We start from the raw sequence: 52958 nt of genomic DNA, 5'->3' as shown, positions 1-52958 counted from the left end.
CGACGCGGTCGCCGCCGAGCTGAGAGGCCACCGCCGCCAGCAGGGCCGCACAATCGTCGAGGTCGCCGAGAAGCTCGGCCGGGGCCGCAACGCCATCCGCTGCGCCGAGGTCGAACCGAACCGGCGGACCGGCACCCTGCAGGCGTACGCGTGGGCACTCGGCCTGCGGATCGTCTTCACGCTGGCCGGGGTCCCAGACCTGTTCGACCCGACCGCCGCCAGCCTGCAGCGCATGGCGCGACAGGCCCGGGACTGGCGGCGCGGGCACTCGTTCGAGCGGGCCGCGCTCGGCGCGCAGCTCGCCGCCGTCCGCAAACACCTCGGCCTGTCCCAGGTCCAGGTGTGCGAGCGGGCCGGGCGCGACCACAGTTTCCTGTCGAACCTGGAGCAGCATGCCGCTGACGACCCGCTGCTCGGCTCCTTCCAGCAGGTCGCCCGGGCGCTGGGCGGGCAGCTGCGGATGCGGCTCGTCCAGGACGGTGTCGCGGACGAGGTGCGGCTGCGGGCGCTCCTCGACGAGCTCGCCGAGCACGCGGCGGTGGCCGCGATCCGGTACCGGGCCGTCACTCCGATCGGCACGATCAAGGGCATCGCGTTGCACGACGCGCTCGGCGCCGTCGCCGAGCACGGCGGGCGGGTCGATCAGGCCGAGGTGTGGGCGCTGCCGACCGGGCATGAGGTGCTCGGGCCGTGGCTGCCGTACCGGGATGCGGTCGCGGACGGTGAGGGCGCCGTCGGGTCGGCGCTGGCCCGGGCCGCGCCCTGAGGGTGACCGTTGTCGTCCGCTGGCGTCCCTGGTTGACCGTCGTCGTCCTTCGCTGACCGTAGTCGGATGGAACGCAGTGAAACGCAGTGGAACGCACGAACCCGAATTTGACTACGCAGAGTGACGAATCATTTTGGGGTCAAGGCTGACCTGACCCCCTCGATTCCACGGAATCATGTCAGTGCGACTTGCTTTATTCGTTACCAGGAAACGAGTACAGCATCCGCAGACGGATGTGAAGAACTTCCAACAATCACTCGCCCGACACGCGCTGCGGACTGGCGTACGACTACGCTCTGCATTATCGTGTCTGATTGTCCGGCGGAAACGCCGGACGGCCGACGGGTCAATTGCGCTTGGGAAAGCCGACCCGTCGACCGCCACTGGAATCAGCGTCGAGTCGAAGACCGCAACGCCAGCCGAAGAAACTGCGCCAACAGGATCAACGGCCACACCAGGATATTGGGGAAGCAGACCCGGGGGCAAACACCCCCGAAAGGTCGCTCCCATCCTGGGGCGCTGCATGTCGTCGGCTCGGCCCGACCCCTCCGGGAGGGACCGACATGGACGACCAGGACACCCCGCCGCACGAGCGGTTCTCGCAGATGGGCAAGCTCGGCGGCCCCGCCCGCTGGAAGGGCATCCCCCGCGAAGAACGCGCCGCGGCGCTCGCCCCCGCCCGACGCGGCCGGCGGACCAACGAGGAGCGCTTCCGGGCACTCACCGAGCAGCTTGAGGAACTGCGCGCCAAGGTCGTCGACCTTGAGCAGCGCGTCGCCGCCTGACCCCTCTTCGCTATCCCGTCTTCGGCATAGCGAAGGCCCGGCCGCTGTCCACGCTCGCCGGGCCCCACCGCGTGCCGACCATCACCGAAGGTCGATGCAATCGTGACAGATCTGCTGGCTTCGCGCACCCCTGCAACCCTCACCGCCGTCCCCACGAACGGCGGCGATCCCTACCTCGACTTCCTCACCGACAAGGTCGACTTCGAACAGTCCTACGGCTTCGACATCGACCCCGCCGACGTCAACCCGCTCCTCAAACCCCACCAGGCAGCCATCGTCCGCTGGGCTGTCCACGGCGGCCGGCGCGCGATCTTCGCCTCGTTCGGCCTCGGCAAGTCGGTGGTGCAACTGGAGACGCTCCGGCTTGTCCTCGACCACACCGGCGACAAGGCCCTCATCGTCTGCCCCCTCGGCGTGCGGCAGGAGTTCATCCGCGACGCCGCCATGCTCGGCATCACCGTCCGATTCATCCGCCGCAACGACGAGGTCGACGGGCCCGGCATCTACCTCACCAACTACGAGTCCGTCCGCGACTGCCGGCTTGACCCGAACCTGTTCGACGCCGCCAGCCTCGACGAGGCGTCCGTCCTCCGCTCGTTCGGGTCCAAGACCTACCAGACGTTCCTGACCCTGTTCGACCAGGTCAAGTACCGATTCGTTGCCACCGCCACCCCCAGCCCCAACCGGTACAAGGAGCTCATCCACTACGCCGGGTTCCTCGGCGTCATGGACACCGGCCAGGCACTCACCAGGTTCTTCCAGCGGGACTCCACCAAGGCGAACAACCTCACGCTGTACCCGCACAAAGAGGCCGAGTTCTACCTGTGGCTCAACACGTGGGCCGTGTTCCTGCAGAAGCCGTCCGACCTCGGCTACCCCGACGACGGGTACGTCCTCCCGCCGATCGAGGTCGTCTACCACGAGATCCCCGTCGACCACTCCACCGCCGGCGCCGACCGGGACGGGCAGATCCGCCTGTTCAAGGGCGGCGACCCGCTCGGCGTCACCGGCGCCGCGAAGGAGAAGCGCGACACCCTGCCTGGCCGTATCGAGCAGATGATGGAGATCGTCAGTGCCCAGCTCAGCCGAGCAGCAACGTGTACGGAACCGCGAGTACTACGAACGGAACCGCGAGCGGGAGAAGGCGCGGAAGCTGACGCGCTACCACGCAAACAAGGACTCGATCGACAAGGAGCAGCGCCGCGAGTACATGACGGAGTACCTCAAGACCTACCAGCGGCGGCCGTTGACGGACGAGGACCGGGAGGAGCGCAACCGGCGACGGCGCGAGCGGTACGCGGCGGACGCAGAGTACCGATCGAGGGAACGGGCGCAGGCGCGCAGCTGGGCGGTGAGGAATCCGCGGGGAAAGAAGGCGCAGCGGCTCCGGGTGTTTGGGCTGACGATCGAGGAATTCGAGTCGATGCTGGCCAGCCAGGGTGGCCGGTGTCTGATCTGCCGGGAGCCGATGACGCTGCCGGCGGTGGACCACGACCACGCGACGGGCGCGGTGCGCGGGATTCTGTGTCGGCCGTGCAACTCGGGACTGGGGTTCTTCAAGGACAACCCGGAGATCTTGAGTCGAGCGATCGAGTACCTGACCAGATCATCATCTGGTGCGACCTCAACGACGAGCAGCGGGCCATTGAGCGGGCCCTCGACGAACGAGGCCTGACCTACTCGTCGATCTACGGCGCCCTCTCGGTCGAGGAAGTCGAGCGGCGGTTGCAGGAGTGGCGCGACCGGCGCACCTACGCGCTCATCGGCAAGCCGGTCATGCTCGGCCAGGGCATGAACCTGCAGCAGTGCAACACCGCGGTCTTCGTCGGCATCACGTTCAAGTTCAACGACCTGATCCAAGCCGTTCACCGGATCCAGAGGTTCGGGCAGACCCGGCCATGCGCGGCGCACCTCATCTACGCCGAGTCCGAACGGGAAGTCGTCCGCACCCTTCAGGCAAAGTGGGCGCAGCACGACGAGCTCACCGCCCGCATGACGCAGGTCATCCGCCGCCACGGCCTCGACACCGCCAGTATCACCGCGGCGCTCACGCGTTCCATCGGCGTCGACCGGGCCGAGGCGTCCGGCGACGGGTGGTTCGTCGCCAACAACGACTGCGTCCTCGAAACGCGCGGCATGGCCGACAACTCGATCGACCTGATCGTCACGTCGATCCCGTTCGCGAACCACTACGAGTACACGCCGGCCGTCGAGGACTTCGGCCACACCGACGACAACGACCACTTCTGGGCGCAGATGGACCACCTGACGCCCGAGCTGCTGCGCATCCTCCGCCCGGGCCGGATCTACGCCTGCCACGTGAAGGACCGCATCCTGTTCGGCAACGTCACCGGCGCCGGCATCCCGACCGTGTCGCCGTTCCACGCCGAGGCGATCTTCCACGCGCGGCGCCACGGCTTCGACTACATGGGCATGATCACCGTCGTCACAGACGTCGTCAGGGAGAACAACCAGACGTACCGGCTCGGCTGGACCGAGCAGTGCAAAGACGGCACCAAGATGGGCGTCGGCTCCCCCGAGTACATCCTGCTGTTCCACAAGCCGCAGACCGACCGGACCAAGGGCTACGCCGACGTGCCCGTCGTCAAGGACAAGGCGTCCTACACCCGGGCCCGGTGGCAGGTCGACGCCCACGCGTTCTGGCGCTCGTCCGGGAACCGCACCCTCACCCCGGAGGAGCTCGCCGCGCTGCCGGCCGACCAGATGTCGCGGCTCTTCACCGACCAGACCCTCCGCGAGGTCTACGACTACGAGCACCACATCGCCACCGGCGAGGCGCTCGAACGGAAAGGTGCTCTGCCGGCGACGTTCATGTCCCTCGCGCCCGGCTCGCACCACCCGGACGTGTGGCACGACGTCAACCGGATGCTGACCCTCAACACGGAGCAGTCCCGCCGGGCGCAAGCGATGCATGTGTGCCTGGCCCGGGACTCGCTGGTGCTCACCCGCGGCGGCTACAAGCCCATCCAGCAGGTGCAGGTCGGCGAGCAAGTGCTGACGCACAAGGGGCGCTGGCGGCCTGTGATCGCGGTGCAGAACACCGGCGTCCGGCCGGTGGTCCAGGTCCGTGCGCAGAGCGTGCCCGGTCTGACCCTGACTCCGGATCACAAGCTGTGGACCCGGGATGTGCGGGGCTTCGCCCGGAAGGCCGACTACGTTCGCCGGGTCGAGCCGGGATGGGTTCCCGCCGAGGATACGGTCGGGTCGTACATCAACCGCAAGCTGCCGCCCGCCGAGGTGCCCTCCGTGGCGGACCCCGAGGTCTGGTGGATCGTCGGCCGCTGGCTGGCCGATGGTCACATCGAGTCCCGTGGCGGGCTGGTCATCTCCTGCGCCGGCGACGAGGTTGAGGCGCTGGCGGCTCGGCTCGGTGCTTTCGGGGGCAACCCGTTCCGGCAGACCGGTCCGAACTGCCACCAGGTGCTGCTTCGCGACCCGGACCGGGTGCTGCGGAACCTGACGAAGGCCTGCGGGTCCGGCGCCGCGGGGAAGCACCTGCCGCCCGACGCCTACACGCTGCCCGCGGAGCAGGCCAAAGCGCTGCTCGACGGCTACCTGTCCGGCGACGGGCACTTCCTCGCTGACCGGAACCGATGGGTGGCCAGCAGCGTCTCTCGGGAGCTGCTACTCGGCATGGCGTTCCTGGCTCAGCGCGCGTACGGCGCGATCGCAAGCGTCTACCCGGGCCGCCCGGCGCGGCGCGGGCAGATCGAGGGTCGGGACGTCGAGATGCGGCAGGACTGGATCTTCGGGTTCAACCTGCCCGACCCGGCCCGGCGAAAGCAGCCGCTGATCCTCGACGACGGCGCGTGGATGAAGGTCCGCGAGGCGGCGCCGACCGGCGAGGTCGAGACCTGGAACCTCCGCGTCGAGGAGGACGAGAGCTACACCGCCGAGAACTGCGTCGTGAAGAACTGCCCGCTGCAGTTCGACATCGTCGACCGGCTCATCAGCCGCTACTCCAACCCGGGCGACCTGGTCTTCGACCCGTTCGGGGGGCTGTTCACCGTGCCGGTCCGGGCGCTCAAGCTGGGCCGGCGCGGCCGTGCGGTCGAGCTGAACGCCGGCTACTTCCGGGACGGGGTCGGCTACCTGCGTGCGACTGAGCGGGAGCTGTCGGCGCCGAGCCTGTTCGACCTGCTGGACCTGGACGCGGCGTAATGGACCTCCACCTCCATGGCGGCATCACCGCCGACCAAGGCGGCCCCGCCCCGGTCGGCGCCGTCGGGTCAACCGGTCCCACGACGCACCATCTTCGTGCCGCTCGTCGCTGCGACCACTGCGGGGTGACCTTCAGCCACAGGATGCCCGCGCTCAATCCATGCGGGACGGAGTGCGCCTCCGTGTGCAGGGTCCCGGACTGCGTACTACCCCTTGCCGTCGGCGACTGGTGCCAACCACATGGGAAACGGTGGCGGAAGTTCGGAAACCCATTGGCGGGCGGCCCGTCCCGATGCCGACTGCCGCTGGCCGACAGGCACGCACGCTTTGTACCCAGCGGCGACGCCGATACCTGCTGGGAATGGACCGGCTCCCGAAACAACCAGAACTACGGGCACATGTCGGTGCGCAGAAGCGGCAAGGTCAAGCTACTGCTCGCACATCGAGTTGCATGGGAGGTTGCCAACGGGCAGCCGATTCCGGACGGACTTCAGGTCCTGCACTCCTGTGACAACCCGCCCTGCTGTAACCCGGCTCACCTGTCGATTGGCACGCAGGCCGAGAACATGCAGCAGATGGTGGCACGCGGCCGAGGGCGGAACTGATGGGCCATTTTTACCTCGGCACCCACCAGCCGCACTGGCTCGCCCTCCCACCCCGCGACCGCCACGGCCAGCCCGTGCCGCTGTTCGTCTCCCACCGCCGCCTCGCCGGCCGCACCACACTCCCCCGCGCCCGCACCAACTGGGCCCTCGACTCCGGCGGCTTCTCCGAGCTCAGCCTGTACGGCCGCTGGCAGACGACGCCCGACGAGTACCTGGCCGCAGTCCGCCGCTACGACACCGAGATCGGCATGCTCTCGTGGGCCGCGCCCCAGGACTGGATGTGCGAGCCGATCATGCTCGCCAAGACCGGGCTCACCGTCGCCGAGCACCAGCGCCGCACCGTCGCGAACTTCAAGCTGCTCCGCGACCTGTGGTGGGACTCCGAAGACGCCGACCTCCAGACCCTGTGGGACCGGCCCGACGCAGCCCACACCCGCGACCCCGAGTTCTGCCCGTTCATGCCGGTCCTGCAGGGCTGGTCCCTCGACGACTACCTGCGCTGCGTCGACCTGTACGAGGCTGCGGGCGTCCACCTGTGGGACCACCCCGTCGTCGGCGTCGGGTCCGTCTGCCGCCGGCAGGCGACCGGCGAGATCGAAGCCATCTTCGATGCCCTGTCCGGCCTCGACCTGCTCCTGCACGGGTTCGGGGTCAAGACGTCCGGGCTCGCCCGCTACGGGCACCACCTCGCCACCGCCGACTCGATGGCCTGGTCGTTCGACGGGCGCCGCACCCCCACCCGATGCGGATCCACCACGCATATCAACGAGGCGAACTGCCTCACCTTCGCCCTGGACTGGTACAAGCGGCTCGGCGACATCGGCACCGACCGCGAAGGTCAACTCACCCTCGACCTGTTCCAGGCGGTGGCCGCATGATCACGCTACTTCGTCCACAGGTTGATCATTACGCCGATCGGGACCGACGTAGCGACGCCCAGCGCGAAGTACAACAGCTGGCTACGCCGATTCGCCCGGTCCATCCGCGCGTGCGTCGAGGAGATCACCGACTCCACCAGCTTCGTAACGGCTTCCGCCTCGTCCGCGCGCACGCCAGCAAGACGCTGCTGCTCGGAGCTCTCGGCAGCGATGCGCTCAAGCGCGGCAGCACGTACCTGCATCTCGCTCTCGAGCTCATCAACCAGGCGCGCCGCCGCCGACAGCGACTTGGCCGCCTCAGCAATCCTCAGCTCCAGCGGAGGCCGATTCAGTCCCCGCAACTGACGGTCGTACCTCACCCACGCCACGAACGTCACTGCGCCTGGGAGACCAAGCAGGAAAACCCCGATCGCGCGCACGTAGCTGTCGGTGGTTTCGTCAAACGACCCCGACGGCCCAGCATTCGAAAGCGCACCGGTGATCCACAGAACGAAGAACGCAACAGCAACCGTGGATACAACCCCTACAATGCCCGCCCGGTTCCATCGCTTCCTCAACTGACGCGCCTGCTGATCATCTGCCGCGCTCACGGTCATAGCGCACGACGCTATCGGTCGGAGGGCCGGCCAGAAATCGACCAATCGCACCGCACGCAGCGTCCGGTCGGGGTAGGCCGATGAGCTTCAATTCGACAGACGCCGGCAACGACACTCAAACCGGCGTCTACATCCGCGGCGGTGTCGCATGACCGCCGTCCTCCCCCCGCGCGCCGCACGGGCCCGCACCCGCCGCGTCGTCGTCCGCCGACACGTCACCGCCGACCCGCCCGACTGGCCGGCCGTGCCCACCGTCGGCGGCCCGTGGCAGGCCCGCACCAGGCGCGAAGCGCAGGCCCTCGCCGTCGGCTACACCGCCGGGCTCGCCTCCGCCCGCCGCGACATCGAAACCGCATACTGGCGCGGCCGCGAATCGCTCGCCGCCGAGATCATGCCCGCCATCCGCTGGGCATGGGCCACCGTGTCCCCCGCCGCGCAGCTCGCCGCGTGGCGCGACGTCCAGCGGCAGCCGTGGGCCGAAATCCGCGACCGGCACCTCCGCGCCATCGCCGCCGTCGAACACCGGCGCCGTTTCGACACCACCACCGACGTGCCGCGGCCTGGCGACCACCCCGGACGGGAGGCCGCCTGATGCCTGTCGCACTCCTCCCCCCGACCACCAGCGGCGGCGCCGACTGGTCCGGCCAGCTTCCCCTGACCGAGGCGCCGCGCTATGTCCGCGGCCGCGGCAACAGCCGCTGGCACCGCGTCCGCAACGCCGTCCTCTGGACCGACGGGCGCACCATCTACGGCTACTGGTGCGGCCCGTCCGGCGTCGACGGCGGAAAGTGGGGGCCGCTCTGGCTCACCGACGATGTCCCCGCCGGCGAACCCGTCTGCGGCACCTGCGTCGGCCGCGCACTCGGCGCCGGCCAGGACGACGCGCCCGCCGGGCTTCCGCCGCTCGTCTTCAGCCCCCGCTGGCAGACACCACCCGCCGTGTGCCCCGGCTCCCGGTCCCGCACCCTGTGGACCGAACTGCCCGGCAACCGGTGCGGGCAGTGCCTCGCCTGCGGCGACATCGTCCCCATCCGCGTCGTCGGCACCGGCTACAACGCGTGGGGCGCCGGGCCCGTCAAACACGCCCCCGGCGCTGACCTCGTCGAGCCGTGCCCGTTCCACGCCTATAGCCGGATCACGGCCGTCGACGGCCGGGCCGTGTGCGGCTGCGGGTGGCCCGGCATCACCGAGGAGGTAGCTGCCTGATGCCCCGTGCCCTGGCAACCGAACACGTCGTCCGCGACTACCCCAACGGCGACCGGGTCCTCTTCATCGTCCCCGTCGTCCCCGACGACGCGCCGCCCGCCATCCGCGAAGGGCTCGCCCGGCGCCGCATCGCCACCATCAGCGGCACCTGCCCCTGCGGCAGCTCCACCGTCCAACTCACCAGGCAGCAGCGCCGAGCCCGCCAACGCCAGGCCGCGAAACGCCACGGCAACGTCATCCGCGGCGTCTTCGAACACGCCGCCGACTGCCCGGCCAACGACCTGACCATCTTCCCCCTCCTGCGCGCCTGGCTCGCCGGCGACCACCACCGGGAGTCCACCGCATGACCAACACCCGCAACCGGCCGGCCCACGCCGACCGCGACCAACACCGCGGCGGACGCGTCGCCGCCATCAACAGCCGCCGGCCCGCCGACGACGAACAGCCCCGCACCGAACGGTGGGTGCAGCGCACCCACGACGACGACATGGAGAAGATCCTCCTCGGGGCGTTCATGGCCGACGCCGCCCGCGGCGACACCATCACCGAGCACCTGACCAGCAGCGACTTCTACCGGGAGGCGCACGCCACCGTCTACCGGGCGCTCGTCGCGGCCTACGCCCTCGGCGACCCCACCGAACCCGTCGCGGTCGCCGACCGGCTCGAAGCCGACCGGGCACTGCGCGACGTCGGTGGCATTGGCTTCCTCCGCCACTGCGCGTCGCTTGTGCCGGCCGATGTCAACGCCGCCTACTACGCGCAGGCAATCGCGAAGAAGGCCCGCCTTCGGGCGAAGGTCACTGCGACGGTCAGCCTGCAGAACGCGCTGCTGCGCGGCGACAAAGACCAGGCCCGCGTCTACCTCGACGAACTCAACCGCATCAGCGTCGAACAGGCCGACAAGACCCTCACCGACATGCTCGTCGGCGGCGGCCAGTTCGTCCTCGACATCCCCGACACCATCCCCGCCGTCTGGGGCCACGGCGACGACGTGCTGTGGGCCGAAGGCGAAGCGCTCATGATCTGCGGGCCGTCCGGGGTCGGGAAAACCACCCTCACCGGGCAGCTGCTGCGGGCACTGCTCGGCCTGGCCGACAAGGTTCTCGACTGGGAGGTCCGCCCGGCCCGGCGGGTGCTGTATCTGGCGATGGACCGGCCGGCGCAGATCCGCCGCGCGCTCTCCCGGGTCTTCACCGCCGGGGAACGACCCGTCCTCGACGAGCGGGTCGTGTTCTGGAAGGGGCCGCCGCCGTACGACGTGGCCGCCCGCCCGGAGACGCTGCTGGACATGGCGCGGGCGGCCGACGCGGACGTGGTCATCGTCGACTCATTGAAGGACGCGGCGATCGGCCTGTCCGAGGACTCGATCGGGGCCGGGTACAACCGGGCGCGGCAGGCGGTCCTCGCCGACGACCGGCAGATCCTCGAGCTGCACCACGTGGTGAAGCGCGGGAACAACGGGGCGTCGCCGAACACGCTGGGGGACGTGTACGGGTCGGCGCACCTGGTGAACGGTGCCGGGTCCGTGATCATGCTGTGGGGTGAGGCCGGGGATCCGGTCGTGGAGTTCAAGCACCTGAAACAGCCGATGAACGACGTGGGGCCGTTCAAGGTGCTGCACAACGGCCCGGCGGGCACATCGCAGATCTTCGAGGGTGCGGACCTGCTGGACCTGGCCCGGAAGTGCCAGACGGGCGGTGTGACTGCGGCCGATGCGGCGGCGCTGGTGTTCGAGAAGGACTCTCCGTCGAAGAACCAGATCGAGAAGGCGCGTCGGCGGCTGCTGGATCTGGAGAAGAAGGGGCTGCTGGTTCAGAAGGCCGGGGCGCGGGGCGGTTCGGCTGGTTCGAACGCTGCCCGGTGGTTCATCGCGGCGCCGTCGTCGTGGGTTCCGGAGGGCGGCTTCGATGCAGCAGCTTGAATTTAACCGGTCGGTTAACAGCAATCACGCGAGCAATCACGCAAGATCATCCGCCGGGCAATCACGCGAGCAATCACGACAATCACGCGATCTTGCATTTTCCCAGGTCAAGCAATCACGCGAGCAATCACAAGCAATCACGCGCCGGGCTGGCCAGAGCAATCACGATTTTCCCCCCTCCTCTTTAGAGGAGGGGGAAATCGGGACTGGTCAGCCCTCCAAGATCACCACGGGCGGCGGCACATGAACCCACCTGAACGCTTCGGCGCCATCGCCGAGCGCATCCTCGCCGACCTCGTCACCGGCCAAGCCGTGCAGGACCCCTGGAGGAAACCCATGACCACCACCAGACCCGACGACGAACTCGACAACCTCATCGCCCAATGGCACGCCGGCCCCGGCGACACCGAACTCCACGACTGGCTCGGCGTCACCTGGGACGACTACCGCGCCTGGGGCGAAGGGCGCATCACCGCCGCCGACCTCCTCGCCCGCCGGAAGGAGGCCAGCCGATGACCACGGACACCACCGACGACCTTCGCCGCCAGTACGCCGGCCCCTCGGTCACCACGGCCCCCGAGCACCGGGCCGCCCGGCAGCGGACCGCGGACGAGCAGGCGGCGGTCGAGGCCCGGACATGCTGCGTTGACGCCGCCGCCGGCCCCGACGACGACGGGACGCTGCTGCACACGCTCGGCTGCCCCAACCGGTGCGCGGTCGACGTGCCGTGCCTGGACAGCGGTGGCCGGCCCGGCACCTACCCGTGCGGCACCACGGCGGGCCACCGCGGCGACCACTGGGTGCCGCCCGCGGCCCGCAGCCTGCGCGAGGCGGTGGCCCGGTGAGCGACATCATCCAAGAGCGCTGGTACGCCCACCCCAACGACCTCATCGGCGGCTGGTCCATCCTCAACCGCGACCACCCGCCGTCCCGGCTCCACCAGGAGCAGGACCCCGACGCCCGCAAACTCGGCTGCTTCCTCACCGAGGAGGTCGCGCGGCACATCGTCGCCTGCCACAACCGGAACCTGCCCGTGCTGCGGAAACCGTCGCTGCCCGACCGGCTGAAGCCCCTCTCTTACCGATTCCCGGACGACCTGGCTGCACTGCCCGCCGACGACCCGCTCGTCAAGACGCTCGCCGCCCGCATCAACACCACGTTCCACCTGGTCAGCACCCCGACGATCGGCGGCGTCATCGCGGCGCTCCGCGAACTGCGGCCCGACGGCGTCTACGACCCGACCGACGAGACGCTGCTCGACGCCGCCGCCTGCCGGATCGGCTGCCCGGGGCCGGGCGCCGCCCGGCTGAGCATCGTCCGGCACGTCGTCAACGCCCTGAACGCCGAGCGTGAGGAGGCGGCCCGATGACCCACAGCCCCGATCTGCGTGCCGCCGGAGCCGCTCTCCTTGCCGATGGCGCGCCGACGCACGCCTTCCAGGACGGCGACGGCACCTGGTACGACGTGCCCTGCGACTGCCCCCGCGCGGCCGGGCGGCACCGGGCTCCCGCCGAGGTGGCGCGGATCGCCGGCGAGCAGGCCGCTGCCCGGCGGGCGGCGAACAGCGAGCGGGTCGCCGAGCTCGGCCTGCTGAAGTCCGAGTCGATCGCGGCGTCGCTGCGTGAGGTCGAGGACCGGCGGCGGGCGCGGCGGGCCGAGCGGGCCGGGCAGCTGGACCTCGGCGGGATGCCGTGACCGACATGGGGGGCGGCGGTGATCGTGGGCGAGGTGGGGAGCGGTATGTCGGTGAGCGGTCGCGGCGCTGGCCGGATGGTCGTCCGTTGTGCGGTGCGAAGAAGAAACGTGAGGAGGGCTTCTGTTCGTGGACGGCTGGTCAAGGCACCGAACACCTGGGGTTCGGGCCTTGTGAGCGCCACGGCGGGAATCTTCGGTCGCATGTCGTTGCCGCCGAGCGGGCCGCGACGGAACGGCAGCTGGTGATGGCGGAGCAGGCGATGAAGACGTTCGGTCTGCCGATCAAGGATGTGCCGGCGTCGGTGGCGATCCTCGACGAGTTCGCGTGGATCATGGGCCATTTGGCGTGGCTGCGCGACCGTGTCCAGGAGGTGCAGCCGGACGCGCTCGTGTGGGGCAAGACGACCGAGGACCACAAGCTCGCAGGCGAGTTCCCGGGCATCGACACGAAGTTCCAGGCGGTGCCGAACGTGTGGCTGGAGCTGTACCACCGCTACCACCGGCTGTTCCTCGACTACGTCAAGGTCATCGAGACGTTGAAAATCGAGCAGGCGCGGCTGCACCTGGCGGACCAGATCTCGACGGTGATCGCGTCGCGGATCCGGGCGTTCGCGGCCCAGCTGCATCTGACGGAGGAGCAGATGGCGCTGCTGCCGAACGCGGTCGCGGCGATGCGCGGCGAGTTGACGGCCGGCGTGATCGACGGGATGGCTGCGTGACCGCCGGGACCCCATTCGAGCGCAGGGCGGGAAACAGTGGCCGCCCGTCCGCGTCGGAGGCGTTTTGGGAGTGGTTTGGTCACTCGTCCAAGGAGCCCGCCCTTTCGGAGCCCTCGGGGACGGATACGCGACCTTCGCCGTCCTTCGGGTACGCCATCACTGGTGCCGCCACGCGCCGCTACCCTCCAACCCGGGTCCGCCGCGAGATCACCGCGAAGCAGCGCAACCGCTGCCTCTACTGCGGGCACCGGATCGGCACTGAGGTCTGGCGGGACAACCAGCGCGTCCAGCTTCGCGCGAACTGGGACCACTTCGTGCCCTACGTGTACGCCCGCGCGAACCGCAACACGAACTGGGTGCTTGCGTGCCACATCTGCAACCTGATCAAGTCCTGCCACCTGTTCAGCACCGTCATCGAGGCACAACGGTTCATCCGGGGCCGGCTCGCCGAAAAGGGCATCCTGGTCGCGCCGGTGATCGAGGGCATCGATGACGCGCCGGTGGTCGAGCCGATCGGGCTTCGCCAGCGGGCCCACGCTGCTCGACCAGCAGAGGTCGAGGAGGCGTGGAAGCACGTTCGCTGTGGACTCGTCCGTGGCGGCGTGGCGGGGGCAACCCATGTTCGGCGCAACCAGTGGACGCCGCTCGGCTTCGACGAGTTCGAGGTCCTCCACCGCACGTCGGCGACAGCAGACGTGATCTGGTACGTGGTTCCCGGCGATCCGGCCGGCCTAGCCGTTGCTGCCGCAATCCTCCGGACCGACCTGGTGCTCAGCTCGTACGCCATCTCCGCGACCTTCCGCGACGACGAAGAAGGGTTCGCGCGGAGCGGCCCCCTCAGTGTTCGACGCCAATCCTCTCGCCAGAACGGAGCAGCCGCATGACCTCAACAGCCCCCAGTCCGATCGCCAACTTCACCGGCACCCGAGCGTTCGAAGACCTGCCCCATTCATGCCGCTGCAGCGTCCGCTGGGCTGGCTCACGCACCTGCCACTGCGCCGTCGCAGGCTGCCACCTGACGTTCACGAGCGTCGGCGCGTTCGACGCGCACCGCAAGGGCGGCCGCTGCAACCCGCCCGCCGAGGTGGGCCTCGTGCTCATCCCCGGGCGGGCCTACGAGGTGTGGGGCACCCGGGCGGCCGAGGGCGAGGCGGCGTGACGACGGACCTTGACGCCGCCGCGTCCGAGGCTTCCATCCGCCCCTGCGGCTGGCCGGACTGCCCCGAGCGGTTCGACGCCTACGGGCACATCTTCACCGGCGCCAACGTCCAGCCGGGCTGGCGGCAGTCCAGCGTCGTCGGCTACCTCGGCCCGGCCCACGGCGACACGGTTCACCTGCCCCGGCTGGAGCGCACCGAGATAGGCGCGGACGTCACCTGCGACTGCGGCTGGCGCCATACGGACCCGCCGACGCTCGGAGCCGCCGGCGAACTGTGGCGTGATCACGTCCGGGAGGCATGCCGTGGCTGAACCGCGCTTGATCCGTTGCCAGTATCGGCAGGAGCCGCACCCGCTCGACGATGAGTGTGTCGACGTCACCGACGTGCCGGCCAACGAGGCGCTCGAAGCCGACCTGCGCCGTGTCGCCGCGGCCGTCGACCCGGCACCACCGGTCCGGCTCGGCCCGTACGAGGAGCAGCCCTTCGGCTGCTCGACGTGCAGGACGATCCTCAACGCCCAGCGCGCCGCATGCTCCGACCCGTGGCACGAAGCGAACCGCCCCGGCCAGACCGCCGTGGCCCTGCCACCGCTCGACCCGGAGACGCCCGAGAACGTGGCGCTGCGGATCGCCGCCGAAGCCGGGGTGCTGCCGTGGATCGGTGAGGACGGCCGCTGGCGGATCGTCGTCGACCAGGCTGAGTTCGGGCAGATCATCGGCGGAGTGTGGCTGTACGGGCACGCCCGCGGGCTCGCCGACGGTCGGGGCAAAGCCGCCGAGGCGGTGGCCGGCGCGCTGCCGGTCCTCGGCTACGTGTCGCGGGGCCGCCGCTTCGTCGACGTCGAGCCGTACCCGGACGCTGCCGCCCGCCGCGCGCTGGCCGCACTCCACGACGCTGGCCTGGCCGCCGGGCAGCGCGAACGGAGCGACGACCGTGGCTGAGCCGTTCATCCCCGGCGCCCGCCTGCCGACCGACGATGAGGGCGTCTGGAACACGCTGACGGTGGAGGTGCCGCGCACCGACGTCGAGAAGGCGATCGCCGACACGCTCCACCAGCAGTACTGCAGCGACGAGGACTACGCCGGCGACCCAGCCGTGGCCAACGCCGACCGCGGTGGCCACTCCTGGGACGCCCGGCTGATCTGCGACGAGCTCGCACGCCGCGGCTGGCAGGTGGTGCGCCGTGCCGCTTGACGCGCCCATGACACCGTCCGGGCGGCACCACCCGGAGCTGTACCGGGCCGGCCGGTTCGGCTGCTGGTCCGCCTGCCACTGCGGGTGGCGTTCCCGCTGGTCGTACACGACGATCACCGGCGCCCATCTGGCGTTCGGTGGCCACCTGCTGGCGGTGGCCCGTGGCTGAAGACGTCGGCGCCGCCCTGGTCGCCTTGGACGGCGAGGTGCGCAAGCTCCTCGACATGCTGCGCCGCGACGGCCGGCTGTGGGAGCACGCCGCCGACCCGCTGCCCCTGTACGCCGCCCGCGTGTACGCCGCCGTCCAGCAGCAGCGGGAGTCCACATGATCCGCCTCCTCGACTGGCTGCACGCCCGCGGCCGAGCCCGAAACCAAGCCGCCGCCGCCGGCGCCCTTGCCGTCGTCGCCGTTGCGGCGTTCGGCGGGTCGGTCGCCGGATACGCCGCCGGCTCCCGCGCATGGTGGCTCGGCTTCTGCGCCGTCGCCGGGTTCGCCGCCGCCGGCGCGCTCATCCTCATCGGCGCCGCCCGCGAGGCCGCCCGCCACGAATCCACCAGAAGGAGTCCGCGATGACCATCGCCAGCCGGGTGCTGCGGCACACGATCCCCGTCGATGACGCCTGGCACGACATGCAACTGCCCGGCCCGATCGTGCACGTCGCTACCCGCCACCCGTACGCCGTCGAGGTGTGGACGCTCCACGCCGACACCCAACCCGACACGGCGGAGACCAGGATGCTGCGGGTCTACGGCACCGGCCAGCCGATCACCGAACCGGTCCGGCACATCGGCACCGCGATCATGCCTGGCGGGGCGTTCGTCTGGCACCTGATGGAGCGCACGTCGTGACCGCGCTCATCACCCGCACCGACCCGGCCACCGCCACCGATTACGTGGACGAGGACGACGGCTGCCCGGCCGGCCACCACTGGCGGGACGCGCTGTGCGCTCGCACCCGGCTCGAGACGCTGCCGCCACTGCCGGAGCTCACCGAGCCGCGCGGCGCCGCACCCGCCGACGAGCGAGGAGGCGCCACGTGATCACGAGTCCGCAGCCGGGGCGTCTGTTCGTCGGTGCGGCCAGCACTCCCGAGGACGAAATGATCGAGGTCGGGTTCGCCGACGGTGGCGTGGTCGGCGACTGGCCGGCGCTGCCGGACGGGTGCACGTTCGACGTCGACGCGCTGCGCCGTGGACTCCAGGGCGCCACCATCACGACCAGCATCTCGGGCCCGCGGCTGACCGACCGGATCGCGTTCCGGTTGCCCGTCGCCGGCCACGACCCGGCCGAACTGGTCGGCCGACGGGTCGGCTCGCTCACCCTCGACGGGCACGAACTCGTCCGGCCCGGTCTGGTCATCGCCTCGGCGACCCCGGCCGAGGACGGCGAGACGCTGTGGGTCGTCGCCGAACGCTACGAGAACACGCGCTGACACGAAGACGGCGCCCGACTTGCACCGTCGGACGCCGCCCATCAAGCCCGCCTTGCCGACGCTCTTGATCCGCGAATCATGCCACAACCAGCGGAAACAGGAGCCCAAACCCATGAGCGACACCCTCCAGGACATCGCCGAAGCCGCCCACGCGCTCACCGACGCCCGCCAGCACCTCGAACCCCGCTGGGAATGGGACGCCAACCGCAACCGCAAGCCCCTCCCCCCGCACCGCACCACCGTCCCCGGCCTCATCCAGCAGCTCCGCGACCACGCCGAACCCGGCGTCGACGGAGACCAGGGCGGCGCTGGCGGCCCCAAGTCCGTGCCGGTCGCGATCGACGCCGTGTCGCTTCTCGCTTCGATCAGCTTCGGCTCCGCGATGCGGGCGAAGGCGTGGGGTGTCAACCTCGACGAACGCACGACCCCCGAAGAGCACATCCGCGGCATCGTCGGCGTCGCGTCCCGCCGCACGTCGGACGAGCAGCTCGAACTTCGCCGCGAACTGCGGAGCTGGACCTGGCAGGCGGAGATCATCACCGGGTGGCGGACCCCACCCCGCGAACTCGTCGCCCCCTGCCCCCAGTGCGGCGCGCGCGGCACCCTCCTCGCCTACGCGACCGCCGACAACCCGCGGGCGCGCTGCGTCGGCTGCGGCGCCGGCTGGGCCGAACTCCCCCGCGACGACGAAGGCTCGATCCGGATCCTCGCCGAACACGTCGTGCGCTACCAGCGGCAGGCCGGCACCACGATGGCCGCCGCCCGGGCCGCGGCCGTCGCCAACCGGCGGCGGATGGAGGGCAAGGCGGCGTAGCGTCGGGTGCGTGCTGCCGCATCCGCTCCGGCCGGGCGTGTTCGTGCTCTACACGCCGAACACGCCCGCGCTCGGTCGCGCGCTCCGGCTCGGTTGGGAGTTCCGGCGGCGACTCTGGCGGGTGGTTCTCGACCTTGACCCTTGACGCCGCGGCGGGCTGAGCTACGATGCGTCGCAGTAGTACCAGTGTCACTACTGGTCGACGGCCTCACCGGAAACCCGGTCGGGGCCGTTTTTGTTGCTCCGGCTTCCGCTGGCTGGCCCGCTTCCCGGAGGGTGCGGGCACCAGGCAGTGACGTGCCGGACGGCGCGGCCCGGCTTTCTGAGGGGTGGGCTGGGCCGCGCCAACGAACGTCGGGCCGGGCATGGCTGGCGCCTCCCCCCACGAAGTCCCGGCCGCCCGGCGCGGCACACACCGCAGACCACCGACCGGCATCGAGCCGGCCGGGCAACCTGCGGAGGAAACCGATGGAACTGCAGTACGCCGAAACCGCCACCGAAGTCCAGCCCGGCGACCACGTGGTCGTCGTCGACGAGCACTACGCCCACCACCACGGCCTAGTGACCGTCGTCCACGGCAACTTCGGCAGCGGCTACACGCCCTGCATCAACGTCATCTACGTCAGCTCCGACCCGACCAAGCGCGACCCGTACGGGCAGCAGGTCGAGCGGATGTCGTCCCTGCAGCACTACTCGCAGGGACCCAACGGCATGCCGAAGCCCGGCCGGTTCTGGGCCAACCCGGCGTAGACGACGCACCCGGAACGCCAGTACCTACCGACGAGGCGGGGACAGCGGACGGGCGCTCGGCCATCCTTCGCACGACTACTGGACCGGCTTGACCCCGACCGTGACCATGGGCGCGTGGAGTTCGCGAAGAGCGCCGTCAACTGGGGCAGCGTCCCCGACTGGATTGCCGGCATCGGCAGTGTCCTTGCCTTCGCGGGACTTGCCTTCGGCCTTTGGTGGGAGGCGCGGCAACGACGCCTCGATCGTCTAGACGCCGACTCGCAGCAAGCTCGACTCGTCTTCGCCGAGGTTGCCGACTACACCCTCGCCAGATGCCTTGTGCGCGTAAGGAACAACAGCGATCACCCGGTGTATGACGTCGAAGTTGAACTTCTCGCCCCCGGCAGCCGTACCCAAGTCGGCCATCGTGGGATCTACATCCAAGAGGTTCCGGCGCACTCAAGCACTGACACGACGCCTTCGCCAGAGCTTCTGCAGGAATGGGTGAGGTACACCAGACGTGACCCGTTCCTCCTAGATCCTGACCGCCTAGGCCGCGTGCTCGCACTCATCACGTTCGTGGACGGCGCCGGCCGCGCATGGAAGCGGTACGACACGGAAGCGCCCACCCGCCAGAGGTCCTATCGGGGATGACGACCTAGCGGGGTGGTCGGCGGTGACCGTCGACGACTGGGTCGTCCGCGACCACCTCCCCGACGGGCTCGGACCCGCCCGGCCCATGCTCGACAACGTCTTCGAATGGGCGTTCGCCGTCGAGGGGTGAGCCGTGACGCTCACCGCCTTCGACCAGCAAGTCTTCGAGAAACTCCTCGAAGCGTTCCAGCCGTCACCGCCCAAACCCCGCCGGTGGGCGTCACCGCTCGACATGGCCTGCGACCTTGACCCGAGAGTGGTTCGCACCCCGGCACTCGAAGCGATCAACGCCGCGCTCGTCCGGCTCGCTGACCCGGGCGGCAAGAACCGGCTCGCGGTGTTCATGAGCCCCCAGGAGGGTAAAAGCTCCCTCTGCTCCTACTGGAACCCGCTCTGGCTCCTCACGCACGACCCCGACCTGCGAATCATCGCCGTCTCGTACAACGCCGAGAAGTCCCGCGAGTGGGGCGCCGAGGTCAAGAACGCGATCAGCAACTTCAACGGCGACGACGGCATGGCCGACCTGGAGATCAGGCTACGCGCCGACTCCCGTGCCGCCGGACGGTGGAAAGTCGACGGGCACATCGGCGGGCTGTACTGCGCCGGCATCGAATCCGGCATCACCGGCCGCGCCGGGGACTACATCGTCGTCGACGACCCGACGAAGAACATGCAGGAAGCGCAGTCCAAACCGAAGCGCGACAAGGTCACCAGCACCTACCGCGGCGCGATCGTCCCCCGTCTCGGACCCGGCGCGAAGCTCGTCTGGATCCAGACGCTCTGGCACGAGTCGGAGACGATCCAGGAGATCCTCGCCAACGAGGGTGATGACTGGGAAGTCATCCGTATCCCCGCCATCGCCGACTCGCCCGACGACCCGCTCGGCCGGCGGATCGGCGAACCGATGATCTCCGCCCGGGGTCAGCGGGACTGGGCGAAGATCCGCCGCGACGTCGGCGAGTACGTGTTCTCCGCCCTCTACCAGCAGCGGCCCGCCCCCGCCGAGGGCGGCCTGTTCAAGCGGCTGTGGTGGCGGTACTGGTCCCCCGCCCCGGCGATCGGGCTCGGTGAGCGGATCGACCTCGGCGGCCGAATCTGGTCGCTCGGGGACTGCTGGAAGTTCGGCACCGTCGACCTCGCCAACTCCACCAAAACCTCGGCAGACTGGACCGTCGCCGCCGTCTGGGCGTTGACCCTCGACGGGGACCTGGTCCTCCTCGACTTCATGCGGGCCCGGGTCGGTGAGGAACACCATTTTGACCTGGTCCGTCCGCTCGCCGAACGGTGGCGGGCCGACACGTTCTTCGTCGAACGGTCCCAGTACGGCACGACCCTCGCCCGGGACGCGGCCCGAACTGGCGTACACCTGACCCCGATCGACCCGGAGTCGGACAAGTTCTCCCGCGCCCTGCCCTACTCGGCGCGGGCGTCCGGTGGCCGGGTGTGGCTGCCGGCCGGCTCCCGCGACAAGACGCAGATCTTCGTCGACGAGCATGCCGCGTTCCCGAACGGCGCCCACGACGACACCGTCGACGTTGGCAGCTTCGCTACCCGCGTCGCGGTGACGAGGTGGCAGCCCCCGCCACCGAAAACCCAGCCAGACCCGGCCGGCCGGGACCACGAGATCGACTTCATGTCGGTGCCGCTGTAGGACGAGGGGGCGACGTTGACCGCCCCCACCACGCTCCGCGGCTACCTCGATGACCAGCTCCCCTACGCGTACGGGACACTCGTCGCCGACCTGTCCGACAACGTGCCCGACTGCCTGTGGCCGACGTCGAACGACACCTACCGGCAGATGCGGAAGCATCCGCAGCTCGCCGCCGTCCTCGCCGCCTACGGGCTGCCGATCCGGCGGGCCGTGTCCGCGCTCGACCCGACTGGCTGCCGCGACGAGGTCGTCCAGCTCGTCGCCGACGACCTCGGCCTGCCCGTCGCCGGTCAGGACCAGCCCGGCGCCGCCCGGGTCCGGGGCGTGTCCTGGCCCGACCACCTGCGCCTCGCCCTCCTGGACCTGGCCTATGGGCACTCCGGGTTCGAGATGCTCGCCGAGATCCGCAACGGCCTCGCCCGGCTCGTCGAACTCTCGGAGCGGCTCCCCACGACGATCGCCGAGATCCACGTCGACAAGGTCGGCCGGTTCACCGGCGTCACCCAGCACATGTACACCGGCAAGCGGGTGCCGCAGATCCGCGCCGAACAGATGGCGTGGTACGTCCGCGAACGTGAGGGCGCCGCCTGGTGGGGCCAGTCCCTGCTGCGGCCGGCCTACCCGGCGTGGCTGCTGTCCCGGGAGATGCTGCGGGTCACCGCCACCGGGCACCGCCGATTCTCCGTCGGGGTTCCGACCGGCGAGTGGGCGCCCGGCATCAACCCGTCCCCTGAGCAGCACGTCCAGTTGCAGCAGGCGATGTCGTCGGCGCGGGTCGGTGAGACCGGCGGTCTGGCGTTGCCGCCCGGCGCGACGATGAAACTCGTCGGCCTGACCGGGTCGGTCCCGGACACGCTCGGGTTCATCCGCTACCTCGACCAGACGATGGCCCGCATGGCCCTCGCCGGGTTCCTCGACCTGGGCACGACCGAGACCGGGTCGCGGGCGCTGGCGGGCGAGTTCATCGACCTGTTCCTCCTCGCCATCCAGGCCGAGGCCGACGCGGTCGCCGACACCTGCACCCGGCAGGTTGTGGCGCGGCTCGTCGAGTGGAACTGGGGCGTTGACGAGCCCGTTCCCTCCGTGAAGATCGGCGACGTCGGTGCCCGGCATGAGGTGACCGCGGAGGCGCTCAACCTGCTGCTCGGCTCGGGTGCGCTCTCGGCGGATCCGGCGCTGGAGGCGCACATCCGCCGCCAGTACAAACTGCCTGAGCGGGCCGGGATGGCGAAACCGGCGCCGTACGTCGCTGGTGACACGGTCGCCGCCGCGAACCGTCGGGCGCGGGCGCCGCGGCGGAAGGAGCCCGCCAGAGGCCAGCTCGCCCTGCCGATCGCGGCCGCCGCCGAGCAGGAATCGGACTTCGAGCAGCTGCAGCAGGACTGGGAGCGGGCCCGCGACCTGCTGCTGGAGGAGTGGCCTGACACGGCCGACGACCTGACCGCCGAGCTCGCGGCTGCCGCTGCGGCGGTGATCGCGGCCGGGACCCTCGCCGGGCTCGGGTCACTCACGGTCAAGACGACCACGATCGCGGTGATCGCCGGCGTGCTGGCGGCGGCGATGGCACCACTCGCCGCCCTCGCTGCGGCAGCGGCGGCCGCCGAGGTTGCCGCTGTGCTGGGTCGGGCCGCGCCGGCACCGACCTCGGTCGACGACCAGCTGGCAGCGCTTGCTGAGGTGTTCGCCGGGCAGGCCGCAGCCGGCTACGCGCAGGCGGCGTCCCGCCGGGCTGTCCTGTTCGCGCCTGGCACCTCGAGCACGGATGTCGACACGGCGATCCGCAGCCACCTGGACGAGATCAGCAACTCCCGGTCTGGGCTCGTCGCCGACGTCACCGGCGGGGCGCTGACCGCGGCCCAGAATGCGGGCCGTGCCAGCGTCTTCTCCCAGCTCGACGACGTCATCTGGGTCGCGGACGAAACCCTCGACACGAACACCTGCGCCGCGTGCGCGGCCGCCGACGGCACCGAATACACCACCTGGGCCGACGCCCACGCCGCATACCCCGTCGGCGGGAACGCGGATTGCCTCGGCGGCATCCGCTGCCGCGGCCAGCTCCGCATCAAACCCGCCACCTGATCCCGGCGCTCGGCCGGCCCGTCCCAACCCTGGGGGTGCTGGCCGTGACCGACGTCGCCGTGCCCCCACCGCCGCCGCTCGTCCGGATCCCCCGCGTCGAACTGATCCACACCGGGACGTGGCCAATCTCCACCGGGGTGTGGACCGCCACCCGCGAGGACCTGCAGGCGGCGGTCGCCGCCCTGGACTGCCCGGCCGTCCACCGGCCCGGCATCAAGATCGGCCACACGGACGGCCGGTTCACCGACCCGGCCGCCGACGGTGAACCACTCCTCGGCTACATCGACAACCTCACCGGCGACGACGACTGGCACACCCTCTACGGCGACTACGCCGGCGTCCCCGCCTGGCTCGGCGCCGTCGACGACCACGGCCAGTCCGTCATCTCGTCCGCCTACCCGCACCGGTCGATCGAGGGCATCCACGACTTCGTCTGCCAGATCGGCCACACCCACCCGTTCGTCCTCACCGCGGTCGCGCTCCTCGGCGTCACCCATCCCGGCGTCGGCACCCTCCAGTCGCTACCGGACCTGATGGCCCTGTACGGCGTGGCCGCAACGGCCGGCCGGACCGGCACCCGCATCACCGCCCGGGTCACCGACGTCGCCGCGCACCTGCCCGGCCAGCACGACCAACGCGACCACGCCGGGAAACACGGACCCCACTTCGATGTCCTCGACGCCGCCGACGCGGTCACCGCGGACAAGGTCAGCCTGTCCGGCGGGAAACTCGAAATCGTCACCGGCGCCGACGGCGTCCGACTCGGCTACGACACCGGCGGTGACCCCAACCGGTCCGGTGCCCTCGACGACAAGGCCACCTCCGAGCTGGCGAACCTCATCGACCAGCACGCCAGCCGCGACCCCAATCCCGAGCTGGGTCCGAAGACCTGGTCGGTCGCGACCTACCCGCCCAGCGAGGACGGCCACACCTACGCCACCGGGTACGCCCAGTTGTCGACGCCAGACGGCGGTGCCACGTTCGAGCTCGAACTCCTCGACAACGAGACGCGACTCAAGTTCACCGGCGCGGAAGCGATCGACTCCAAACTTGCCGACGCCCTGTTCCGGGCCTCGGTCGCCCGACGTTTCCAGGGCGAATACGGCCGCCTCGACATGTACCTCACCGAGGACCGGTTCGCGTTCCGCATGTACGACGAGGACGGGAACCTCACCAGCGTCCAGTTCGACGGCAAGTCCTGGGCCGGGATCAGCCACGCCATCAGCACCGTCATGGACGGCTACGACGCCGACGACCCGAACGTCGGTGACGACGACCCGGACATCACTGTCCAGCACGTCGAAACGAACGCCGGCCGGGTCCGTGTCGAACGGACCGGTGACCCGGGCGGCTTCGACCGGATCACCGTCACCCCGGCCGAGGGCGAGAACGGTACCTGGGCCATCTACTTCTCCGGCGCCGACAGCAACTCCGGCGACGAGAGCCGCGACTCGATCGGTCACCTCGGCTGGCTGGAGCCGCTCGCGGAGCAGCTGGGCTTCTACGACCCCACCGATCAGGCGAAGGTCACCGCCCGCCGCCGTGGCGTTCGCGCCCCGTTCCAAATCCCCGTGACACCGCAGGCCGCTGCAGGGCCCGGCGAGAGGAGCACCATGCCCAATCCGAGCCCGGCGAAGGTCGCCGCGGGCGTCACCACCGAGGATGTGCGCCGCGCCTACTACGACGACGCCCCCTGGTCGTACTGGATCACCGAGTTCCATCTGGAGCCGCTGCAGCTGATCGTCTGCGACGACCAGACCGGCAAGCACTACCGGGTCCCGGTGACCGTGTCGGGTGAGGACACGTTCACGTTCGGCGACCCGGTCGAGGTCCTCGTCCGGTACGTCGACGCCGGCGGCGAGCAGACGGTGGCCGCGTCCCGGCTCGTGTACGCGTCCCGCGCCGAGTCCAGGCCGGGGAAGCCGCCCCGCGCCGCAGGACCCGCCGCCGATACGGCCACCGACCCGGCGGGTCAGCCCGTCGAGGTCCAGCCGACCGAACCTGCCGGCGAAACGGTCATCACCGAACCGCAGCCAGCGCCACCCGCGGAGCCTGCCGAGGCGCCACCCACTGATGTCCCGGCCGCCGAGCCGGACGCCCCAACCAACCAGGAGGACAACATGTCCCTGAGTGCGATCCGCGCTCGGCTCGGCCTGGCTGACGACGCTGACGAGGCGGCCGTGCTCGCGGCGCTCGACGCGAAGCTGCCAACCGAGCCGGGTGGCGGTGCCACCGAACCCGACACCCCGGCCGTCCAGCCGGAGCCCGTCGCGGCGAAGCCGGCCACGCCGGTCCTGCCCGACGGTGTCGTCACCATCGACGCCGCGACCCTCGCCGAGCTGCGCCGCGGCGCCCAGCTCGGCATCCAGGCCGCCGAGCGGCAGCGGATCGCCGAGCGTGACGCGACGATCGCCGCCGCTCGCGAAGACGGCCGGATCTCGCCTGCTCGGGTCGAGCACTGGACCAAGGCGTGGGAGGCCGACCCGGACGGCACCCGCGACACGCTCGCCGGTCTGGAGCCGGGGCTGATCGTGCCGACCGTTCTGGCCGGGTCGACCGGCAACGGCGAGGAGCAGGCCGACCTGCTGGGCGTCTCGGACGGCGAGGCCGCCGACTGGGCGGCGCAGCTCGGCATCGACGCGAAGGAGCTGACCCGTGGGTGACTACCGGCCCAAGTTCAAGCCCGGTGAGGCGATCACCCGGTCGGCGACCGGAACGATCACCGGCGGGCAGTTGGTGACGGTCGCCGGTGCTGTCGCCGTCGCCGACTCCACGACCTGGCTGGGTGTGGCGTCGAAGGACGTCACGTCCGGCAACCAGTTCGGGGTGTACCGGGGCGGGGTCCAGTACCTGACCGCCGCCGGTGCGATCTCCGCTGGGGCGCCGGTGAAGTGCGCCGCGGCCGGCAAGGTGACCACGTTCGTCGACGGTACCGACGCGATGCTCCGGTTCGTCGGCATCGCACTGGACGCTGCGGCCGCGGACGGCGACATCATCGCCGTGGGCATGGCGCGGTAGAGGGGACTGAGGAATGCCTACCGTTGCACCGCCGAACCCGACGGTTGTCGGCGACAACATCACCGTCAGCAGGATCGTCAACAGCCCGGTGCTGATTCAGCGGATGCTGCGCACGCTGGTGCAGCAGCGCCTCGTCGGCGACAAGATCCTGTCGGGGACGGTGGATCTGACCGGCACCGGCGCCGTGAACTACGAGGTGTCCGAGGCCATCATGGCCGCGTCGCTCGCTGAGCGGGTCGACGACCTGATGGAGTACCCGGAGTCCCTCGACGGCACCGCCGTGTCGGCGATGGCGTCCACCGAGAAGTGGGCGCTGGCTACGAGCATCAGCGACAAGCTGGTGGCCCGGAACCGGATCGACATCGTCAACCGCAAGCTGATCAAGCTGGCGAACCGGATCGCGTTCGGCTTCGACGCGCTGACGATCTCCGCGGTCGCGTCGGCCGTGACGCAGACGCAGGCGGCGGCCGCGGCGTGGTCGAACACGAGCACCGCAGACCCGTTCGCCGACATTACGCTCGGCGCGTCCGTTGTCGACGCCCTCAACCAGGGCTACGAGATCGACACGGTGCTGGCGACGCCGAACCGGTGGGCGCGGCTCATCGCCGCGGCGAAGGTCATCGAGCGGGCGCCGCGTGAGGGCGGCGACACGCTGCTGCTGACCGGCCGGCTGGCGCAGATCGCCGGCCTGAACGTGTGGAAGACGACGAACATGCCGCCCGGCGTGGACGTGATGCTGCTCGACTCGCGGCAGCTCGGTTCGATCGGCTGGGAGGACCAGGGCGGCGGCTACCTCGGCGACCCGCGGGGTGTGCAGACGAAGCGGATCCGGCTGGAGGAGAACGACGGCTGGAAGATCCAGGGCCGTCGGATCGGTGTGCCGATCGTTCAGGAGCCGGGCGCCGCGATCAAGATCACCGGCACGTGAGCGGAGACGAGGCGATGGCGAAGAAGATGCTGCGCGGCAAGGCGCCACTCACCATGTACCGCGGCGCCCACGGCGAGCCCGGCGGGCACCTGTACCGGAACTCGGTCATCGACCCGCGACTCGTCGACGACGTCGACCGGGACCGGCTCGTCCGCGAGGGCTTCGTCGAGTACGTCGTCCTGGACGGCGAGACGTGGAGGCTCGCCGCCGACACGGACGACGCCGAGGCCGGCGACCCGGTCACCGTAGGCGACGTCGGCCTCGTCGGCCCGGGCGAACACGACCCGGGCAACACCAACGTCGAGGCCGACACGTCCGGCGCCGACCCCGAGCTGGAGCAGAAGCGGGCCGCGGCCCGGGCGAAGCTCGCCGAGCTCGGCGGCACCCCGGACGGGCGGGCGCCGAACGACGTCCTCGTCGAGTTCCTGGTCGTGAAGGGCTACGACCGGGCCGAGGTGGAGAAGGCGGACCGCAAGGAACTGCAGAAGCTGGTCGCTGACCAGAAGTAGGACCACAACGGGGCCGTCCCGGCCCAACCGTCGGGGCGGCCTCCACACACCCACTGGAGGCGTGATGCCGCAGGCGCTGCTTGCCCTGCTCGGGGTCCTGCTGCTCATCCTCGCCGCGTGCGGTGTGACCGCCCGGCACGTCTCGCTGGCCCTACTCGGTGCCGCCGCGCTCGCGTTGGCGTTCTTCTGGCCAGCCCTCGCCGCCGCTTTCTGACCGACCCGATCCGTCCCCGGCGCGCGGCGCCACAAGCCATGGAGGTGCCGCGATGGCGGACAACCCTGTGCGGCCCTGCTTCGGCTGCCAGCAGTTCGACGACCACCCCCGCCACGAGATCATCGGCCTGGACGGGTCCGACCTGGTCGGCGGGCCCATGCACAAGGACTGCTGCGCCGAGCTCCGGGGCTGCCAGGTCTGCGCCTACGAACGGCAGGGCCTCGACCCGTCGGTGATCGGCGAGGCGTTCCGCGAGCACCTGCTCGCACTCCCACCGGCCCAGGTCGTGCACGTCCCGAACGACAACCCCGGCGACCCGCTGAACCTGACGACCGCCGTCGTCACCCCGCTGGAGGGCTGAGCTGTGGGTGCTCTTGACCAGGCCGAAGCGAACCGGCTCCTCAACGCCTCCCTCGGGCTGGCAACCTACAGCCCACCGGCAACTCCGATCATGAACCGCTGCATGTCGGCGAACGGATCCGCGTCGTCGAACGGCACCCAGGTCACCGGCGGCTCGTACGCCCCGCAGTCGCTGACCGCCGCCCTACCGGCGTCCGGCACCAACGGCGCGATCGCCACCACCGGGGTCGTATCCCACACCGGCATGCCCGCCGGCACCGTCAACGGCGTCGAGGAGTGGGACTCGGCCGGCTCGCCGCGCCGCCAATGGTGGGGTGCGCTGACCACGCCGAAGACGCTCGGTGCCGGTGACACGCTGAGCTTCGCCGCCGGGGCGATCACCGCGAACATCAACGCGTAATCGGGGCGAGCCGTGACCGCCACGGTCGACGCGTCCCCGAACACGAACGCCGCCCTCAAGTCGACGAACAACGACGGCGGCGGTCTCGGGTTCTCGTTCACCACCCCGACCGGCATGTCCGGCAAGCGGGTCCTGTGCGGCGTCGGCGTCTCCAGCAACGCGAACGTCATCACCGCGCCCGGCTCCGGCACATGGGCGCAGGTCACCCTTCCCGACAACGTCATCACGACGTCCGGCGGGCAGCTGCGCATCTGGGAAGGGTCCGGCCTCGCCGACTCCACCACGTACACGTTCTCCTTCACCGGCGGCCGGCAGACGTGCGCCGCGGTCGTCATCGGCGGATTCGACGCGACCGGCGGCTCCATGGTCGACGTCGCGTCGTCGCTGGAGTCGGCGGCCGGGTCGACACACGCACCGCCAAGCGTGACCCCGAACGCCGCCGCCGAGCTTGTCGTCGACTTCCTGATGTTCCGGCAGTTCGCGCCGGACAACGACAGCACCTGCGTGCCGCCCGTGTCCGGCCTCACCTGGACCGAGGACTTCGACGGGCGCGGCGCCGACGGCAACAACAACATCCAGATGTGCATCGCGCACGCGACCGCCGGCTCGTCCGGGGTCGCGGTGTCGACAGCGCCGTGGTCGACGAACGACCCGAACGAGCCGACCCTCGTCGCCCGGATTCTGATCAAGTCGGCGGCGGGCGGATCTACGGAGCAGGGTGCTGCCGCCCTGTCCGCTGCGCCGGCCCTCACGGCCGGTGCGGTCCGGGACCAGCCGGGCACGACGACGCTCGCCGCGGCGCCGACCCTCACCGTAGCCGCCACCGGCATCAGGGTAGGCGCCGCAGCCCTCTCCGCCGCGCCCACGCTGGCAGCGGCCGCGACCCGCGACCAGCCGGCCGCGGTGGCGCTCGCCGCAACTCCCGCGCTGACGGCTGACGCAACCCGGAACCAGCCGGCCGCAGCGGCGCTGACCGTGGCGCCGGCGCTGGCCGTCGCCGCCAACGCCACGACCGGCGGCGCCGCCGACCTGGCCGCGTCACCGACCATGGCCGCCACCGGCGATGCGACGGCCCCCGCAGCCGCCACGCTGACCGCCGCACCGACGCTGGTCGCCGCAGCGCAGGGCGGCAACGACGCAGTGGCCGCGCTGGCCGCCGCGCCGCTGCTGACTGCCGCTGCGACACCGCAACGGCAGGCCGTCGCCGTCCTTGCCGCCGCGCCGGTCCTGGCCGCGTCCGGGCATGTGGAGACCGCGGCCGCCGCGGCACTCACGGCCTCACCGACGCTCACCGCCGCCGGCGACAGCGCCGGCGCAGCAGCCGCCGCACTGACCGCCACACCCGTCCTCGCCGCATCCGCGGCCGCCGCCCGGGCCGCTGGCACATCGCTCACCGCCCACCCGACGCTTGTCGCGGCGGCCTCGAGCGGCGCCGTGAACACCGTCCCCGCCCGGTACGTGCGGATGCGGGCCAGCCGCCCCTACACGCGCCCGGGCGCCACCCGCCCGTACACCCGAACCGGCACAGGACGGGAGACGCTGTGACGATCCCGGACCTGACCGTCGGTGACTGGGAGACCGCCCACATTGACGTCGCCCCATACGATGGCAGCACCGCGGCCACGCTGACGCTGCACTCGCCCGCCGATACGGACCCGGCCGGGACGCTAATCCCGCTCGACGGCGGGGTTGAACTCATAAACGAAGACGGCCAGGCAGTCAAGCGGTTCACGCAGGTCAGCGCTGTGCAGTACCCGGTCAGTGGCTGGTGGGTGCGGTCGTGGGACATCACCGGCGTCGGCGCCAGCCAGCCCGACGAGCGGTTCTTCGTCAGCCCAAACCCGGTGGCGGGCGGGCCGACGTGGACCCCGACCCGCGAACGCGTCGCCGACTTCGTGCCGCACCGCACCATCCCCGAGGCATTCGAGTCGCAAGGCGAACCACTGCTCACCTTCACCGCCAACACCACCCCCCGCGGCGCCACCGTCGACCGGCTCATCACCGGCGCTGTCGGCTGGGTCCTCACCACCACCGGCGACCTCCACACCTCCCTCGGCGACGCCGCCCAAGAGGCCGCAGCTCTCCGCGCGGCAGGGTTCGTCGAGCTCGCCGGCATGCCGACCGTCGACCGGGACCTGGCCGATGCACTGTTCACGCAGGCCGACGCCGCCCTGAAAGCACTCGCGGCCCGCAACGAAAGCCTGACCGGCGTCGACCCAGACGACCCTGACGCCGTGTTCGAGATCGTGCCGCTGTACAGCTTCCCCCCAGCGTCGAGCTGGGGCGACAGCCTCCTCTGAAAGGACGGTGCCGCCATGGCGCTACGCTCGAACCTGCCCACAGCGACCGCGGCCGGCACGGTCCTCACCCCGTACACGCCCGGCGCCAGCGACACGTTCAACGTCAACGACCTGCCTGCAACCGTCGAGTTCACGAACTCATCGGGCAACTCGGTCAACGTCGCGGTCGTCGACGGCGGTCGCACCCGTGTCGGATCCGCCGCGGTGGCACCTACCCCGACCGCTGTTGCGGACGGCACGCGGGCGGTGTTCCGGCTCCTGCCGGAGTACGCCGCCCCGGACGGGCTCGTCACGATGACCTTCTCTGCGCAGCCAGCCGGCTCCTGCGTCGCCTTCCGATGACCATGATGCTCACCCTCAAATGCGGCAAGGTACGCCGCACAAGGCCGAATCGCTGGTTCTCGAAGATGCCGGTGTGGGTGTGGCCGCTCCACGGCGCGTTCGGTGTTTCGCTGCGGGTCGGCGACACGATCCGCTACCTGTTCGTTGCCCAACGGCGCCGCTCGGTCTGATGACCGACGACCTGCACATCAACCAGGCGGAGATGCGGGCGCTCCTCGACGACCCGAGCGGGCCCGTCGTCGGCGACCTTCGCAAGTCGGCGAAACGCGTCGAGCGGGGCGCGAAGCGGCGGGCACCCCAATGGGCTCGCGATGGGGTGAACGCGAAGGAACCCGGCCGGGACGGCGAAGGCTGGTACGCCGACGTCGCGACCGAGGCCGAGTCGAAGGATGGGGCACCGATCGGGCTGTTCGCGGAGGTCGGCACGAAGCCGCACGTCATCGAGTCCCACGGCGACTACCCGCTCCGCAACGCGAAGACCGGGCAGGTGTTCGGGAAGAAGGTTAACCACCCCGGCACCGAAGCCCAGCCGCACCTGCGCCCCGCACTCCACGAAGACCTGTGACAGACGGGCGGTGACCGGTGACGTCACCCGCCTACGCCGATGCAACCGCCGCCGTCTGCGCCTGGATCAACGCCCAGCAGTACCTCGTCGGCCGCGGCCGGCCGCTCGCCGCCGGTGCGCACCGTGACCCGCAGAAGTCCCCGTCATCCGGGGCGGTCGCGTGGGTCACCACCACGTCCACGGCCGGGGACCTGTCCCAAGGTGCGTTCTCGTACCCGCTGCTCACCATCGCCGTCTACGGCATGACCGACGCCAATGCCGCCCGCGGTGCCGCCGCTGTTGCGAACGCGCTCGCCGCCCTCGAAGGCGACGCCCAGCCGGTCGGCGACACCGTCCTGCTCGCCGTCGACTCGATCACCGGCCCCTCCCGCCTGCCCGACGGCGGCGAACACCGCTACCTCATCGACGCCGTCATCGCCATCACGCCAGCCTGAGGAGGCCACGGTGCCCTGGTATGCCAACCAGAAGATCCGGCAGGGCACCGCCCTTGCCTACGACGTCGGCCATCCCGTGCCGGCAACCAACGTCGAACTGCACGGCTACGACCGGGACGGGCTCGTCACCTGGGTTGAGCCGGGCGAGCACTTCAACGCCGAGCCCGAGCCGGCGCCGGTCAACGGACTGTTCCCGAACGCACCCCAGCCGAGTCCTGCCGTGCCCGACGGTGTGGACGGCGAGCCGACCACGCCCGCCGGCAGTGAACCGGCGGCTGGCGTGGTGCCCACCGATGGCACCGAGAACGCGACAGCCCGGAGGGCCCGCACCCAGACCAAGCCGACTGAGCCCGCCGCGGGCGACGGCACCAACGCCACCAGCACGGAGGGCTGACCCATGGCACCCACCCTCGTCAAGCCGGCCACCTCGATCGGACCCGGGTGGATCCTCCGGGCGCCGCTCGCTTCACTCGAACCCACCAACACCGTTGTCGGGTCGAAGTTCACCGACGCGTGGGACGCCGCCTGGGTCGTCGTCGGCGCCACCGACGCCGGGCACGTCTTCAACTTCCAGACGAACGTCGAGCCGGTTCCCGCTGCCGAGTTCTTCGACCCGCTGTCGTACGAGACCGAGTCCCGCGAGGGCACGTTCGACTTCGCGCTGCTGCACATCGCCGCCCGCTCGTTCGTGACCGCGTTCAACGGCGGTGTCACCGCGACGTCCGGCGCCGGCACCACGCTGCGCACCGACTACGAGCCGCCAGACCCTGGCAACGAGGTGCGGTGCATGCTCGGCTGGGAGTCGCAGGACTCCACCCAGCGGATGGTCCTCCGCCAGTGCTTCCAGGGCGGCCAGGCGTCCCTCACCCACAACAAGGGTGCCGCGAACCGGACCGCGATCCCGCTGTCGTTCCGGCTCGAGCTTCCCGACACCGGGCAGCGGCTGTGGAAGCGGTCGTTCGCCGGCACCGCGAGGGGGCTGTGACGTGGCGAACCTCGGATCGTTCAGCGTCGTCAAGAGGACGATCGCCCAGGCAGGCGAGGACCCGGCCGCAGAGCCGAAGTACGACAGCTTCACGTTCGAAGGCGAAGAGATCCGCGTCATCAACGGCATCCCGTCGGGGCTGCCGCTGATGGAGTTCGCCGACGCCATGGCCGCTGCGGACGACGACAGCCTCAACATGGAAGCGCTCGGCGCGATGTACGCCATGCTGCAGTCCTGCATCCTGCCGGCCGATTGGGGCAGGTTCCGCAAGGCTGCGAACCGGGCCGGCGCCGGGTTCGACGACCTGCTGCCGATCACCCAGCAGGTGTGGGCGGCGGTGGTCGGCCGTTTTTCCCAAGGGCCCTCCGACTCGCAGGATGGGCCGTCGACCACTTCGACCTCCTCGAAGGCGTCCTCGCCCGAACCCACGGGCCAGCACTCGCCGTTCAAGGTCGACCTGCCGGGCCAGCAACCCTCCGCGCCCGACCTGCGGCTCCTCACCCCCGCGAACGAGTGGACGCCGCCGCCGGGTCGACCGGATCTGGCGGTGCCGCTGGTGTCGGTGGAGGACTACGCCCGCGGCAGGGCTACCGCCTGACGGGCTGGCTGGTCGAGTGGCCGGCGTCGACATTGCTGAACGTCATCTACGCGCTGCTCACCGAACACGGCAGCGCCGAACAGGTCGAAGAGATCAACAACACGCTCGATGCGCCGATGGCCGGCGCTGACGGTTTCAACCCCGAGCGGGAGCGCGAGCTCCTGGCCGCTGTCGACGCCACGTTCTCGGCATCGCTGAACGATTGACACCGCGCGGGGGTGCGACATGGCGCCCCTCGCGACGCGGTACGTGCGGATCAGGGTCGACAGCAAGGGTTTCGAGTCTGAGTTCCGGAAGGCCGTCACCGGCCCGTCCATGTCGAAGATCGGCGCCGCTGCCGGTACTGACTGGGCGAAGGGGTTCCTGAAGTCTGCCCAGGCACACCTGCAGAAGACGACGCTGACCGTCAAGGTCAAGCCGGACTGGTCGGGGTTCAACAACGTTCCGGGGGCGCCGCGGGTCCGTGTGCCTGGCGACGACGACCAGGGTGCACCGCGAGCACCGCGTGAGCAACGGGCCCCGATCAACGTCGACCCGCTACTGGCCGCGTTTCAGGCCGAGGTCCGCCGCCAGGTCGCCGCCCTGTCGCGGCAGGTGACGGTCAAGGTGCCGGTCACCGCCGACACTGAGCAGCTCCGCACCGACCTCGGCAAGCAACTGCGGGACCTGCAGGACAAGGCGAAGGTCAAGGTCGACGCTGACGCGCCGGACCGGGCCGAGTTCGAGGCCGGGCTGCGGGCGATGCTCACCGACGTCCAGTCGCGGGTCAAAGCCCACGTCGACGTGGAGAAACCGCCACCGGTCAAGGTCGAGCTCGACCCGCTGATCGCGCAGTTCCAGGCGCAGATGCGCCGCGAACTGTCGGCGCTCACGAAGCAGGCCGTGGAAATCCCGGTCACCCCGGAGACGGCGGGCCTGCGCCGCAGTGTGGCGCTGCGGATCGCGGAGATCGAACGCACCTTGAAGATCAAGGTGCCGATCGACGCCGCAGACACCGACCGGTTCCAGGCGACGCTCCGCAACCAGCTGAAGGACCTCCGCAACACGGTCAACGGCGCGCTCGGCGGCAACGGCGGTGGCGGCGGCGGCCTCTTCTCCCAGATCTTCGCCGGGCTCGGCAACGCCGTCGGCACGCTCGGTCTCCAGTCGCTCTCGTCGGGGTTCGACGCGCTGTCGTCGTCGGCGTCGAAGGCTGCAACCACCACGGCGTCGGTCGGGTCGAGCGCATCGAATGCTGCCGGCCCGATCGTGTCGACGACCGTCGGTGTGGCCGGGCTGGTGGCGGTCCTGTCGGCGCTGCCCGCGATCGCCCTGGCCGGCGCCGGGGCGGTCACCGCGCTGGCCGGCGCCCTGGCGTCGATTCCGGCCATCGGGGTCGGCGTCGGCGCGATCGTCGGCACCCTCGGCATCGGCTTCATGGGCCTGGGCGACGCCTTCAAGCAGACCGCAGCCGGTGGTGGCGGTGCCGCGAAGTCGATGTCGGCGGTCCGCAACGCGATTCGGTCCGTCACGCAGGCCGAGCGCGAGCTGGAGAAGGCGACCAAGGCGGTCGACAAGGCCCGGGTCGACGAGATCGAGCGAATCGATGATCTGAACCGGGCACTGCGCGGCGCGGTCATCGACGAGGCCGACGCCGTCGCCGCGGTCGCCGAAGCGCAGGTCGCGTTGGCGGAGGCGAAGGCGTCCGGGGATCCGAACGCGATCGGCGCCGCTGAGCGTGCCCTGAACCGGGCCAACCAGGCGCTGGACGAGTCCCGCGACAAGGTCGACGACCTCAAGAAGGACAAGGCGAAGGCCGACAAGGACGGCGTCGAGGGCTCAGACCAGGTCCAGGCGGCCCTGGAGCGGCAGCGGGACGCGGTTGAGCGGCTGCAGGCGGCGAACGAGGCCCTCGCCGAGGCGCAGAAGTCTGCCGGTGGTGGCGGCGCGGCGAAGGAGCTGATGAAGCTCGCGCCGGCGGCGCAGGAGGTTGTCGACAAGCTCAAGTCGCTGAAGCCGGTCTTCGAGGACCTACGCCTCAGCGTGCAGCAGAAGCTGTTCCGTGGTGTCGCCGCCGAACTGCAACGGCTCAGCGACACGTGGATGCCGCGGCTGAAGGTCGTCCTCGGCGACTACGCCATGTCGATCAACAGCCTGTTCCTGGGGCTCGGCGCCAGCGTCCGGAAGTCGAGCTTCGTCGCGGACATCACCGCCGCATCCGATGACCTGCGCCGAAACATGGTCAAGATCGGCGATGCGATCACGGGACCGTTCGTTGACGCATTCGGCCGGCTGGCCCGGGCGGCGACCCCGTTCGTCGACATGCTCGGCGACAAGATCGCCGGACTGTTCACGCACTTCTCCGACTGGATCAAGTCGGCGGACGAGTCCGGGAAGCTGACGAAGTTCTTCCAGGACGCCGCCTACTACTTCGACCAGCTGTGGCAGATCGGCGGCAACCTGCTCGGGATCGTCGGCGACCTGCTCGGGATCCTCCTCGACACGCCGAGCCAGGGCGGGGCGAAGGACTACCTGGCTGCCGTCAACGAAAACCTGATCAACCTCCGTGAGTGGCTGAAGGACCCCGAGAACCAGAAAAAGATCAAGGAGTGGATCGACCGCTTCGGTGAACTGGTCAAGAATGGCAGCGAACTCGGCGTCTGGATCGTCGAGAAAGCCCTGCCGGCCCTCTCCGACCTCATCACCAAAATCGACGAGGTCAGCGACACCGCCGAACGGTGGAAGAACCGGTTCAAGGAAGCCAAGGACACCGTCGTCAGCGTGTTCAGCACCCTGCCGATCGGGCTGGGTGGGCCGCTGGGCCAGGTCAGCGGCCAGCTTGACGGGATGGTCGGCTGGTTCAACAACCTGCGGAACCGGCTCAACTTCACCGGCATGTTCGACGGCGTCTACAACGCCGCACGCACCGCACTCAACAACGCGATCAACCTGTTCAACAGCCTCCGGCTCGGGATCTCCTTCAGCCTGTCCGGTAGCGGCGCCTCGTTCTCCGGCTACGGGAAGAAGCTCGCCGCTGGCGGTGTCGCCCGCGCCACCCCAGGCGGAATCGCCGCAACGATCGCCGAAGGCGGCAAGGACGAGGCTGTCGCGCCGGTCGACGTACTCCAGGACTACATCCGCACCGCCGTCCAGGAGGCCAACGCGGCCAGTGCGGCTGGCCCGGCCGGCGACTTCATCTTCCCGATCTACCTGTTCCCCGGCTCGCAGGAGCTGGATCGGGTCGTCGTTTCGGCTGCCGAACGCAACAGGACGGCCATCGCGAAGGTGGTGAACGGCGGCAACAAGCGCCTCGGGTACGCCGGCTGACCACCGATCGGCGTGGCCAGCCGCCGCTCTGGGCGAACCTGTCTGAGTGGATCCCCGGTTATGGTCTGGTGAACCGCAGGCCTGTACTGGTTCCCTGCTAGGCCGTAGCCCGTCAGCTAGTGCGTTCGCAGCGAGCCCCGGCCGTCGCTTGACGGGCTCCGGCCGCAAGGGAACGCGCGAACCCCGGGCCGTGCCCAACACAGCGGGGCACGGCCCGGCCCCATTCTGGAGCCGTCCGTGACCTACCCCGACCCCCGCCAGCAGCCGCCGACCGGCCCGATCCGCCCGCAGCCGCCCGGCTTCCACCCGCCGACCAGCGGCTTCCCCGCACCGCCGCCGTTCCCGCCCCCGCCGCCCGGCCCGCCGAAGAAAAAGGGCCTGTCGGCAGGCGCGATTGTCGGAATCGTCCTCGGCTCCGTCGTTGCCCTGTGCTGCGTCGTCGGCGTCATCTTCGCGGCCGTCTCCGACCCGCCGAAGAAGAACACCGCCGACGAGCAGCCCGCCCCGGCCGCCTCGAATGCCGCCGGCAGCGGCGCACCTGCCAGCGGAGCTCCCGCCAGCGCGGCGACGACCCCAGCGAAGCCCGCGAAGACGTCCGACGTGGCCGCCGCCGGCACCGCGGTCCGAGACGGGAAGTTCGAGTTCAAGGTGGTGAAGGGCCCCGAGTGCGGGAAGAAGCAGATCGGGAACGAGAAAGCCCAAGGGCACTACTGCACGATCACCCTCAACATCAAGAACATCGGCAACGACGCCCGCACCTTCGACGACTCGAACGTGATCGCCTATTCGGCGGACGGCGCCCGATTCGAAACTGACGGCGTGGCTGGCATGTACGCCAACCCCGACGGCGAAACGTTCCTGGAGAAGATCAACCCCGGGAATCAGGTCACCGCCATCATCGTGTTCGATGTGGCGACAACCGTGAAGCTGACGACGCTCGAGGTCCACGACTCGATGTTCTCCCGGGGCGCGAAGGTCGCCCTGGCATGACGGTCCAGGACCATCAGCCGGTTAGCAGGTACCAATATGCATATCTCTTCGTTGTAACCGGCCTCGTCGACAGCGCGTCGAAGGCTGGCCCTCCCCAGATCGACGGGCCCCTCATCGCCGTCATCACGACGAGCAGTGAAACAACCGTCGAGGTCACCGAGTCACGGTTGGCGGCCCTCGACAAGGCCGGCTCCGCAGGCTGGTTCGCTGGCGAGGAGACGTACACCGCAAGAGGCTACGCAGGAACGTTCCTCCACAATCAGGTGAAACAGATACCCAGCGTCGTCGCCGCCGGTGAGTCCTTCCGCTACTTCATGCGCCGCGCCGTCTGACCTGCCCGCCTAGCGCCGCACGCAACCGCGCGCCTCACACCATGTGGGAGGCGCGCGGTGACGTTCTGGCTCGGCAAACCCGGCGCCCTGGTCGCGCTCCCCCACCCCGGGCGGGGCATCTCCGCCGACCTGACAATCGCATCCCAGGTCACCGAGACGATCGGCGGTGGCCGCGCGGTCGACCGTGCCCCGACCGGCCGCCGCGCCTACGAGCTCGACTGGACCTCGCTCACACCCGAGCAGCACAGCCTCATCGAGGAGTTCTTCGTTGGCGCCCGGGGCACGGGCCCGTTCGTGCTGCTGGACCCGTGGCGGCGTAACCAGCTGACCGCCCAGCAGTCCAGCGCGACGAGCGTCTCCAACGACACGACCGGGTTCGCAACCATCGGCGCCGGCGCCACCACCGCCTCCTCGACGGCCCTGTTCGAACGCGGGCCGCGCGCCCTCGCCTGGTCCCTGCCCGCCTCCCCCAGCGGCGTCCGCCTCAACGTGCTCGCCCCCAACGCGCTGTGGCCCGGCATCCCCGTCGTCGCCGGCCTCAACTACCGCTGGCAGACCCGGCAACGACTGCAGGGGTTGGACACGTCGGCGCAGATCCAGCCCCGCATCGACTGGATGAACGCGGCCGGCAGTGTCATCTTCACCGACGCTGCGGGCACCATCCCCACGATCGTCGACACCGCGTTCGGGGACTGTGTCCTCGCCGCGAACGCCCCCGCCGGCGCCGTCTACGCACTGCCGCATGTGGCGCCGATCGCCGCGACGGTCACCGCGACCACCACCGTCCACATCGACAGGCTCATGTTCTCGATGTCCGTTGGTTCGTCGGCGGGCACGACGTGGGTCCTCGGCACCGGCGTGCCGATGGTTTCCGTCGTCCAGTCACCGACTGCCTACCGGAAACCGTCCCGGCGGCGGGTCGGCCTGACATTGGTGGAGGTCGGCTGAGGATGCGTGCCGTCACCCCCACCCTCGCCGCCGCGATCGAAGCGCCCGAACGTGCCGTCGCCCTCGACGCCCGCATCGACTGGGACGGCGACGGCTACAACACCGTCGACTTCTCCGACCCGTTCAACCGCGTCACTAGCCCGGGCCTCGGCACCAACCCGGCCGGGATCGTCTACTCCCACACCGGCGCCGGCGGAACCGTCGCCCTCAGCGACTTCGCCTGCACCGGGTCCGTGGCGACGATCTCGGTGCCGGTCGCGTCCGCCTACCGCGCGCCCTACATCCCCAAATCCCAGCTCGACGTCGCCGACACCGACGTCTACCTCGAATGGCAGTCACCGGCCGCCACCGGCGCCGACCTGGAACCGCCGACACCGGTTCTGCGGGTCCAGGACAACTCCAACTACGACATGTGCCGGGTCCTCATCACCCCCGCCGGCCAGGTCAAGGTCGCGATCATCCGCCTGCTGGCGAACAACGAGCTCGTCCTGTACGCGCCACGGATCATCCCCGGGTTGACGTTCGTGGCCGGGGTGTCGTGGACGACCCACGCCCAGATCGACGTCCGCGGCCGCATCCGCATGAACGTGTTCCGCACGAGCGTCGGCGAGCCGGCCGGCTGGCAGGCCACGGTGTGGGACCCGACCTGGCAGTCGGGTGGGTTCGCGATCCGGGCCGGCCGCGCTGCCGGGAACACGAACGCCTCCCCGACGGTGTTCACGGTGTTCGGCTACACGATCGCCACGTCGCCGAAGGACGACCTGTCGTCGAAGCTGGCCAGGCTGTCGATCGACCGGGACATGCGCGGCATGCTCCCCGACGAGGTGCTGGTCGTCGAAGGCGGCACAGCGGCGACCGGCGACGGGGACCTGGCCGCCGGTGACACCGGCGACGAAAAGCTGGACACGGTCCGCTACTTCTCACGCACGAACCCCGCCTCGCCGATCTACGGCAAGCCACGCGACAGCAGGGACGCGAAGGTCGCCGTCCAGTTCCTGACCTCCGCCGGCTTCGAGCAGGTGCCGCGCTTGACCGGCGGGGTGCTGCGTGGCCTGCCTGTCGACGTCGCCTCCCGGTCGGCGCAGCTGGATCTGATCGACGGACGGGACCGGTTCCGGGTCCCGATCACGCTGCCTGCGGTCATCGCCGACGGACCGTTCAACACGACCGACATGCCGACCAAACCCGGCCTTGAGGCGTCATGGGTCGTCTCGTACGTCCTCGCCCAATGCGGTTACCCGCTCAGCCCCCGGCCGCGCGCCGAGTGCCGCTTGTTCGCGCCGATGCACGGCAGCCTCACACCGTTCCTGCAAACCCCGTTCTCGGGGGCGCCGCAGGCGAAGTGGGAGCCGGACCCGGACGGTGTCGACCCCAGGCGGGTCAAGTTCACCGCCGACGCCCCGTTCTTCCTCGCCGTCGACCCGGCCGGCGGCTATGTGCAGACGAAACTGCCGGTCAACGCCGGCCCGGCGGAGTTGTGGGCGTCGAACGGCCGGGCGCAGAACATGCGCATCGAGATGTGGGTGAAGCGGACCGGGTCGGAGGCGGTCGTCGACATCGCGATCGCCGAGGTCTACAACGACGCCCTGCCCACCCAGTCCCGCGTGAAGTTCTTCGCCCGCCGGGACGGGTTCCTCGCAGTGCAGGTCCTCAACGGCGGCAGCTCCTACTTCCAGTTCTCCTCCGGCACGTACAGCGCGGGCGCCTGGCATCTGGTCGGCGTCCACGTCGACGACGCGACGAGCACGATCGAGTTCCGCATCGACGGGACGTCGTCCGTGCACACGGTCACGCCGACCACCGCCGGGACCCTCTCCACCGCCGCCGTCTACTGCGACCTGAAGACGTACACGCCAGCCTCGGAGCTGCACGTGTCGGTGTGCGACCGCACATCAACGGCGTGGCTGCCGCTGCTGCACGACTCGGGCGCCCGCGTCGACCGGCTCCAGAACCGGGAGCTGTCCGGCATCTACCCAGACAAGCCCGTCGAGGCGTGGGATCTGCTGCAGCAGGTCACCGCCGCCGAACTCGGCACCTGCCGGATCGACTACGACGGCAGGCCCACGATCTGGTCCGCGGCCCGCCGCAACAGCCCGGACTCCCTGAACGTGCAGCGGACGGTCACCGCGGCGCAGCACCTGTCGGACCTCGGCTACGACGACACCCGCGACATGATCCGAAACCTGGTGCGGGTGCCGTGGATCAAATACGCGACGTCCGGCACCACCCCGATCTGGTCGTTGACCGAGGTCGTGTCGATCCTGCCGGGCGAAACCATCACCTACAACGTCAAGTGGGAGAAGCCGCTCGCCGCGTCGAACGTGCTGCTGGCCGGGAAGGCCGCCGACGCGGCGGTCACGGCGAACATGACGATCGTCTACGGGTTCACGTCGATCGGCACCAACGGGATCAACGCCAACGTGGCCCTCACCTCCCCGACCACAGCCACGGTCTCGTTGACGAACGTCATCGGCAAAACCCTGTGGATTGTCGACGGCAACGGCGTCCCCGACCTGGTCCTGACCGGCATCCCGATCACGAAGGTCGACACCGACCCGGTGCAGGTCCAGGACGACGCCGCCATCTTGCGCCGCGGTGGGCCCGGTGTCGGTGAGGCGCCGCTCGACGTCGACGACAGCCTGTGGCGCCAGTCGGAGGCGTTCGCTCGTGGCCTCGCCTACCAGCTCCTCGCGACGCTGAGGGACGAGCAGATCGTGTTCACGGACATCACGATCCCCGGCGATCCGCGCCTGGAACCGCTGGACCGCATCCGCGTGCAGGACCCCACCGGCCTCGTCCTCGACATGCCGCTGCTCGTCGAGTCCGTCCACGACGAGTTCGCCCCCGGCTCCTACCAGATGAGCCTCGTCGGCCGGCCCGCCCGCGACCAGCACCTGTGGGGCGGTCCCGGCGTCGGCACCCCCATCGGAACCACGATCATCGGGGGGACGCCGTGACGTACCAGCAGGTCACGCTCATCAACGGGTTCCCGTACGACGTAACCGTCATCAACGACATGTCCGCCGAACTCGCATCCCGATCGCGGGCCGGTTTGGGCATCATCAAACGCCACAACCGGACCACCGCCTCGTCGACGACCACCACCGAGGTCGGTGTGGTCCGCATCGACAACGTGCCCGTCTCCGTCGGGCGGCTGTACCGCATCTGGACCAGTGCCGTGATCTTCAACAGCACCGTGGCGAACGACCTGATCGACGCGAGGATCCGCGTCAACCTGGCCGGCACAGCAACCACCTCGTCGACACAGTTGGGCGGGCTCGTCGAGAACGCCCACAGCGCCGGATCGTCCCAGAAAACGAAGGCCTTCACCGTGCCCTGGGTTCCCGGCTCATCCGGGAACGCGTCGGTGCTGCTGTCCGTCGCCCGCAGCCTCGGCACCGGCAACGTGAACTTGATCGGCCAGGCCGGCTACCCCATCGACCTGGTGATCGAGGACTGCGGTCTCGACCCAGGCGCATCCGGCGTCAACATCTGACCCCCGCAACCCCCGAAGGAGCATCATGGCGATCCCGCACGAGCCGATGTCGTGGAACGGTGACCGGCCCCGCCGCTGGTATGCGTCGATCATCGGCGCCGGCCAGAACGTCGTCGTCCGCCACTCCGCGATCCTCCAGCCTGGCGAGGACCTGACCGAGTACCCGCCGACGCTCGAACTGACGTGGGACGAGTGGGTCGACACCCACAGCAACTACGGGCTGAACCTCGACGGCACCCCGGTCGAGGAGGCCTGACATGGCGTGGCGGCCGGCCCGATCCCTGCCGCTGCTGCACCAGCAGCTGCAGCGCGGCTCCCGCGCTGCCCCGCCAGCGACGAAGGTCGTCGAATGGGGGTTGAAAGGCGACGCCGCACACGACCCGACGTCCGACCACTCGCCGCACGACTTCCCCGGCTGGGGCAACGACATCGTGACGGCGGCCGACTTCCCCAACCGCCCCGACCTGGGACTCGACGCCCACCAGGTGCTCGACGACCTGCGCCGCGCACGCGACCCGCGCGTGAAGTACGCGATCAGCAACGGCGAGATCTTCAGCAACCACCCGGTCATCGTGAACGGGAAGCGTTACGCCGCGTGGTTCTGGCGTCCATACAGCGGCAAGGACCGACACTTCACCCACGGCCACCTGTCGGTGGTCGGCGACGCCCGCGCAGACGACACCCGGCCATGGCCGACGATCGGCGCCAGCCCGGCCCCAACCCTCATCATCCCGGAGGACACCATGGCGATCATCGCGAAGCACCCGACCAACGGTCAGCTGTACCTCTGCACTGGCGGGTTCTCCCACCCAATCAGCGCGGCCAACCTCGCGGACATCAAGTACGTCGCGTCGCAGGGCGCCTACACCCTCGCACAGGGCAAGGACGGCGCCGAATGGGAAGGCGGTGGACTCATCCGCAAGGGCTGGTCGCCGGCCGTGTTCGGGCCCGTGTGGCAGCCGGCGGCCCCGGTGCAGCTGACCGCGGACCAGCTCGCGGCGCTCACCGCGGCTGTCGGCGGGCAGGTGGCTGCCCAAGTCACCGATGTCCTCGCCGAACTCCGCGGCGCGGTCGACGCGACCCGGGAGGCCGCGGTCGCAAACCTGTCGCCAGCGGAGCGGGCCGGTCTCGACGGCAACCCGAACAACTGAGCGCGGTGGCCGGCCAGCAGCCGCCAGCGCTGTGGCGCCGCACCGGCTACTACGCGTGGCGGGCCCTCACACTGGCGTTGATCGTCCTCGTGGCCGGCTGGGATGCCGTGTCGCTGACATTCTTCCCGGACACTGGGTTCACGAGTTCGGCGTACACGCTGCTGCGCTCGGTGAACCCGTGGGGCATGTTCGGCTACGGCCCGCCCCTGCTCGGCCTCACAGTCCTCGCCGTCTACGCGTACGGCCGGCACCGCGGCGGCCGCGGCCGCTCCTACATCCTGCTGCGGGTCACGCTGGGCGCGATCGCGGTCTGGTACGCCGCCTGGACCGCGGGGATCGTCGGGTCCTGGATCCTCGTCGGGCAGATCTCGTCGCTCGGGATCGGGAAGCTGCTGTTCATCGCCGTCGTCTGTGTCGTCCTCGCGAGGCTCACCCCGACCTCGATGCCGCCCACATCGTCTGGGAAGGGGTGAGCTGGTGTGGCCGGTCGCCCGCCTGATCGCCGAAGCGGCCGCGCCGGCGTGGCAGCAGTACATTCTGCCGGCGCTGCTTGCCCTGGTTGGTGTGGTCGCCGCCGCCTGGATTGCGCTGCGGGGCACGTTCAGGACCGCGTCGGTTAATCATGAGACCGAGTTCGACAAGCTCGTCCACGCCCGCATCCAAACCCTGGAGAAGCAGGTCGCGGAGAAGGACGCCCGGATCGAGGTGTTGACCGCCGACCGGGACCGGTACCGGGAGCTGCATGCCCAGTTGCGCCTCGACGTGCTCGCGGCCGGCTTGAACCCGGACCGGCTTGGGAAGGGCGGCGGGGATGCGGTACGCAACACCACGTGACGACGAGACGGGCCGGCTGCACCCGCTCGCGACCGACCAGCCTGGCCTGATCCTGCACGAGCCGATCAAGAAGTGGCGCAGGGTCGCGATCGTCTACGCGCTGTTGCCGCTGTTGTGTGCCGGGGTGGGCGCCTTCATCGCAACGCAGGTGGCCTACCACCGGGCGGAGCAGCACACCGACGAGCGGCTGGCCACGCTGGAGGATGACCTGGCCGAGCGGCGCAGGGTACGGGCGGAGCAGGACGCCGAGCGGGACGCGCAGTCGCAGCGGCTGCTGGTTCTCGCCTGCGTGCTGCTGGATCATGCGCAGCCTCGGGACGGCCAGATCGAGGCGTGGCGCACGGAGCTCGGCTGCAGCGGCGGGCCGTATACGGTGCCGTCGTTGGCGCCTGGTCCGCGGCTGCCGGCGCCGTCGGCGTCCCGGTCGCAGGTCATGCCGCCGCCGGCGGTGCGCTCGTCGGCGGCTGGGCCGCTGCCGTCGCCGGCCCCGCGGCCGCCGTCCCCGGCGCCGTCGTCGGGCCCGCTGCTGTGTGTGGATCTACCGCTGCTGCCCGAGCTGTGCCTGTGACCGGCAGGCGTCGGGGTGCCCGTCGGCGATGGTGACGTCGCCGCAGGTTCGGCAGGTCCAGGTGATGTGCCGCTGGTAGCGGCCGGTGCCGGGGTCGCAGAGTTCGGTGCCGAGCATGACCTTGTACGGGCCGAGCGGGTGCCCGTTGTGGCAGTGCTCGGGTGCGACGACGGCGACGCGCGGGCCGTCCCCGACTGGCCGGAGTTCACCGGGCCGGTAGCCGCTCATGACCAGCAGTTTCGCACACCTGTTCGCATCCGGGTCAAGCTTCGCCACGGTCAGGGAAGCCTGAATCACCCGCCGCCTCATTCAAGATCCCGGCCCGAAACCTGAACCAGCACCACCCGAAAGACGGCACATGGCACATCGCGCAACCCCCAACCCATTCCTGAACAGGAGCACGCCCATGTGGCGCAAGTACGGCAAGACCATCGCCGCCGCCCTCGTCCTGATCGTCACCGCGGTCCAGGCTGCTCTCTCCGACGGGCACGTCACACAGGTCGAGGGCGTCCAGATCGCGATCGCCGCCACGAACGCCGGCCTCATCTACCTGGTGCCGAACACCACCCGCTACCCGTGGGTCAAGCTGGCCCTGTCCGCGCTGCTCGCGGTCCTGCAGCTCCTCACCACGCTGATCATCGACGGGGTGTCGTCCGCCGACGTGTCCGCACTGCTCCTCGCCGCGATGCTGGTGGCGTCGGGTGCGGCGCCGTCGCAGTCGGGGCCGTCCGGGGCGAGCGGCGACACGCGGCGAGACGCCCTGGCGGAGCTGTGAAGACGCTCGTCGCCTGCCCGGAACCGCCCCGCCGCCCGAACGGGCACGCCTGGACCGACGGCGGCTCCGGCGGCAACACGTCCGTGCTGCTTGCGGCTGGCACCACCGGCAACACGCATGCGGTGACGTGGCTGCGGCTGGACGTCACCCGGTAACCTGGCACAGCGCCCCCGGCCACGGCTCGGGGCGACCAACGTCAGAGCGGCGCTCTCCTTCGGGAGGGCGCCGCTCTTTTCGTCGTGTCAGCGCGTCGGGACGACGTAGATCTCCGACGCTGTGCGGAAGCGTAGCTTCACCCCGGGCAGTTGCCGGCCGTCGACCGGACCCTCAACCTCGGTCGCCCCGTCTGGCAGGTCGGCGGCGAGCACGTCCCGGATCAGGTCCTCGGCCTTCCGCACCTGCTCCGACGTGGCCTGCAGGCGGGGCATGGACGCTTTCGGGTCGAGCCGGGCCACGTTCGCGTCGTGCGCGGCCTGCTCTTCGGCGGTGGGCGGCGGGTCTCCGGTGCCCGAGCCCATCGTGATGCGGAACGCAACCGTGCCGCCGTCGACACGGACCATGATCCCGTACAGGAACGGCGCAGAGATCTCCTGGTACGTCTTGACCTCGACCTGCCCGGTCGCCTGCAGGCGCTCCTTGAGCAGCGCCTCGAACGTCGTCAACTGCATCGTGTCCCCCATCCCCCGGCCGTTGAGGCTATCCGGTGGCCAGCCACAGCAGGGTGCACGCCACGGTGATGACGGCCACGGCCGCGCGCCGGTCCCGCTGGCGGCGGATCCGCCACGTCGGGATGAGCGCCCCGGCGAGTAGGCCGGCGATCGGGTAGGTGCGGCCCGGCGCGTTCACGGCGACCGTGGTGTCGGCCCACCACGTCAGCAGTGTCACCGCGACCCAGACGCCGGCGAACCCGGCCGCCCAGTTCCGGCGGCGCCGCCACCGCGGCGACAAACGCGAGGCCGTGGTGGCCGGGCGGCGGCCGGGGTGCCGGTACGAGCCGACTTTCGGCACGTAGACACGGTGGGGGTTGCCCTCGTTGTGCTGCCAGTTGTGCCGCGGCCGCTCGGCCCGGATCGCCGCTTCCTCGGCGGCAAGCATCTCGTCCTCGGAGTGCCAGACCCGCGGGTCGACCTCCCAGCGGGCGATCTCGCCAGCCCAGCCCTGCTCGTGCAGGTGCTCGATCAGCCTGGCCAGGGGCTCCCGGCCGGTCTGCCCGATGTACAGCAGCGCGCTGTCGGTGTCGTAGAAGCGGTACAGCCGCCACACCTTCGCGGTGGGCGGCTGCACGCGCGGGTTGGAGCGGGTCACCCTGCGCATTCCGGGAACTCGACACGCAGCACGTCCCGATACTCGACCGACGCCTTGACCGGGTGGCCGGCGGCGTCGATGCCATTGATGTCGGCGCCGCCACGCCTGCCGGATTGCCAAACGTCGACGAACCGGGTCAACTCGTCCATGCCGTCGTCGGTGCCACAGTCGATCGTGATCTGCGTGCCGTTGCGCAGGGTGATCACGGCCCGTCCGCCACTCACGACGTCACCTCGAACGGGCCGCGCTGCGACAGTTCCCGCCACTGCCGGTAGCGTCGTACGGGGTGCCGTCCTCGCCGGTGTGGCCGATGTGCCCCCACCACACGCCGTCGCGGGGCGTCCAGGTCACGCCGAGCGAGTCGGTGCGGGGCAGGCCGTCGACCGGCTCGACCGGCGTCCACGCATCGGCACTCACCGGACCACCTCGCAGTCGTCGGCCGCCCACGTGCGAAGGTTCGGTCCGTCGTCGACGATTAGCCAGACCTGGTCGGTGAGGTAGCTGCCCCGGTAGACGCCCTCGGGGCCGTCGCAGTGACGGACGCGGGTCACGCCCGGCTGCAGCCCGTCGACGTCAGCGCTGGTCACGAGGTCACCAGCCGGACCGCGGCGAGCCGCACGTGGTTGATGGTGACCGGCCGCTGGACGCCGTCGACGTAGGCGGTGTCGAACTGCGACTTGCCCTCCCGGTGCGCCGTCTCGGCGAACCGGCGCAGGTCAGCGGCGCCTTCGCCGGTGGTGGCGGTGAGCGTGCTGGACGTCCCGTCCAGGTACTCGATCACCGCGGTTGCTCTGTCGGGCATCATGAGCATGCCCTCCTTCCTGATGGTGGTTGGGTGGCTCCGGGCCCGCCGCGTGCTTGCCGGCTGAGGGCGGGCCCGGAGGCGGTGCTACATGCTTTTCAGGTGGTCGATAGCCTCGTCGGCCGTCGCGAACGTCCTGGTCTTGTCGTCACCGTCGAAGATCGTCCGGTCGCCGGGGCCGTCGTTCACGGCGATCCAGCCCAAGAGGGACTTCCACACCCGCCAGTTCCCGGCGGCGTTGATGACCCGCGCCGACCCGTCGTTGTTCCGGTACACCTGGGCGCTCACACCGTCACCCCCAGCGCCGCCTCGACCGCCGCTTCCGGCGTCCTGTAGCCGACGGCGAACCCGGTACCGATGCGGACGAGGTCGAGGCTCGACCCGCGGTAGACCGACCAGCCGAAAGCGGACGTGTGCAGCACGTGGAGCATTCCGGCCGGGCCGGCCACCGCGAAGCCCTCGCCGCGCGGCGAGACCCGCTTGTCGTCGAGGACGGTGCTCACGTCGTCACCTGCGGCGGGCCGATCACCGCGGCGATCGCCTCGTCACGGCTGCGGAACGTCGCCGCGAACGCGCTGTTGGCGGTCGACTTCACCGGCCCCTGGACCGGATTGTCGACCCGCCACACCCCGTCGACCTCACGGACGAGCCACTCGCCCTCGCCCGGCAGGCCCTCCGCGATCGTTGCCCCGTCGTCGCCGTGCAGCACGACGCGCGGGTCGTTCCTGTAGCTGCTCATCGCATTCCTCTCATCTCTGCCCGCGGCCCTACGCCGCGAGCACGTCTTCGTTCGGCATCACCGCAATGACCGCGGCCGCAGCGCGTGCCCGGCCCGCGTCGGTGATCCGGTAGTCGGTCCACGCGGTCCCGCTCTTCGCGCGCGTGATCAACCCGTCGTCGGCCAGCCGCTGCGTCGTCCTCGACAGCTGCGACTGCGACGGCACGCCGCCTCGTGCTGCCCACGCCGGGTGCGCAGCGATCCGCGCCGACGAACACCCCGGCTCCGACGCGACGACCGCGAGCACCACATCGGCCGCGGCCGGAACCGGCCGGGCCGGGGCCGCCACCGGCGGGGCCGACGGCAGCACGACCAGGTCGCCGGAGCCGCCCTGCGCCCGCCAGTGCGCGACCAGCCGCTCCACCTCCTCGTCGGACACGAACGCGCACTGGATCCGCACCGGCACCGAGGTGTCCTGCGGCAGGAACAAGCCGTCGCCGCGCCCTATCAGCTTCTCGGCGCCCGGCTGGTCGAGGATGACCCGCGAGTCGGCCAGGCTCGACGTCGCGAACGCCAGCCGCGACGGCACGTTCGCCTTGATCAGGCCCGTAACCACGTCCACCGACGGCCGCTGCGTGGCCAGCACCAGGTGGATGCCGGCGGCCCGGGCGAGCTGGCCCAACCGGACGGTGATCTGCTCAACGTCGCTGTCCTCGTCCGGTTCGAACCCGGCCCGTTTCGTCGCCGTCGCGACCGCCTTCGCGACCATCATCAGGTCGGCGAGCTCGTCGACGACCGCCAGCAGGTACGGCAGCGGCGTGCCGCCCTCGGCGGTGATCTTCGCGTTGTAGCCGTCGATGTTCTTCGCCCTCGCCGCGACGAGCAGGTCGTAGCGGCGGTCCATCTCCCGGACCAGCCACGCCAGCGCCGGGCCTGCCTTCGCCGGGTCGGTGACGACCGGCATCACCAGGTGCGGGATGCCGTCGTACTGGGTGAGCTCGACTCGCTTCGGGTCGACGAGCAGCAGCCGCACCTGCTCGGGGGTGGCCCGGGACAGGATCGAGCACAGCCACGTGTTGAGGCAGACGGACTTGCCGGCGCCGGTCGCGCCGGCGACGAGGATGTGCGGCATGCGGGCCAGGTTGACGGCCCGGTACTGGCTGTCGACGTCCTTGCCGAGGGCGACGAGCAGCGGGTGGCGGTCGCCGCGCATCGCTGGGGACTGGAGGACCTCGGCGAGGGTGACGGTGTCGACGTGCTTGTTCGGGACCTCGACCCCGACGACGGATTTGCCGGGGACGGGCACGTAGAGCCGCACCTCGGGCCGGCCGAACGCGAGGGCGAAGTCTTTGCCGAGCTTCAGGACCTGGTCGACACGGACGCCGGGGCCGGGGACGACCTCGTAGCGGGTAACGGACGGGCCGCGGGTGGCTCCGGCGACGCGGGCGTCAACGCCGAACTCGTCGAGGACGCGCTGGACGTCGCCGATCCGGTCGGCGGCCGGCTGGCTGGAGCTCGCGGGCGCGGGTGGGGGTGGTGCGGGGATCTCGGGGAGTCGCTCGTCGACCGGCTCAGCATGCTCAGGCTCAGCACCCTCAGGCACGGGTTCCTCCTGCGCGTCCCGGTCCTCGGCGTCGGCCGCCGGCACGACGGGTCCGGTGCGCTGTTCGACCAGATCGTGGAGTCGGCGGCGTTCGGCCCACAGGTGTGCCCAGTGGCCGCGGCAGGCCAGCCACGTCAGCAGACCGGCGGCGAGCAGCTCGAGCTCCAGGGCGACCGCGGCAGCCGGGCTGCCGGCGCCGACGCCGAGGGCGGCGAGGACCAGGAGCCATCCGCCGTAGGCGACGGCGGCGGCGCCGACCTGCCGGGCGCTGTGCCGGGCGCGGCGACCGACGGCCCGCCCGGAGAAGTCCTCGACGTCACCGGCTCGTCTGGCCCGGGACCACTGGATGCGGTAGGTGATCAGGTATGCGGCGGGCGCGCCGGCGACGATGACCAGCCAGCCGACGGCGGCCGCGGCGAGCCGCCGGTCCGCGGCGAGGAGCAGCCCGGCGGCGACGAGCGCCGCGGCGGCGACCGCGGACGGGCGGTGCTTGCGGGTCTCGGCCGACCAGTAGCGCAGCCGGCGGACAAGCGCGGCCCGGGCGGTGGCCGCCCGAGCTTCGGCGGCCGACCGCAGGTCCCGCTTCCATCCGTCGACAGTGTCGCGGGCCAACGCTCGGGCCTGGTCGCGCAGCGGCGCGGAGTCGGGCAGGGGCATGGTGGCTCCTCAGCTGGCCGCGGCGTGAGCGGCGAGGACGATGGCGGTGACGGCGAGCACGGCCAGGACGGTGCCGGCGGCCCGGGCGCGGGTGCGGATGAGCTGGATGGCGAGTTCACCGAGCTCGGGGACCGTCGGCAGGACCCGATTGGACGGCCAGCCGTCGCGGACGGCGTTGATGACCTCGCCGATGTGCAGTGACAGAAAGTCACCGATCACTACTTGCGTCGGGCGATCATCCTCGTGTATCGCGCGCGCGTCACACACGCGTGCGGTACGCGGACTTCCCGCCGGAATCAGGGCCGATCCGGGGGCATCCGCGGCCGCATGCATGGGTGCATGGTCGTGACGGTCCGTCATCGGGGGGCCTTCGCGTTCATGGAGTCGACGAAGCGGATGAGGTCGTCGAGGCTGCCGCCGTTGGCCAGTTCGGACTGCAGCCACGACAGGATCAAGGCCTGCCGGCGGCGGCTGCCGCCGGGGGCGCTGTCGATGCGGGCGAGGTGGGCAGCGCGCCGCCGCAAGGCGCGTGCGGCACGCTGCTCGACCTCAACCGTGCTGGTCATCGGGTTCCGGCCCCGACCGGTGCGCCGCCGGTCTTCGTCGCCTTGTTCTTCTTCACGACCCGGCGGGCCAGGATTAGCGCGGCGCCGACGAAGATGGCGGCGGTGGCGACGAGCGAGCCGGTGCCGAGGGCCTCGCCCATGTGGGCGGTCATTGACGCGTTCATGTCGGTGCCCCACTGGTGGAACTGGCGGCCCCACGAGCCGTTGACGCCCTGCCCGACGGACGGGAGGAGGATCGCCAGCCAGACGGCGGGGCGGTTCGGTTCGGCGTCGAGGAGGCCGTCGAGGGCCATCCAGATGCCGCCGAGGACGAGGACGACGGGCGCGACCCAGTCGGGGAAGAACCCGACGATGCCGGAGATCCACGACCCGGCGAAGGTGCCGATGAGTGCCCAGCCGCCGATGAGGGCGGCGAGCCAGGAGAGCCAGGCGAGGCCCTTGATGACGAGCATGTTCTTGATGCGTCCGGTGTCCATGATCGGTTCCTTTCGGGAGGGTTACGCCGACGCGGCGGCAAGCTCGGGGTGGTGGCCGTTGATCCGGGGTGCCGGAACACGGTCGGGGTCGTCGTCGGCACCGGTGCCGGAACCGTCCCGGCCGGGGGTGCCGTCGGGGGTGCCGGAACCGTCGTCCGGGTCGGGGTTCTGTCGCAGGCCGAGGGTGTCGAGGAGCCGGAGCGCCCGGGGGCGTCCGACACCCAGCACCCTGATCGCCCGCTTCGTCGGCACGGTGCCGTCGGGGTTCCGCGGCACCCTCGCCGGGTCCCGTAGCACCGCCAGCAGCTCCTCATCACCGGGGGTGCTATCAGGGGTTCCGTCACTGGTCAGCGCGGGTGCAGGGGTTCCGGCACCGGTACCGTTGCGGGACACCTTCGGGGTGTCGATGACCCGTGTGATCAGGGGTGCCGCTGGGGTGCTGGAACCGTTTGCGCGGGGTGCCGAAGCCGGGGTGTCGGCACCGTTGACGAGTGCCGGGCCGCGGGTTCCGGAACCCCACGCAGACACCTGCGCGGGGGGTGCCGGCACCGGTGCTGACGCGTCGGCCGCGGGGGTGCCGGTGGGGTGCTGCCCTGCCTCCGGCACCCCGTCCGCCGGGGTGCCGGAACCGTCCGAACCGGAGTTCCGCTGGGCCACCGCAGCAGCCCACGGCGACGGCATCTTGACCTCGATCAGGTCGCTGATGTTCCGC

At 70.6% G+C, this 52958-nt stretch carries 80 protein-coding genes (2 of these 80 only partly in view); 63 read left to right on the top strand and 17 right to left on the bottom strand.

Going from position 1 to position 52958, the window contains the following annotated elements:
* Together IEZ31_RS31740 and IEZ31_RS31735 are read left to right on the top strand one after the other, a co-directional pair.
* On the top strand, nucleotides 1–766 hold the 3' portion of the coding sequence (locus tag IEZ31_RS31740; protein WP_190253711.1) for a helix-turn-helix domain-containing protein. 38 nt of this gene lie to the left of the window's left edge; only the last 766 of its 804 coding nucleotides appear in the window; its start codon lies off the left edge, out of view; it ends in the stop codon at nucleotides 764–766.
* Between the two features lie 563 nt (nucleotides 767–1329).
* Nucleotides 1330–1551, top strand: coding sequence for a hypothetical protein (locus IEZ31_RS31735; RefSeq protein WP_190253710.1), 222 nt, complete (start codon nucleotides 1330–1332; stop codon nucleotides 1549–1551).
* Between the two features lie 81 nt (nucleotides 1552–1632).
* Here IEZ31_RS31735 and IEZ31_RS59495 read toward each other — a convergent pair whose 3' ends face one another.
* Nucleotides 1633–2472, bottom strand: coding sequence for a hypothetical protein (locus tag IEZ31_RS59495; RefSeq protein WP_373294723.1), 840 nt, complete (start codon nucleotides 2470–2472; stop codon nucleotides 1633–1635).
* 289 nt (nucleotides 2473–2761) lie between these two features.
* Between IEZ31_RS59495 and IEZ31_RS59490 the strand changes: the two genes are divergently transcribed.
* The 4 genes from IEZ31_RS59490 to IEZ31_RS31720 are packed head-to-tail and all read left to right on the top strand — an operon-like array spanning nucleotide 2762 to nucleotide 7216.
* Nucleotides 2762–3226: an endonuclease VII domain-containing protein gene (locus IEZ31_RS59490; RefSeq protein ID WP_373294726.1), complete on the top strand. Its 465-nt coding sequence runs from the start codon at nucleotides 2762–2764 to the stop codon at nucleotides 3224–3226.
* A complete protein-coding gene (locus IEZ31_RS59485; protein ID WP_373294725.1) occupies nucleotides 3157–5733 on the top strand; it encodes a DNA methyltransferase in 2577 nt (858 codons plus the stop codon). The genes IEZ31_RS59490 and IEZ31_RS59485 overlap by 70 nt, the downstream gene beginning before the upstream one ends.
* Nucleotides 5733–6338, top strand: coding sequence for an HNH endonuclease signature motif containing protein (locus IEZ31_RS59480; protein WP_373294722.1), 606 nt, complete (start codon nucleotides 5733–5735; stop codon nucleotides 6336–6338). Before IEZ31_RS59485 ends, IEZ31_RS59480 begins: the two co-directional genes overlap by 1 nt.
* On the top strand, nucleotides 6338–7216 hold the full coding sequence (locus IEZ31_RS31720) for a deazapurine DNA modification protein DpdA family protein (RefSeq protein WP_229836014.1): 879 nt from the start codon (nucleotides 6338–6340) through the stop codon (nucleotides 7214–7216). The genes IEZ31_RS59480 and IEZ31_RS31720 overlap by 1 nt, the downstream gene beginning before the upstream one ends.
* A gap of 5 nt (nucleotides 7217–7221) precedes the next feature.
* Here the strand turns inward: IEZ31_RS31720 and IEZ31_RS31715 are convergent, their stop codons facing one another.
* Nucleotides 7222–7812: a hypothetical protein gene (locus IEZ31_RS31715; RefSeq protein WP_190253708.1), complete on the bottom strand. Its 591-nt coding sequence runs from the start codon at nucleotides 7810–7812 to the stop codon at nucleotides 7222–7224.
* 148 nt (nucleotides 7813–7960) lie between these two features.
* Between IEZ31_RS31715 and IEZ31_RS31710 the strand changes: the two genes are divergently transcribed.
* From IEZ31_RS31710 to IEZ31_RS31445, 55 genes are all read left to right on the top strand, one after another.
* On the top strand, nucleotides 7961–8404 hold the full coding sequence (locus IEZ31_RS31710) for a hypothetical protein (protein ID WP_190253707.1): 444 nt from the start codon (nucleotides 7961–7963) through the stop codon (nucleotides 8402–8404).
* Nucleotides 8404–9018 (top strand): hypothetical protein, encoded by a 615-nt coding sequence (locus tag IEZ31_RS31705; RefSeq protein WP_190253706.1) that lies wholly within the window; start codon nucleotides 8404–8406, stop codon nucleotides 9016–9018. The genes IEZ31_RS31710 and IEZ31_RS31705 overlap by 1 nt, the downstream gene beginning before the upstream one ends.
* A complete protein-coding gene (locus IEZ31_RS31700; RefSeq protein WP_190253705.1) occupies nucleotides 9018–9365 on the top strand; it encodes a hypothetical protein in 348 nt (115 codons plus the stop codon). Before IEZ31_RS31705 ends, IEZ31_RS31700 begins: the two co-directional genes overlap by 1 nt.
* Nucleotides 9362–10939, top strand: a complete 1578-nt coding sequence (locus IEZ31_RS31695) for a DnaB-like helicase N-terminal domain-containing protein (protein WP_190253704.1) — start codon at nucleotides 9362–9364, stop codon at nucleotides 10937–10939. Before IEZ31_RS31700 ends, IEZ31_RS31695 begins: the two co-directional genes overlap by 4 nt.
* Entirely contained in the window at nucleotides 10926–11186 is a 261-nt protein-coding gene (locus tag IEZ31_RS31690) for a hypothetical protein (RefSeq protein ID WP_190253703.1), read from the top strand. Before IEZ31_RS31695 ends, IEZ31_RS31690 begins: the two co-directional genes overlap by 14 nt.
* Nucleotides 11183–11455, top strand: coding sequence for a hypothetical protein (locus tag IEZ31_RS31685; protein ID WP_229836013.1), 273 nt, complete (start codon nucleotides 11183–11185; stop codon nucleotides 11453–11455). The genes IEZ31_RS31690 and IEZ31_RS31685 overlap by 4 nt, the downstream gene beginning before the upstream one ends.
* Complete coding sequence (locus IEZ31_RS31680; RefSeq protein WP_190253702.1) at nucleotides 11452–11784, top strand: hypothetical protein; 333 nt, start codon at nucleotides 11452–11454, stop codon at nucleotides 11782–11784. The genes IEZ31_RS31685 and IEZ31_RS31680 overlap by 4 nt, the downstream gene beginning before the upstream one ends.
* The gene (locus IEZ31_RS31675; protein ID WP_190253701.1) at nucleotides 11781–12308 is read left to right on the top strand and encodes a hypothetical protein; all 528 of its coding nucleotides are present in this window, start codon (nucleotides 11781–11783) and stop codon (nucleotides 12306–12308) included. The genes IEZ31_RS31680 and IEZ31_RS31675 overlap by 4 nt, the downstream gene beginning before the upstream one ends.
* The gene (locus tag IEZ31_RS31670; protein WP_190253700.1) at nucleotides 12305–12634 is read left to right on the top strand and encodes a hypothetical protein; all 330 of its coding nucleotides are present in this window, start codon (nucleotides 12305–12307) and stop codon (nucleotides 12632–12634) included. Before IEZ31_RS31675 ends, IEZ31_RS31670 begins: the two co-directional genes overlap by 4 nt.
* 5 nt (nucleotides 12635–12639) lie before the next feature.
* Nucleotides 12640–13353: a hypothetical protein gene (locus tag IEZ31_RS31665; RefSeq protein ID WP_190253699.1), complete on the top strand. Its 714-nt coding sequence runs from the start codon at nucleotides 12640–12642 to the stop codon at nucleotides 13351–13353.
* Nucleotides 13350–14237, top strand: a complete 888-nt coding sequence (locus IEZ31_RS31660) for an HNH endonuclease (protein ID WP_190253698.1) — start codon at nucleotides 13350–13352, stop codon at nucleotides 14235–14237. The genes IEZ31_RS31665 and IEZ31_RS31660 overlap by 4 nt, the downstream gene beginning before the upstream one ends.
* Complete coding sequence (locus IEZ31_RS31655) at nucleotides 14234–14512, top strand: FDXHR family putative zinc-binding protein (RefSeq protein ID WP_190253697.1); 279 nt, start codon at nucleotides 14234–14236, stop codon at nucleotides 14510–14512. The genes IEZ31_RS31660 and IEZ31_RS31655 overlap by 4 nt, the downstream gene beginning before the upstream one ends.
* On the top strand, nucleotides 14509–14823 hold the full coding sequence (locus IEZ31_RS31650) for a hypothetical protein (RefSeq protein WP_190253696.1): 315 nt from the start codon (nucleotides 14509–14511) through the stop codon (nucleotides 14821–14823). The genes IEZ31_RS31655 and IEZ31_RS31650 overlap by 4 nt, the downstream gene beginning before the upstream one ends.
* Nucleotides 14816–15454 carry a hypothetical protein gene (locus tag IEZ31_RS31645; protein ID WP_190253695.1) on the top strand — a complete coding sequence of 213 codons (639 nt, stop codon included), beginning with the start codon at nucleotides 14816–14818 and terminating at the stop codon, nucleotides 15452–15454. The genes IEZ31_RS31650 and IEZ31_RS31645 overlap by 8 nt, the downstream gene beginning before the upstream one ends.
* A complete protein-coding gene (locus tag IEZ31_RS31640) occupies nucleotides 15447–15707 on the top strand; it encodes a hypothetical protein (protein WP_190253694.1) in 261 nt (86 codons plus the stop codon). The genes IEZ31_RS31645 and IEZ31_RS31640 overlap by 8 nt, the downstream gene beginning before the upstream one ends.
* Nucleotides 15697–15876, top strand: a complete 180-nt coding sequence (locus IEZ31_RS31635) for a hypothetical protein (protein ID WP_190253693.1) — start codon at nucleotides 15697–15699, stop codon at nucleotides 15874–15876. The genes IEZ31_RS31640 and IEZ31_RS31635 overlap by 11 nt, the downstream gene beginning before the upstream one ends.
* Nucleotides 15869–16036 (top strand): hypothetical protein, encoded by a 168-nt coding sequence (locus tag IEZ31_RS31630; protein ID WP_190253692.1) that lies wholly within the window; start codon nucleotides 15869–15871, stop codon nucleotides 16034–16036. Before IEZ31_RS31635 ends, IEZ31_RS31630 begins: the two co-directional genes overlap by 8 nt.
* Nucleotides 16033–16281: a hypothetical protein gene (locus IEZ31_RS31625; protein WP_190253691.1), complete on the top strand. Its 249-nt coding sequence runs from the start codon at nucleotides 16033–16035 to the stop codon at nucleotides 16279–16281. The genes IEZ31_RS31630 and IEZ31_RS31625 overlap by 4 nt, the downstream gene beginning before the upstream one ends.
* Nucleotides 16278–16556: a DUF7352 domain-containing protein gene (locus IEZ31_RS31620; protein ID WP_190253690.1), complete on the top strand. Its 279-nt coding sequence runs from the start codon at nucleotides 16278–16280 to the stop codon at nucleotides 16554–16556. The genes IEZ31_RS31625 and IEZ31_RS31620 overlap by 4 nt, the downstream gene beginning before the upstream one ends.
* On the top strand, nucleotides 16553–16747 hold the full coding sequence (locus tag IEZ31_RS31615; protein WP_190253689.1) for a hypothetical protein: 195 nt from the start codon (nucleotides 16553–16555) through the stop codon (nucleotides 16745–16747). Before IEZ31_RS31620 ends, IEZ31_RS31615 begins: the two co-directional genes overlap by 4 nt.
* Nucleotides 16744–17139 (top strand): hypothetical protein, encoded by a 396-nt coding sequence (locus IEZ31_RS31610; RefSeq protein ID WP_190253688.1) that lies wholly within the window; start codon nucleotides 16744–16746, stop codon nucleotides 17137–17139. Before IEZ31_RS31615 ends, IEZ31_RS31610 begins: the two co-directional genes overlap by 4 nt.
* 112 nt (nucleotides 17140–17251) lie before the next feature.
* Nucleotides 17252–17953, top strand: coding sequence for a DUF7341 domain-containing protein (locus IEZ31_RS31605; protein ID WP_190253687.1), 702 nt, complete (start codon nucleotides 17252–17254; stop codon nucleotides 17951–17953).
* A 10-nt stretch (nucleotides 17954–17963) separates the two neighbouring features.
* Nucleotides 17964–18098, top strand: coding sequence for a hypothetical protein (locus IEZ31_RS58295; protein ID WP_268241702.1), 135 nt, complete (start codon nucleotides 17964–17966; stop codon nucleotides 18096–18098).
* Between the two features lie 323 nt (nucleotides 18099–18421).
* Nucleotides 18422–18703 carry a hypothetical protein gene (locus IEZ31_RS31600; RefSeq protein WP_190253686.1) on the top strand — a complete coding sequence of 94 codons (282 nt, stop codon included), beginning with the start codon at nucleotides 18422–18424 and terminating at the stop codon, nucleotides 18701–18703.
* A gap of 114 nt (nucleotides 18704–18817) precedes the next feature.
* The gene (locus tag IEZ31_RS31595; protein WP_190253685.1) at nucleotides 18818–19336 is read left to right on the top strand and encodes a hypothetical protein; all 519 of its coding nucleotides are present in this window, start codon (nucleotides 18818–18820) and stop codon (nucleotides 19334–19336) included.
* A 133-nt stretch (nucleotides 19337–19469) separates the two neighbouring features.
* Nucleotides 19470–20987 carry a phage terminase large subunit gene (terL, locus tag IEZ31_RS31590; protein WP_190253684.1) on the top strand — a complete coding sequence of 506 codons (1518 nt, stop codon included), beginning with the start codon at nucleotides 19470–19472 and terminating at the stop codon, nucleotides 20985–20987.
* A gap of 15 nt (nucleotides 20988–21002) precedes the next feature.
* Nucleotides 21003–23066 carry a phage portal protein family protein gene (locus tag IEZ31_RS31585; RefSeq protein WP_190253683.1) on the top strand — a complete coding sequence of 688 codons (2064 nt, stop codon included), beginning with the start codon at nucleotides 21003–21005 and terminating at the stop codon, nucleotides 23064–23066.
* Between the two features lie 44 nt (nucleotides 23067–23110).
* Nucleotides 23111–25729 (top strand): phage protease, encoded by a 2619-nt coding sequence (locus IEZ31_RS31580; protein WP_190253682.1) that lies wholly within the window; start codon nucleotides 23111–23113, stop codon nucleotides 25727–25729.
* Nucleotides 25722–26084, top strand: a complete 363-nt coding sequence (locus IEZ31_RS31575; RefSeq protein WP_190253681.1) for a capsid cement protein — start codon at nucleotides 25722–25724, stop codon at nucleotides 26082–26084. The genes IEZ31_RS31580 and IEZ31_RS31575 overlap by 8 nt, the downstream gene beginning before the upstream one ends.
* 13 nt (nucleotides 26085–26097) lie before the next feature.
* Nucleotides 26098–27012 (top strand): phage major capsid protein, encoded by a 915-nt coding sequence (locus IEZ31_RS31570; RefSeq protein ID WP_190253680.1) that lies wholly within the window; start codon nucleotides 26098–26100, stop codon nucleotides 27010–27012.
* Nucleotides 27009–27521: a hypothetical protein gene (locus IEZ31_RS31565; protein WP_190253679.1), complete on the top strand. Its 513-nt coding sequence runs from the start codon at nucleotides 27009–27011 to the stop codon at nucleotides 27519–27521. The genes IEZ31_RS31570 and IEZ31_RS31565 overlap by 4 nt, the downstream gene beginning before the upstream one ends.
* Before the next feature lie 64 nt (nucleotides 27522–27585).
* Complete coding sequence (locus IEZ31_RS31560; protein WP_229836012.1) at nucleotides 27586–27735, top strand: hypothetical protein; 150 nt, start codon at nucleotides 27586–27588, stop codon at nucleotides 27733–27735.
* Between the two features lie 52 nt (nucleotides 27736–27787).
* Nucleotides 27788–28096: a hypothetical protein gene (locus IEZ31_RS31555; protein ID WP_190253678.1), complete on the top strand. Its 309-nt coding sequence runs from the start codon at nucleotides 27788–27790 to the stop codon at nucleotides 28094–28096.
* A gap of 3 nt (nucleotides 28097–28099) precedes the next feature.
* Nucleotides 28100–28495 carry a phage tail fiber protein gene (locus IEZ31_RS31550; RefSeq protein WP_444542472.1) on the top strand — a complete coding sequence of 132 codons (396 nt, stop codon included), beginning with the start codon at nucleotides 28100–28102 and terminating at the stop codon, nucleotides 28493–28495.
* A 12-nt stretch (nucleotides 28496–28507) separates the two neighbouring features.
* Nucleotides 28508–30040: a hypothetical protein gene (locus IEZ31_RS31545; protein WP_190253676.1), complete on the top strand. Its 1533-nt coding sequence runs from the start codon at nucleotides 28508–28510 to the stop codon at nucleotides 30038–30040.
* Complete coding sequence (locus tag IEZ31_RS31540) at nucleotides 30037–30795, top strand: hypothetical protein (RefSeq protein WP_190253675.1); 759 nt, start codon at nucleotides 30037–30039, stop codon at nucleotides 30793–30795. The genes IEZ31_RS31545 and IEZ31_RS31540 overlap by 4 nt, the downstream gene beginning before the upstream one ends.
* Nucleotides 30796–30810: 15 nt before the next feature.
* Entirely contained in the window at nucleotides 30811–31137 is a 327-nt protein-coding gene (locus tag IEZ31_RS31535) for a hypothetical protein (protein ID WP_190253674.1), read from the top strand.
* Nucleotides 31134–31307 carry a hypothetical protein gene (locus tag IEZ31_RS31530; protein WP_190253673.1) on the top strand — a complete coding sequence of 58 codons (174 nt, stop codon included), beginning with the start codon at nucleotides 31134–31136 and terminating at the stop codon, nucleotides 31305–31307. The genes IEZ31_RS31535 and IEZ31_RS31530 overlap by 4 nt, the downstream gene beginning before the upstream one ends.
* On the top strand, nucleotides 31307–31702 hold the full coding sequence (locus IEZ31_RS31525) for a hypothetical protein (RefSeq protein WP_190253672.1): 396 nt from the start codon (nucleotides 31307–31309) through the stop codon (nucleotides 31700–31702). The genes IEZ31_RS31530 and IEZ31_RS31525 overlap by 1 nt, the downstream gene beginning before the upstream one ends.
* 17 nt (nucleotides 31703–31719) lie before the next feature.
* Nucleotides 31720–32136 carry a hypothetical protein gene (locus tag IEZ31_RS31520; protein WP_190253671.1) on the top strand — a complete coding sequence of 139 codons (417 nt, stop codon included), beginning with the start codon at nucleotides 31720–31722 and terminating at the stop codon, nucleotides 32134–32136.
* Between the two features lie 10 nt (nucleotides 32137–32146).
* Nucleotides 32147–32530, top strand: coding sequence for a hypothetical protein (locus IEZ31_RS31515; RefSeq protein ID WP_190253670.1), 384 nt, complete (start codon nucleotides 32147–32149; stop codon nucleotides 32528–32530).
* Between the two features lie 3 nt (nucleotides 32531–32533).
* Nucleotides 32534–33121, top strand: a complete 588-nt coding sequence (locus tag IEZ31_RS31510) for a hypothetical protein (protein ID WP_190253669.1) — start codon at nucleotides 32534–32536, stop codon at nucleotides 33119–33121.
* 1 nt (nucleotide 33122) lies between these two features.
* Complete coding sequence (locus IEZ31_RS31505; protein WP_190253668.1) at nucleotides 33123–33719, top strand: hypothetical protein; 597 nt, start codon at nucleotides 33123–33125, stop codon at nucleotides 33717–33719.
* 32 nt (nucleotides 33720–33751) lie between these two features.
* Nucleotides 33752–33925, top strand: coding sequence for a hypothetical protein (locus IEZ31_RS31500; protein ID WP_190253667.1), 174 nt, complete (start codon nucleotides 33752–33754; stop codon nucleotides 33923–33925).
* Between the two features lie 19 nt (nucleotides 33926–33944).
* A complete protein-coding gene (locus tag IEZ31_RS31495; RefSeq protein ID WP_190253666.1) occupies nucleotides 33945–37025 on the top strand; it encodes a hypothetical protein in 3081 nt (1026 codons plus the stop codon).
* 237 nt (nucleotides 37026–37262) lie between these two features.
* Complete coding sequence (locus IEZ31_RS31490) at nucleotides 37263–38015, top strand: DUF4352 domain-containing protein (protein WP_190253665.1); 753 nt, start codon at nucleotides 37263–37265, stop codon at nucleotides 38013–38015.
* Nucleotides 38012–38347, top strand: coding sequence for a hypothetical protein (locus tag IEZ31_RS31485; RefSeq protein WP_190253664.1), 336 nt, complete (start codon nucleotides 38012–38014; stop codon nucleotides 38345–38347). The genes IEZ31_RS31490 and IEZ31_RS31485 overlap by 4 nt, the downstream gene beginning before the upstream one ends.
* Before the next feature lie 57 nt (nucleotides 38348–38404).
* A complete protein-coding gene (locus IEZ31_RS31480) occupies nucleotides 38405–39295 on the top strand; it encodes a hypothetical protein (RefSeq protein ID WP_190253663.1) in 891 nt (296 codons plus the stop codon).
* A 2-nt stretch (nucleotides 39296–39297) separates the two neighbouring features.
* Complete coding sequence (locus IEZ31_RS31475; RefSeq protein WP_190253662.1) at nucleotides 39298–42252, top strand: hypothetical protein; 2955 nt, start codon at nucleotides 39298–39300, stop codon at nucleotides 42250–42252.
* Complete coding sequence (locus IEZ31_RS31470; protein ID WP_190253661.1) at nucleotides 42249–42791, top strand: hypothetical protein; 543 nt, start codon at nucleotides 42249–42251, stop codon at nucleotides 42789–42791. The genes IEZ31_RS31475 and IEZ31_RS31470 overlap by 4 nt, the downstream gene beginning before the upstream one ends.
* A gap of 25 nt (nucleotides 42792–42816) precedes the next feature.
* Nucleotides 42817–43047 (top strand): hypothetical protein, encoded by a 231-nt coding sequence (locus IEZ31_RS31465; RefSeq protein WP_190253660.1) that lies wholly within the window; start codon nucleotides 42817–42819, stop codon nucleotides 43045–43047.
* A 1-nt stretch (nucleotide 43048) separates the two neighbouring features.
* A complete protein-coding gene (locus IEZ31_RS31460) occupies nucleotides 43049–43942 on the top strand; it encodes a hypothetical protein (protein WP_190253659.1) in 894 nt (297 codons plus the stop codon).
* A 5-nt stretch (nucleotides 43943–43947) separates the two neighbouring features.
* A complete protein-coding gene (locus IEZ31_RS31455; RefSeq protein WP_190253658.1) occupies nucleotides 43948–44415 on the top strand; it encodes a hypothetical protein in 468 nt (155 codons plus the stop codon).
* A 4-nt stretch (nucleotides 44416–44419) separates the two neighbouring features.
* The gene (locus tag IEZ31_RS31450; RefSeq protein ID WP_190253657.1) at nucleotides 44420–44776 is read left to right on the top strand and encodes a hypothetical protein; all 357 of its coding nucleotides are present in this window, start codon (nucleotides 44420–44422) and stop codon (nucleotides 44774–44776) included.
* Complete coding sequence (locus tag IEZ31_RS31445) at nucleotides 44754–45344, top strand: hypothetical protein (RefSeq protein WP_190253656.1); 591 nt, start codon at nucleotides 44754–44756, stop codon at nucleotides 45342–45344. Before IEZ31_RS31450 ends, IEZ31_RS31445 begins: the two co-directional genes overlap by 23 nt.
* On the opposite strand, the gene IEZ31_RS31440 is transcribed toward IEZ31_RS31445, so the two are convergent.
* Nucleotides 45315–45572, bottom strand: a complete 258-nt coding sequence (locus IEZ31_RS31440) for a hypothetical protein (protein ID WP_190253655.1) — start codon at nucleotides 45570–45572, stop codon at nucleotides 45315–45317. The genes IEZ31_RS31445 and IEZ31_RS31440 overlap by 30 nt on opposite strands.
* A 178-nt stretch (nucleotides 45573–45750) precedes the next feature.
* Between IEZ31_RS31440 and IEZ31_RS31435 the strand changes: the two genes are divergently transcribed.
* Entirely contained in the window at nucleotides 45751–46119 is a 369-nt protein-coding gene (locus tag IEZ31_RS31435; protein ID WP_190253654.1) for a hypothetical protein, read from the top strand.
* Nucleotides 46116–46274 carry a hypothetical protein gene (locus IEZ31_RS31430; RefSeq protein WP_190253653.1) on the top strand — a complete coding sequence of 53 codons (159 nt, stop codon included), beginning with the start codon at nucleotides 46116–46118 and terminating at the stop codon, nucleotides 46272–46274. Before IEZ31_RS31435 ends, IEZ31_RS31430 begins: the two co-directional genes overlap by 4 nt.
* Nucleotides 46275–46361: 87 nt before the next feature.
* On the opposite strand, the gene IEZ31_RS31425 is transcribed toward IEZ31_RS31430, so the two are convergent.
* From IEZ31_RS31425 to IEZ31_RS31360, 14 genes are all read right to left on the bottom strand, one after another.
* Nucleotides 46362–46787 carry a hypothetical protein gene (locus IEZ31_RS31425; RefSeq protein WP_190253652.1) on the bottom strand — a complete coding sequence of 142 codons (426 nt, stop codon included), beginning with the start codon at nucleotides 46785–46787 and terminating at the stop codon, nucleotides 46362–46364.
* 28 nt (nucleotides 46788–46815) lie between these two features.
* Nucleotides 46816–47433: a GIY-YIG nuclease family protein gene (locus IEZ31_RS31420; RefSeq protein ID WP_190253651.1), complete on the bottom strand. Its 618-nt coding sequence runs from the start codon at nucleotides 47431–47433 to the stop codon at nucleotides 46816–46818.
* A complete protein-coding gene (locus IEZ31_RS31415; RefSeq protein WP_190253650.1) occupies nucleotides 47421–47630 on the bottom strand; it encodes a hypothetical protein in 210 nt (69 codons plus the stop codon). Before IEZ31_RS31415 ends, IEZ31_RS31420 begins: the two co-directional genes overlap by 13 nt.
* Nucleotides 47631–47652: 22 nt before the next feature.
* Nucleotides 47653–47841 (bottom strand): hypothetical protein, encoded by a 189-nt coding sequence (locus IEZ31_RS31410; protein WP_190253649.1) that lies wholly within the window; start codon nucleotides 47839–47841, stop codon nucleotides 47653–47655.
* Nucleotides 47838–48011, bottom strand: a complete 174-nt coding sequence (locus IEZ31_RS31405) for a hypothetical protein (RefSeq protein ID WP_190253648.1) — start codon at nucleotides 48009–48011, stop codon at nucleotides 47838–47840. The genes IEZ31_RS31410 and IEZ31_RS31405 overlap by 4 nt, the downstream gene beginning before the upstream one ends.
* Nucleotides 48008–48229 (bottom strand): hypothetical protein, encoded by a 222-nt coding sequence (locus IEZ31_RS31400; protein ID WP_190253647.1) that lies wholly within the window; start codon nucleotides 48227–48229, stop codon nucleotides 48008–48010. The genes IEZ31_RS31405 and IEZ31_RS31400 overlap by 4 nt, the downstream gene beginning before the upstream one ends.
* Nucleotides 48230–48313: 84 nt before the next feature.
* A complete protein-coding gene (locus IEZ31_RS31395; protein WP_190253646.1) occupies nucleotides 48314–48514 on the bottom strand; it encodes a hypothetical protein in 201 nt (66 codons plus the stop codon).
* Nucleotides 48511–48729, bottom strand: coding sequence for a hypothetical protein (locus tag IEZ31_RS31390; RefSeq protein ID WP_190253645.1), 219 nt, complete (start codon nucleotides 48727–48729; stop codon nucleotides 48511–48513). Before IEZ31_RS31390 ends, IEZ31_RS31395 begins: the two co-directional genes overlap by 4 nt.
* Nucleotides 48726–48965, bottom strand: a complete 240-nt coding sequence (locus IEZ31_RS31385) for a hypothetical protein (protein ID WP_190253644.1) — start codon at nucleotides 48963–48965, stop codon at nucleotides 48726–48728. Before IEZ31_RS31385 ends, IEZ31_RS31390 begins: the two co-directional genes overlap by 4 nt.
* A gap of 28 nt (nucleotides 48966–48993) precedes the next feature.
* Nucleotides 48994–51204, bottom strand: a complete 2211-nt coding sequence (locus IEZ31_RS31380; protein WP_190253643.1) for a DNA translocase FtsK — start codon at nucleotides 51202–51204, stop codon at nucleotides 48994–48996.
* 9 nt (nucleotides 51205–51213) lie between these two features.
* The gene (locus IEZ31_RS31375) at nucleotides 51214–51423 is read right to left on the bottom strand and encodes a hypothetical protein (RefSeq protein ID WP_190253642.1); all 210 of its coding nucleotides are present in this window, start codon (nucleotides 51421–51423) and stop codon (nucleotides 51214–51216) included.
* Nucleotides 51424–51560: 137 nt separating this feature from the next.
* Nucleotides 51561–51770, bottom strand: a complete 210-nt coding sequence (locus tag IEZ31_RS31370; RefSeq protein ID WP_190253641.1) for a hypothetical protein — start codon at nucleotides 51768–51770, stop codon at nucleotides 51561–51563.
* Complete coding sequence (locus IEZ31_RS31365) at nucleotides 51767–52246, bottom strand: MntP/YtaF family protein (protein WP_190253640.1); 480 nt, start codon at nucleotides 52244–52246, stop codon at nucleotides 51767–51769. Before IEZ31_RS31365 ends, IEZ31_RS31370 begins: the two co-directional genes overlap by 4 nt.
* 21 nt (nucleotides 52247–52267) lie before the next feature.
* Nucleotides 52268–52958, bottom strand: the 3' portion of a protein-coding gene (locus IEZ31_RS31360) for a hypothetical protein (protein ID WP_190253639.1). 656 nt of this gene lie beyond the right edge of the window; only the last 691 of its 1347 coding nucleotides appear in the window; the start codon falls outside the window, past its right edge — the gene reads right to left on this strand; its stop codon occupies nucleotides 52268–52270.

The sequence above is a fragment of the Dactylosporangium sucinum genome, from assembly GCF_014647515.1.
Taxonomy (GTDB): domain Bacteria; phylum Actinomycetota; class Actinomycetes; order Mycobacteriales; family Micromonosporaceae; genus Dactylosporangium; species Dactylosporangium sucinum.
Note: the sequence above shows the minus strand (reverse complement) of the source record. Positions and strands in the feature narration are given on the sequence as shown.

Bases quoted from the DNA above. Each gene is read 5' to 3' on its own strand.
- IEZ31_RS31435 (WP_190253654.1), top strand. From the start codon at position 45,751: ATGTGGCGCAAGTACGGCAAGACCATCGCCGCCGCCCTCGTCCTGATC.
- IEZ31_RS31700 (WP_190253705.1), top strand. From the start codon at position 9,018: ATGCCCCGTGCCCTGGCAACCGAACACGTCGTCCGCGACTACCCCAAC.
- IEZ31_RS31380 (WP_190253643.1), bottom strand. From the start codon at position 51,204: ATGCCCCTGCCCGACTCCGCGCCGCTGCGCGACCAGGCCCGAGCGTTG.
- IEZ31_RS31370 (WP_190253641.1), bottom strand. From the start codon at position 51,770: ATGACCAGCACGGTTGAGGTCGAGCAGCGTGCCGCACGCGCCTTGCGG.
- IEZ31_RS31735 (WP_190253710.1), top strand. From the start codon at position 1,330: ATGGACGACCAGGACACCCCGCCGCACGAGCGGTTCTCGCAGATGGGC.
- IEZ31_RS31530 (WP_190253673.1), top strand. From the start codon at position 31,134: ATGACCATGATGCTCACCCTCAAATGCGGCAAGGTACGCCGCACAAGG.
- IEZ31_RS31715 (WP_190253708.1), bottom strand. From the start codon at position 7,812: ATGACCGTGAGCGCGGCAGATGATCAGCAGGCGCGTCAGTTGAGGAAG.
- IEZ31_RS31710 (WP_190253707.1), top strand. From the start codon at position 7,961: ATGACCGCCGTCCTCCCCCCGCGCGCCGCACGGGCCCGCACCCGCCGC.
- IEZ31_RS31705 (WP_190253706.1), top strand. From the start codon at position 8,404: ATGCCTGTCGCACTCCTCCCCCCGACCACCAGCGGCGGCGCCGACTGG.
- IEZ31_RS59490 (WP_373294726.1), top strand. From the start codon at position 2,762: ATGACGGAGTACCTCAAGACCTACCAGCGGCGGCCGTTGACGGACGAG.
- IEZ31_RS31460 (WP_190253659.1), top strand. From the start codon at position 43,049: ATGGCGTGGCGGCCGGCCCGATCCCTGCCGCTGCTGCACCAGCAGCTG.
- IEZ31_RS31555 (WP_190253678.1), top strand. From the start codon at position 27,788: ATGGCGGACAACCCTGTGCGGCCCTGCTTCGGCTGCCAGCAGTTCGAC.
- IEZ31_RS31440 (WP_190253655.1), bottom strand. From the start codon at position 45,572: ATGAGCGGCTACCGGCCCGGTGAACTCCGGCCAGTCGGGGACGGCCCG.
- IEZ31_RS31385 (WP_190253644.1), bottom strand. From the start codon at position 48,965: ATGAGCAGCTACAGGAACGACCCGCGCGTCGTGCTGCACGGCGACGAC.
- IEZ31_RS59480 (WP_373294722.1), top strand. From the start codon at position 5,733: ATGGACCTCCACCTCCATGGCGGCATCACCGCCGACCAAGGCGGCCCC.
- IEZ31_RS31475 (WP_190253662.1), top strand. From the start codon at position 39,298: ATGCGTGCCGTCACCCCCACCCTCGCCGCCGCGATCGAAGCGCCCGAA.
- IEZ31_RS31365 (WP_190253640.1), bottom strand. From the start codon at position 52,246: ATGGACACCGGACGCATCAAGAACATGCTCGTCATCAAGGGCCTCGCC.
- IEZ31_RS31605 (WP_190253687.1), top strand. From the start codon at position 17,252: ATGAGCGACACCCTCCAGGACATCGCCGAAGCCGCCCACGCGCTCACC.
- IEZ31_RS31600 (WP_190253686.1), top strand. From the start codon at position 18,422: ATGGAACTGCAGTACGCCGAAACCGCCACCGAAGTCCAGCCCGGCGAC.
- IEZ31_RS31400 (WP_190253647.1), bottom strand. From the start codon at position 48,229: ATGATGCCCGACAGAGCAACCGCGGTGATCGAGTACCTGGACGGGACG.
- IEZ31_RS31525 (WP_190253672.1), top strand. From the start codon at position 31,307: ATGACCGACGACCTGCACATCAACCAGGCGGAGATGCGGGCGCTCCTC.
- IEZ31_RS31535 (WP_190253674.1), top strand. From the start codon at position 30,811: ATGGCGCTACGCTCGAACCTGCCCACAGCGACCGCGGCCGGCACGGTC.
- IEZ31_RS31665 (WP_190253699.1), top strand. From the start codon at position 12,640: ATGGGGGGCGGCGGTGATCGTGGGCGAGGTGGGGAGCGGTATGTCGGT.
- IEZ31_RS31685 (WP_229836013.1), top strand. From the start codon at position 11,183: ATGAACCCACCTGAACGCTTCGGCGCCATCGCCGAGCGCATCCTCGCC.
- IEZ31_RS31620 (WP_190253690.1), top strand. From the start codon at position 16,278: ATGACCATCGCCAGCCGGGTGCTGCGGCACACGATCCCCGTCGATGAC.
- IEZ31_RS31510 (WP_190253669.1), top strand. From the start codon at position 32,534: ATGGCACCCACCCTCGTCAAGCCGGCCACCTCGATCGGACCCGGGTGG.
- IEZ31_RS31720 (WP_229836014.1), top strand. From the start codon at position 6,338: ATGGGCCATTTTTACCTCGGCACCCACCAGCCGCACTGGCTCGCCCTC.
- IEZ31_RS31655 (WP_190253697.1), top strand. From the start codon at position 14,234: ATGACCTCAACAGCCCCCAGTCCGATCGCCAACTTCACCGGCACCCGA.
- IEZ31_RS31680 (WP_190253702.1), top strand. From the start codon at position 11,452: ATGACCACGGACACCACCGACGACCTTCGCCGCCAGTACGCCGGCCCC.
- IEZ31_RS31425 (WP_190253652.1), bottom strand. From the start codon at position 46,787: ATGCAGTTGACGACGTTCGAGGCGCTGCTCAAGGAGCGCCTGCAGGCG.
- IEZ31_RS31570 (WP_190253680.1), top strand. From the start codon at position 26,098: ATGCCTACCGTTGCACCGCCGAACCCGACGGTTGTCGGCGACAACATC.
- IEZ31_RS31695 (WP_190253704.1), top strand. From the start codon at position 9,362: ATGACCAACACCCGCAACCGGCCGGCCCACGCCGACCGCGACCAACAC.
- IEZ31_RS31465 (WP_190253660.1), top strand. From the start codon at position 42,817: ATGGCGATCCCGCACGAGCCGATGTCGTGGAACGGTGACCGGCCCCGC.
- IEZ31_RS31485 (WP_190253664.1), top strand. From the start codon at position 38,012: ATGACGGTCCAGGACCATCAGCCGGTTAGCAGGTACCAATATGCATAT.
- IEZ31_RS31625 (WP_190253691.1), top strand. From the start codon at position 16,033: ATGATCCGCCTCCTCGACTGGCTGCACGCCCGCGGCCGAGCCCGAAAC.
- IEZ31_RS31495 (WP_190253666.1), top strand. From the start codon at position 33,945: ATGGCGCCCCTCGCGACGCGGTACGTGCGGATCAGGGTCGACAGCAAG.
- IEZ31_RS31445 (WP_190253656.1), top strand. From the start codon at position 44,754: ATGCGGTACGCAACACCACGTGACGACGAGACGGGCCGGCTGCACCCG.
- IEZ31_RS31420 (WP_190253651.1), bottom strand. From the start codon at position 47,433: ATGCGCAGGGTGACCCGCTCCAACCCGCGCGTGCAGCCGCCCACCGCG.
- IEZ31_RS31670 (WP_190253700.1), top strand. From the start codon at position 12,305: ATGACCCACAGCCCCGATCTGCGTGCCGCCGGAGCCGCTCTCCTTGCC.
- IEZ31_RS31690 (WP_190253703.1), top strand. From the start codon at position 10,926: ATGCAGCAGCTTGAATTTAACCGGTCGGTTAACAGCAATCACGCGAGC.
- IEZ31_RS31560 (WP_229836012.1), top strand. From the start codon at position 27,586: ATGCCGCAGGCGCTGCTTGCCCTGCTCGGGGTCCTGCTGCTCATCCTC.